Source organism: Paraburkholderia sp., from assembly GCF_035501035.1.
Lineage (GTDB): Bacteria > Pseudomonadota > Gammaproteobacteria > Burkholderiales > Burkholderiaceae > Paraburkholderia.
Genome location: NZ_DATJWR010000219.1, coordinates 1 through 54817, shown reverse-complemented (window position 1 = coordinate 54817; position 54817 = coordinate 1). Strand labels below are relative to the sequence as shown.

At 65.6% G+C, this 54817-nt stretch carries 59 protein-coding genes and 1 pseudogene (1 of these 60 cut by a window edge); 32 read left to right on the top strand and 28 right to left on the bottom strand.

The genetic code is table 11. The annotated features are described in order from the left end of the window. The 4 genes from VMJ11_RS15930 to VMJ11_RS15915 form a co-directional block, all read left to right on the top strand. Positions 1-67, top strand: the 3' portion of a protein-coding gene (locus VMJ11_RS15930; RefSeq protein ID WP_325620358.1) for an AraC family transcriptional regulator. The gene continues 938 nt to the left of window position 1, outside the view; the window shows 67 of its 1005 coding nt (coding positions 939-1005); its start codon lies beyond the left edge, outside the window; its stop codon occupies positions 65-67. 105 nt (positions 68-172) lie between these two features. After that, complete coding sequence (locus VMJ11_RS15925; protein WP_325620354.1) at positions 173-442, top strand: DUF4148 domain-containing protein; 270 nt, start codon at positions 173-175, stop codon at positions 440-442. A gap of 506 nt (positions 443-948) precedes the next feature. Next, on the top strand, positions 949-2250 hold the full coding sequence (locus VMJ11_RS15920) for an NCS2 family permease (RefSeq protein WP_325620353.1): 1302 nt from the start codon (positions 949-951) through the stop codon (positions 2248-2250). Between the two features lie 237 nt (positions 2251-2487). Further along, a complete protein-coding gene (locus tag VMJ11_RS15915; protein WP_325620352.1) occupies positions 2488-3021 on the top strand; it encodes a cytochrome b in 534 nt (177 codons plus the stop codon). 133 nt (positions 3022-3154) lie between these two features. Here the strand turns inward: VMJ11_RS15915 and VMJ11_RS15910 are convergent, their stop codons facing one another. Together VMJ11_RS15910 and VMJ11_RS15905 are read right to left on the bottom strand one after the other, a co-directional pair. Then, positions 3155-3445 (bottom strand): DUF1488 domain-containing protein, encoded by a 291-nt coding sequence (locus VMJ11_RS15910; RefSeq protein WP_325620351.1) that lies wholly within the window; start codon positions 3443-3445, stop codon positions 3155-3157. Positions 3446-3811: 366 nt separating this feature from the next. Next, positions 3812-4033 carry a DUF2964 family protein gene (locus tag VMJ11_RS15905; RefSeq protein ID WP_325620350.1) on the bottom strand — a complete coding sequence of 74 codons (222 nt, stop codon included), beginning with the start codon at positions 4031-4033 and terminating at the stop codon, positions 3812-3814. Positions 4034-4365: 332 nt separating this feature from the next. Here VMJ11_RS15905 and VMJ11_RS15900 point away from each other — a divergent pair, with 332 nt between their 5' ends. From VMJ11_RS15900 to VMJ11_RS15890, 3 genes are all read left to right on the top strand, one after another. Next, positions 4366-6357: a sigma-54-dependent Fis family transcriptional regulator gene (locus VMJ11_RS15900; RefSeq protein WP_325620349.1), complete on the top strand. Its 1992-nt coding sequence runs from the start codon at positions 4366-4368 to the stop codon at positions 6355-6357. Between the two features lie 83 nt (positions 6358-6440). Further along, entirely contained in the window at positions 6441-7571 is a 1131-nt protein-coding gene (locus tag VMJ11_RS15895) for a VIT1/CCC1 transporter family protein (RefSeq protein WP_325620348.1), read from the top strand. Next, on the top strand, positions 7568-7885 hold the full coding sequence (locus VMJ11_RS15890; protein ID WP_325620347.1) for a 2Fe-2S iron-sulfur cluster-binding protein: 318 nt from the start codon (positions 7568-7570) through the stop codon (positions 7883-7885). The genes VMJ11_RS15895 and VMJ11_RS15890 overlap by 4 nt, the downstream gene beginning before the upstream one ends. A 104-nt stretch (positions 7886-7989) precedes the next feature. Here the strand turns inward: VMJ11_RS15890 and VMJ11_RS15885 are convergent, their stop codons facing one another. Beyond that, on the bottom strand, positions 7990-8280 hold the full coding sequence (locus VMJ11_RS15885) for a hypothetical protein (RefSeq protein ID WP_325620346.1): 291 nt from the start codon (positions 8278-8280) through the stop codon (positions 7990-7992). A gap of 393 nt (positions 8281-8673) precedes the next feature. Here VMJ11_RS15885 and VMJ11_RS15880 point away from each other — a divergent pair, with 393 nt between their 5' ends. Beyond that, a complete protein-coding gene (locus VMJ11_RS15880; protein WP_325620345.1) occupies positions 8674-8940 on the top strand; it encodes a DUF4148 domain-containing protein in 267 nt (88 codons plus the stop codon). 151 nt (positions 8941-9091) lie between these two features. On the opposite strand, the gene VMJ11_RS15875 is transcribed toward VMJ11_RS15880, so the two are convergent. The 4 genes from VMJ11_RS15875 to VMJ11_RS15860 all read right to left on the bottom strand — a co-directional run bounded on the left by VMJ11_RS15875 (position 9092) and on the right by VMJ11_RS15860 (position 10761). Further along, positions 9092-9439: a hypothetical protein gene (locus VMJ11_RS15875; RefSeq protein ID WP_325620344.1), complete on the bottom strand. Its 348-nt coding sequence runs from the start codon at positions 9437-9439 to the stop codon at positions 9092-9094. A 117-nt stretch (positions 9440-9556) separates the two neighbouring features. Next, positions 9557-9751, bottom strand: a complete 195-nt coding sequence (locus VMJ11_RS15870) for a YqaE/Pmp3 family membrane protein (protein WP_325620343.1) — start codon at positions 9749-9751, stop codon at positions 9557-9559. Positions 9752-9794: 43 nt separating this feature from the next. After that, positions 9795-9989, bottom strand: a complete 195-nt coding sequence (locus VMJ11_RS15865) for a DUF1653 domain-containing protein (RefSeq protein ID WP_325620342.1) — start codon at positions 9987-9989, stop codon at positions 9795-9797. A gap of 103 nt (positions 9990-10092) precedes the next feature. Further along, positions 10093-10761, bottom strand: a complete 669-nt coding sequence (locus tag VMJ11_RS15860; protein ID WP_325620341.1) for a TetR/AcrR family transcriptional regulator — start codon at positions 10759-10761, stop codon at positions 10093-10095. A 62-nt stretch (positions 10762-10823) separates the two neighbouring features. Between VMJ11_RS15860 and VMJ11_RS15855 the strand changes: the two genes are divergently transcribed. Together VMJ11_RS15855 and VMJ11_RS15850 are read left to right on the top strand one after the other, a co-directional pair. Then, positions 10824-11447: a glutathione binding-like protein gene (locus VMJ11_RS15855; RefSeq protein ID WP_325620340.1), complete on the top strand. Its 624-nt coding sequence runs from the start codon at positions 10824-10826 to the stop codon at positions 11445-11447. Between the two features lie 136 nt (positions 11448-11583). After that, the gene (locus VMJ11_RS15850; protein WP_325620339.1) at positions 11584-11796 is read left to right on the top strand and encodes a hypothetical protein; all 213 of its coding nucleotides are present in this window, start codon (positions 11584-11586) and stop codon (positions 11794-11796) included. 18 nt (positions 11797-11814) lie between these two features. Here the strand turns inward: VMJ11_RS15850 and VMJ11_RS15845 are convergent, their stop codons facing one another. Next, positions 11815-12540, bottom strand: a complete 726-nt coding sequence (locus VMJ11_RS15845) for a GntR family transcriptional regulator (RefSeq protein WP_325620338.1) — start codon at positions 12538-12540, stop codon at positions 11815-11817. Between the two features lie 228 nt (positions 12541-12768). Between VMJ11_RS15845 and VMJ11_RS15840 the strand changes: the two genes are divergently transcribed. The 10 genes from VMJ11_RS15840 to VMJ11_RS15795 all read left to right on the top strand — a co-directional run bounded on the left by VMJ11_RS15840 (position 12769) and on the right by VMJ11_RS15795 (position 22322). After that, entirely contained in the window at positions 12769-14049 is a 1281-nt protein-coding gene (locus VMJ11_RS15840) for a cyanate transporter (RefSeq protein ID WP_325620337.1), read from the top strand. 241 nt (positions 14050-14290) lie between these two features. Next, the gene (locus VMJ11_RS15835) at positions 14291-14695 is read left to right on the top strand and encodes a hypothetical protein (protein WP_325620336.1); all 405 of its coding nucleotides are present in this window, start codon (positions 14291-14293) and stop codon (positions 14693-14695) included. Positions 14696-15052: 357 nt separating this feature from the next. Then, positions 15053-15760, top strand: coding sequence for an NAD(P)H-dependent oxidoreductase (locus VMJ11_RS15830; protein WP_325620335.1), 708 nt, complete (start codon positions 15053-15055; stop codon positions 15758-15760). A 349-nt stretch (positions 15761-16109) separates the two neighbouring features. Next, positions 16110-16325 (top strand): transcriptional regulator, encoded by a 216-nt coding sequence (locus tag VMJ11_RS15825; RefSeq protein ID WP_325620334.1) that lies wholly within the window; start codon positions 16110-16112, stop codon positions 16323-16325. A 64-nt stretch (positions 16326-16389) separates the two neighbouring features. Further along, complete coding sequence (locus tag VMJ11_RS15820) at positions 16390-17310, top strand: ferritin-like domain-containing protein (protein ID WP_325620333.1); 921 nt, start codon at positions 16390-16392, stop codon at positions 17308-17310. Positions 17311-17351: 41 nt separating this feature from the next. Next, entirely contained in the window at positions 17352-18815 is a 1464-nt protein-coding gene (iaaH, locus tag VMJ11_RS15815; protein ID WP_325620332.1) for an indoleacetamide hydrolase, read from the top strand. Positions 18816-19012: 197 nt separating this feature from the next. Further along, the gene (locus tag VMJ11_RS15810; RefSeq protein WP_414694404.1) at positions 19013-19237 is read left to right on the top strand and encodes a FeoA family protein; all 225 of its coding nucleotides are present in this window, start codon (positions 19013-19015) and stop codon (positions 19235-19237) included. Continuing rightward, on the top strand, positions 19234-21090 hold the full coding sequence (gene feoB, locus VMJ11_RS15805) for a ferrous iron transporter B (RefSeq protein WP_325620330.1): 1857 nt from the start codon (positions 19234-19236) through the stop codon (positions 21088-21090). Before VMJ11_RS15810 ends, feoB begins: the two co-directional genes overlap by 4 nt. After that, entirely contained in the window at positions 21087-21401 is a 315-nt protein-coding gene (locus tag VMJ11_RS15800) for a DUF6587 family protein (protein WP_325620329.1), read from the top strand. The genes feoB and VMJ11_RS15800 overlap by 4 nt, the downstream gene beginning before the upstream one ends. 126 nt (positions 21402-21527) lie before the next feature. Continuing rightward, positions 21528-22322 carry a CDP-diacylglycerol diphosphatase gene (locus VMJ11_RS15795; protein ID WP_325620328.1) on the top strand — a complete coding sequence of 265 codons (795 nt, stop codon included), beginning with the start codon at positions 21528-21530 and terminating at the stop codon, positions 22320-22322. Between the two features lie 325 nt (positions 22323-22647). Here VMJ11_RS15795 and VMJ11_RS15790 read toward each other — a convergent pair whose 3' ends face one another. Both VMJ11_RS15790 and VMJ11_RS15785 read right to left on the bottom strand, forming a co-directional pair. Then, positions 22648-22875 (bottom strand): hypothetical protein, encoded by a 228-nt coding sequence (locus VMJ11_RS15790; protein ID WP_325620327.1) that lies wholly within the window; start codon positions 22873-22875, stop codon positions 22648-22650. Positions 22876-22926: 51 nt separating this feature from the next. After that, positions 22927-23139: a hypothetical protein gene (locus VMJ11_RS15785; RefSeq protein WP_325620326.1), complete on the bottom strand. Its 213-nt coding sequence runs from the start codon at positions 23137-23139 to the stop codon at positions 22927-22929. Here VMJ11_RS15785 and VMJ11_RS15780 point away from each other — a divergent pair. Then, on the top strand, positions 23138-23470 hold the full coding sequence (locus tag VMJ11_RS15780; RefSeq protein ID WP_325620325.1) for a hypothetical protein: 333 nt from the start codon (positions 23138-23140) through the stop codon (positions 23468-23470). The two genes, VMJ11_RS15785 and VMJ11_RS15780, sit on opposite strands and share 2 nt — an antisense overlap. 95 nt (positions 23471-23565) lie before the next feature. Here the strand turns inward: VMJ11_RS15780 and VMJ11_RS15775 are convergent, their stop codons facing one another. The 7 genes from VMJ11_RS15775 to VMJ11_RS15745 form a co-directional block, all read right to left on the bottom strand. Further along, positions 23566-24894: an ATP-binding protein gene (locus VMJ11_RS15775; RefSeq protein ID WP_325620324.1), complete on the bottom strand. Its 1329-nt coding sequence runs from the start codon at positions 24892-24894 to the stop codon at positions 23566-23568. Then, positions 24891-25640: a response regulator gene (locus VMJ11_RS15770; RefSeq protein ID WP_325620323.1), complete on the bottom strand. Its 750-nt coding sequence runs from the start codon at positions 25638-25640 to the stop codon at positions 24891-24893. The genes VMJ11_RS15775 and VMJ11_RS15770 overlap by 4 nt, the downstream gene beginning before the upstream one ends. A 140-nt stretch (positions 25641-25780) precedes the next feature. After that, the gene (katG, locus tag VMJ11_RS15765) at positions 25781-28036 is read right to left on the bottom strand and encodes a catalase/peroxidase HPI (protein ID WP_325620322.1); all 2256 of its coding nucleotides are present in this window, start codon (positions 28034-28036) and stop codon (positions 25781-25783) included. A gap of 509 nt (positions 28037-28545) precedes the next feature. Beyond that, positions 28546-30567, bottom strand: coding sequence for an acetyl/propionyl/methylcrotonyl-CoA carboxylase subunit alpha (locus VMJ11_RS15760; RefSeq protein WP_325620321.1), 2022 nt, complete (start codon positions 30565-30567; stop codon positions 28546-28548). A 48-nt stretch (positions 30568-30615) separates the two neighbouring features. Continuing rightward, positions 30616-31404 (bottom strand): enoyl-CoA hydratase/isomerase family protein, encoded by a 789-nt coding sequence (locus tag VMJ11_RS15755; protein ID WP_325620320.1) that lies wholly within the window; start codon positions 31402-31404, stop codon positions 30616-30618. 36 nt (positions 31405-31440) lie between these two features. Continuing rightward, complete coding sequence (locus VMJ11_RS15750) at positions 31441-33048, bottom strand: carboxyl transferase domain-containing protein (RefSeq protein WP_325620319.1); 1608 nt, start codon at positions 33046-33048, stop codon at positions 31441-31443. Between the two features lie 25 nt (positions 33049-33073). Next, entirely contained in the window at positions 33074-34255 is a 1182-nt protein-coding gene (locus tag VMJ11_RS15745; protein ID WP_325620318.1) for an isovaleryl-CoA dehydrogenase, read from the bottom strand. Positions 34256-34606: 351 nt separating this feature from the next. Between VMJ11_RS15745 and VMJ11_RS15740 the strand changes: the two genes are divergently transcribed. After that, the gene (locus VMJ11_RS15740) at positions 34607-35347 is read left to right on the top strand and encodes a TetR/AcrR family transcriptional regulator (protein ID WP_325620317.1); all 741 of its coding nucleotides are present in this window, start codon (positions 34607-34609) and stop codon (positions 35345-35347) included. An 18-nt stretch (positions 35348-35365) separates the two neighbouring features. Here the strand turns inward: VMJ11_RS15740 and VMJ11_RS15735 are convergent, their stop codons facing one another. From VMJ11_RS15735 to VMJ11_RS15720, 4 genes are all read right to left on the bottom strand, one after another. Continuing rightward, complete coding sequence (locus tag VMJ11_RS15735; RefSeq protein WP_325620316.1) at positions 35366-36958, bottom strand: chemotaxis protein CheW; 1593 nt, start codon at positions 36956-36958, stop codon at positions 35366-35368. 15 nt (positions 36959-36973) lie between these two features. Next, on the bottom strand, positions 36974-37486 hold the full coding sequence (locus VMJ11_RS15730; RefSeq protein WP_325620357.1) for a methyl-accepting chemotaxis protein: 513 nt from the start codon (positions 37484-37486) through the stop codon (positions 36974-36976). Between the two features lie 76 nt (positions 37487-37562). Further along, complete coding sequence (locus VMJ11_RS15725) at positions 37563-38672, bottom strand: PAS domain-containing protein (RefSeq protein WP_325620315.1); 1110 nt, start codon at positions 38670-38672, stop codon at positions 37563-37565. An 84-nt stretch (positions 38673-38756) separates the two neighbouring features. Next, a complete protein-coding gene (locus tag VMJ11_RS15720; RefSeq protein WP_325620314.1) occupies positions 38757-39035 on the bottom strand; it encodes a hypothetical protein in 279 nt (92 codons plus the stop codon). Between the two features lie 597 nt (positions 39036-39632). On the opposite strand from VMJ11_RS15720, the gene VMJ11_RS15715 reads away from it, so the two are divergent. Continuing rightward, a complete protein-coding gene (locus tag VMJ11_RS15715; protein WP_325620313.1) occupies positions 39633-40034 on the top strand; it encodes a hypothetical protein in 402 nt (133 codons plus the stop codon). Between the two features lie 25 nt (positions 40035-40059). After that, positions 40060-40590, top strand: coding sequence for a YMGG-like glycine zipper-containing protein (locus VMJ11_RS15710; protein WP_325620312.1), 531 nt, complete (start codon positions 40060-40062; stop codon positions 40588-40590). A gap of 170 nt (positions 40591-40760) precedes the next feature. Here the strand turns inward: VMJ11_RS15710 and VMJ11_RS15705 are convergent, their stop codons facing one another. Continuing rightward, on the bottom strand, positions 40761-43931 hold the full coding sequence (locus VMJ11_RS15705; RefSeq protein ID WP_325620311.1) for a transglycosylase domain-containing protein: 3171 nt from the start codon (positions 43929-43931) through the stop codon (positions 40761-40763). 361 nt (positions 43932-44292) lie between these two features. Between VMJ11_RS15705 and VMJ11_RS15700 the strand changes: the two genes are divergently transcribed. Further along, complete coding sequence (locus VMJ11_RS15700; RefSeq protein ID WP_325620310.1) at positions 44293-44625, top strand: hypothetical protein; 333 nt, start codon at positions 44293-44295, stop codon at positions 44623-44625. A 254-nt stretch (positions 44626-44879) separates the two neighbouring features. Next, a complete protein-coding gene (locus VMJ11_RS15695) occupies positions 44880-45149 on the top strand; it encodes a hypothetical protein (RefSeq protein WP_414694405.1) in 270 nt (89 codons plus the stop codon). A gap of 144 nt (positions 45150-45293) precedes the next feature. Here the strand turns inward: VMJ11_RS15695 and VMJ11_RS15690 are convergent, their stop codons facing one another. Continuing rightward, positions 45294-46043: a response regulator transcription factor gene (locus tag VMJ11_RS15690; RefSeq protein WP_325620308.1), complete on the bottom strand. Its 750-nt coding sequence runs from the start codon at positions 46041-46043 to the stop codon at positions 45294-45296. Positions 46044-46414: 371 nt separating this feature from the next. Here VMJ11_RS15690 and VMJ11_RS15685 point away from each other — a divergent pair, with 371 nt between their 5' ends. Both VMJ11_RS15685 and VMJ11_RS15680 read left to right on the top strand, forming a co-directional pair. After that, positions 46415-47719 carry an MFS transporter gene (locus tag VMJ11_RS15685; RefSeq protein WP_325620307.1) on the top strand — a complete coding sequence of 435 codons (1305 nt, stop codon included), beginning with the start codon at positions 46415-46417 and terminating at the stop codon, positions 47717-47719. A 114-nt stretch (positions 47720-47833) separates the two neighbouring features. Next, positions 47834-49297 carry an MFS transporter gene (locus VMJ11_RS15680; protein WP_325620306.1) on the top strand — a complete coding sequence of 488 codons (1464 nt, stop codon included), beginning with the start codon at positions 47834-47836 and terminating at the stop codon, positions 49295-49297. Between the two features lie 29 nt (positions 49298-49326). Here VMJ11_RS15680 and VMJ11_RS15675 read toward each other — a convergent pair whose 3' ends face one another. From VMJ11_RS15675 to VMJ11_RS15665, 3 genes are all read right to left on the bottom strand, one after another. Next, the gene (locus tag VMJ11_RS15675) at positions 49327-49596 is read right to left on the bottom strand and encodes a hypothetical protein (protein ID WP_325620305.1); all 270 of its coding nucleotides are present in this window, start codon (positions 49594-49596) and stop codon (positions 49327-49329) included. A gap of 104 nt (positions 49597-49700) precedes the next feature. Further along, positions 49701-50135, bottom strand: a complete 435-nt coding sequence (locus tag VMJ11_RS15670; RefSeq protein WP_325620304.1) for a DoxX family protein — start codon at positions 50133-50135, stop codon at positions 49701-49703. A gap of 284 nt (positions 50136-50419) precedes the next feature. Beyond that, positions 50420-50581 carry a hypothetical protein gene (locus VMJ11_RS15665; RefSeq protein ID WP_325620303.1) on the bottom strand — a complete coding sequence of 54 codons (162 nt, stop codon included), beginning with the start codon at positions 50579-50581 and terminating at the stop codon, positions 50420-50422. 204 nt (positions 50582-50785) lie between these two features. Between VMJ11_RS15665 and VMJ11_RS15660 the strand changes: the two genes are divergently transcribed. Continuing rightward, entirely contained in the window at positions 50786-51616 is an 831-nt protein-coding gene (locus tag VMJ11_RS15660) for a helix-turn-helix transcriptional regulator (protein ID WP_325620302.1), read from the top strand. Positions 51617-51638: 22 nt separating this feature from the next. Here the strand turns inward: VMJ11_RS15660 and otnI are convergent, their stop codons facing one another. Beyond that, the gene (otnI, locus tag VMJ11_RS15655; protein ID WP_325620301.1) at positions 51639-52427 is read right to left on the bottom strand and encodes a 2-oxo-tetronate isomerase; all 789 of its coding nucleotides are present in this window, start codon (positions 52425-52427) and stop codon (positions 51639-51641) included. Positions 52428-52748: 321 nt separating this feature from the next. After that, complete coding sequence (locus VMJ11_RS15650) at positions 52749-53204, bottom strand: universal stress protein (RefSeq protein WP_325620300.1); 456 nt, start codon at positions 53202-53204, stop codon at positions 52749-52751. 133 nt (positions 53205-53337) lie between these two features. Between VMJ11_RS15650 and VMJ11_RS15645 the strand changes: the two are divergent. The 3 genes and pseudogenes from VMJ11_RS15645 to VMJ11_RS15635 form a co-directional block, all read left to right on the top strand. Beyond that, positions 53338-53524, top strand: a pseudogene (locus VMJ11_RS15645) (hypothetical protein). 693 nt (positions 53525-54217) lie between these two features. Then, the gene (gene flhD / locus VMJ11_RS15640; RefSeq protein ID WP_028209695.1) at positions 54218-54538 is read left to right on the top strand and encodes a flagellar transcriptional regulator FlhD; all 321 of its coding nucleotides are present in this window, start codon (positions 54218-54220) and stop codon (positions 54536-54538) included. An 11-nt stretch (positions 54539-54549) separates the two neighbouring features. Further along, a partial coding sequence (locus tag VMJ11_RS15635) for a FlhC family transcriptional regulator (RefSeq protein WP_325620299.1) occupies positions 54550-54817 on the top strand: 268 nt, incomplete at its 3' end.

The following is a 54817-nucleotide window of genomic DNA, read 5'->3' as shown; positions in this document are numbered from 1 at the left end:
CCGCAAGTGGACCGGCCAGCGCCCGACCGACTACCGCGCGGCGCGCCAGCGCGGCCGTACGCGATGACAGCGCTCGCGCGCAGGGACGACGAAAGAACGTTTCGATCTACCTTTCGATTATTGAGATAACACCTATAATTTCGGGGATATCCCTGATAAGAAAGGCCTTGCCATGAACTCCCTTCCGCGTGTAGCGCTCGGCGTTCTTGCCGCAGCGTGCTGCTTCGCGTCGGTTGCGGCGCTGGCCCAACCGTACAATCCCTCAGTGCCCTTGACGCGAGCCCAGGTACGCGCCGATCTCGTCGAGTGGCGCAACGCGGGTTACGATCCGCTCGACTGGATCAACTACCCGGAAAACGCGCAACGCGCGGGCGCCATCGTGGCGCAACGTCGCGCGGAGCACGGCACGGCGGGCGCTCCCGCCGGGCAGATGCCCCAGTAGTCGCAGTCGTCCCAGTCGTCCCGGTTGTTCCGGTTGTTCCGGTTGTTCCGGTTGTTCCGGTTGTTCCGGTTGTTCCGGTTGTTCCGGTTGTTCCGGTTGTTCCGGTTGTTCCGGTTGTTCCGGTTGTTCCGGTAGCAAGCTAACGGCAACACGGTAGTCATCGGGCATCGGGCGCGCCAGCGCCTGCTGCCGGTGCCCACTCGTGTCCGTTTCTTCCAGAGCCGGGCGCGCCGGTTCGCCCCCCCCCGACGCGGGCCTGTGCGCCCGTCTGCCTCTCGTCGCACCGCGACACGCACGGCTCAGAGCGAGCACAGCGGCAACGCGCGCTGTTGTACCTCTTCCACGCTTGCGACGGCATTTCTGCGCTTGTCGGACAATTGTTTACAATCGCGCCCGTAGCCAGACGCCGCGGCATCCGCGCACCCGCATTGCGCTCCTGCCGGCGCTGCTTACAAACAACAAACAAGCAACGAACAACCCGCTCGACTCTCAAGGGCCCGATCTTCATGGACGCCATCAATCGCTATTTCGGTTTCGAAGAAGCAGGCACCAACCTGCGCACCGAACTGCTCGCCGGTTTCACCACTTTCCTCACGATGGCCTACATCATCTTCGTGAACCCGGCCATTCTCGGCGACGCCGGCATGCCGAAGGAAAGCGTGTTCGTCGCCACCTGCCTCGTCGCAGCGCTCGCCTCGATCGTCATGGGCCTCTATGCGAACTATCCGATCGCGCTCGCACCCGGCATGGGCCTGAACGCGTATTTCGCCTATACGGTCGTCAAGGGCATGGGCTTCACCTGGCAGGCCGCGCTCGGCGCCGTGTTCATTTCCGGGTGCCTGTTCTTTATCGTCACGCTGCTGCGCGTGCGCGAGGCGATCGTCAACGGCATTCCGCATTCCATCCGCGTGTCGATCACAGCGGGTATCGGCCTCTTTCTCGCGATCATCTCGCTCAAGACCTCGGGCGTGATCGTCGGTAGCCCCGCCACGCTCGTCGAACTCGGTAACCTGCACGATCCCCACGCGATCCTCGCCATCATCGGCTTCTTCGCGATCGTCACGCTCGACGTGCTGAAGGTGCGCGGCGCGATCCTGATCGGCATCGTGGGCGTCACGGTCCTCTCGTTCTTCTTCGGCGGCAACCAGTTCCATGGTGTGTTCTCCGCGCCGCCTTCGATCGCGCCGACTTTCGCGCAGCTCGACATCAAGGGCGCGCTCTCCTCGGGCGTGCTCAACGTGATCCTCGTGTTCTTCCTCGTCGAGCTGTTCGACGCGACGGGCACGCTGATGGGCGTCGCGAACCGCGCGGGCCTGCTCGTGCACGGCAAGATGCACCGCCTGAACCGCGCGCTGCTCGCGGACAGCACCGCGATTCTCGCGGGCTCGGTGCTCGGCACTTCGTCGACGACGGCGTACATCGAAAGCGCCTCGGGCGTGCAGGCGGGCGGCCGCACCGGCATGACCGCGCTCACCGTGGCCGTGCTTTTCCTCGCGTGCCTGTTCGTCGCGCCGCTCGCGGGCGTCGTGCCGGGCTACGCGACGGCGCCTGCGCTGCTCTACGTCTCGTGCCTGATGCTGCGCGAACTCGCGGATCTGCCGTGGGACGACGCCACCGAAGTCGTGCCGGCCGCCCTCACCGCGCTCGCGATGCCGTTCACCTACTCGATCGCGAACGGCGTGGCGTTCGGCTTCATCTCCTATGCAGGCCTGAAGCTGTTCACGGGACGCGTGCGCGACGTGAAGCTGATCGTGTGGATCATCGCCGCCGTGTTCCTGTTCCGGTTCTTCTATCTCGGAAACGCGTAGGCTCCGGATCGCCAAAACGCAAAAAGGGTGGCCATGTGCCACCCTTTTTTGTTTCGCACCCCTCACCCCTGTTTGCCACCGGGGTGCCGCCGGCCTCGCCGGCGACTTCCAGCCCGGTCGCTAGCCGATCCAACCCCCGCCTGCGTCAAACTTCGCGGCCGCACAACTGCATGACGCCGGGCGCCCTCCTTATCATAGGAAGTTATCTCCAGCCTCCCCACACAAAGGAACCGCCTCGTGGCCACTTACCCCGCCTCGTCCGAACGCTACACGAAGCCCGCGATCTTCTTCCACTGGGGCATTTTCCTGCTCGTCGCACTGGCTTATCTCGCAATTGAGGTGCGTGGCCCGAAGGGCACGGACAGCCGCGTGTTCTGGAGCAACGTGCACTTCTGGGCGGGCTCGCTCGTGCTTGCGCTCTCCGTGCTGCGGCTCCTGTGGCGTCTCTGGCAAGGCGCGCCTGCGGATATCGATTCGAACGCGCTGCTCTCGTTTCTCTCGCGCATCGTGCACCTTGCGCTTTATCTGTTCATCTTCGTTCAGCCCCTGCTTGGCATTCTGATGATCAACACGGGCGGTCATCCGGTTACGCTCGCGGGGGCCAATCTGCAGATCACGCTCGTCGGCCCTGATCCGGTCGCGCGCAAGTTCTTCCACGACGCGCACGAGTTGATCGGCAATCTGTTTTATTGGGTGATCGGCCTGCATGCCCTCGCGGCAATCGGCCACCATCTCGTGCTGCGCGACAACACGCTGCGCCGCATGATCTGAGCGCCACGTCATGCGCGCATAAACGAAAGCCGCGCCCCAAGGGCGCGGCAGGAAACGAATGCGGTGAAGGAGGAGCGCCCGCCTGGCGCGGGCGCCCGGTTCTGGCGCTGGCCAAGTACTAGCCGCGCGCCGATCAAGCGCTGCCGTGCGCCTGCACGAAACGCACGTAGCCGCTACGCAGTACGAGGCACTGGGCCCGCGTTTCGGAGAGCAAGCGGCGCGCGCACGCCTCGATGCGGTCGCGGTGATGGTCGAAGGCGTTCAGCATGTCTTCGGCGCGCGGCGAGGCCGCACCGAAGTGGTCTTCCAGCGCGGCCGCCGTGATCGTACATTCCACCCTCTCCCCATCGATCATCGCCGGAAATGCCAAGGTCAGTTCGCGGCCCGAGTACTCGGGCGCCTCATTCGGAAACATGATCTGCATGGGAGTCGCCTTAGGTTGAGGGTGAATGGGCCGCGCGTCGCCAGGGTTCAACTCCATGGACAGGGTGCGGGAAACAGTCCGATGCGGTACGCGCGGTAAAACTTCAGCCACCGCAAACGGCACGTTCGCGGCGGTTGATCTGATTCACTTTAGACGACTTCCCGCGGCCCGCAAGCTCCGCGTTGACACACGCATGAAATAGTCGGCGTGCTGGCCGCTCGAATTTATCCGCTTCGCAGCCCCAGGCCTCTTTTGCGAGTGCAGCACGAACGGCCGTCATTGCGCGCGCAAATATCGCCCTTTCCGCCGCTGCGCCAACGCGCAGCGCCGGATGCCGCATCGCATCATTCGCGCCGCACAGGCGCTTCAGGATTCGCGATGCAGGTGCTGATCGAGCTTTTCGAGGTCTTTCGGGTGCAGGGTCAGCATCACCACGAATGCGACGATCCCGAGGGCCACGACCGCCAAGCCGGACACCACGACGTTGTTCCTGTCGAACAGCAATCCGTCTATCGCGTACGCGAGGCCGACGAGCGCGACGAATATGGCGAGCACCCCCACCAGGATCCTCAATTCGCCTTGCACCATGACGAACTCCGCAACGGAGCGTGCGGCACACCTGCCGGTCCGTCTGCCGGGCCTGCTTGCGGCCGCCGGGGCGCGACGCGAATGCGCCCACTACCATCATCCTGGCACCCGCGTGAAGAAACTCAAGCCGCATTTGACGCCATGAACTACGGCCGGGCAGGCGCGGCCCCCGTGCTTGAATCCGGCTTGAATCGGGTCTCAAACTGATTTCAACCCGATTTCAACCCGGATAGGCAGCCGCCGCGTTTCCTGTACCATGAAATGCCCTTGCGGCGACGCCCGCGCACTCGCTGCGCTGCGCCGTGGCGTGCCTGTAACGACTGGAGACACGAGTGACCCAACGCCCCGTCACGCCGCACGACACGGCCCGCGCGGACGCGATTGCGCAAGCTCACGCGCGCTCGCGCGCACTCGGACTGCGCGCAACCGAGGTGCCCGAATTCGACGCCCTGGCCGGTGTGGACCTGCGCGAGCTCATCGAAGCGAACCGCGCGCTCTACCACCAGGCGCGCCCGGTGATGGATGCGCTGCACGCGCAGATCGTCGATACGCAGAGCATGGTGCTGCTCACCGACCGCAACGGCGTGATCCTGCATAGCCTCGGCGACAGCGACTTCGTGGAGAAGGCGCGGCGCGTGGCGCTGCGCCCGGGCGTTTCGTGGTCGGAGCAGCATCGCGGCACGAATGCGATCGGCACGGCGCTCGTGGACGGCCAGCCAACCACCGTGCATGCCGGCGAGCACTTTCTGCGCGCCAACCACATCCTCACCTGCTCATGCGCGCCGATTGCCGATCCCTACGGCCGCACGCTCGGTGCGCTCGATGTGAGCGGCGAATCGCGTGGCTTTCACAAGCACACGCTCGCGCTCGTGCGCATGTCGGCGCAGATGATCGAGAACCACCTCTTCAGCACCGAATTCGCCGAGGCCATCCGGCTCCAGTTTCATGCGCGCGCGGAGTTCATCGGTACGCTGTACGAAGGATTGGCCGCCTTCCGCGCCGACGGCACGCTGCTCTGCGCGAACCGCAGCGCGCTGTTCCAGTTCGGCGCGCCGCTCGCGGACCTGCAGCAGCGCGAGTTCGCCGCGCTCTTCGGCCGGCCGTTCGCGGCGTTCATGCAGCAGCTCATGCGCGCGCCCGGCGAGTCGCTCACGCTCACGCTGCCAAGCGGCGTGCGCGTCATTGCGCGCGCCACGCCCGGTACGGCGGGGCTCGCACGCGCCACACCTGCTGCAACATCGCGCGCTCCGTATTCGCCGCCGTATTCGGCCTCCGCGCCCTATCAGAGCGCACCGAAACCACCCACTGCTGCGGATACCCCGCCGCAACCCACGCTGGCCGAGCTCAATACCGGCGACGCTCGGCTCGCCGCCGTCCTGCAGCGTGTGGCGCGCGTGCGCGGACGCGACATTCCCGTGCTCGTGCTCGGCCGCACCGGCACCGGCAAGGAATGGCTCGCGCGGGCTCTGCATCACGATTCGCCTCGCCGCGACGGCCCGTTCGTCGCGCTCAACTGCGCCGCGCTGCCCGACACGCTGATCGAAGCCGAACTCTTCGGCTACGAGGACGGCGCGTTCACGGGCGCGAAGCGTCGCGGCAGCGCGGGCAAGATCGTGCAGGCGCACGGCGGCACGCTCTTTCTCGACGAGATCGGCGACATGCCGCTCGCGCAGCAGGTGCGGCTCATGCGCGTGCTGCAGGAACGCGCGGTCGTGCCGCTCGGCGGTGCTCGCGCGGTGCCGGTGGATCTGCGCATCGTCTGCGCGACGCACCGCGACCTGCGCGCGATGATCGCCGAGGGCACGTTCCGCGAAGATCTCTACTACCGCATCAACGGCCTCGTCGTGACCCTGCCGACGCTGGCCGAACGCACCGATCTCGATGCGCTCGTCGCGCGCATGCTCGACATCGCGCGGCGCGAGGTGCCGGGTGCACCCACGCGCCTCACGCCTGCCGTACAGGGCTGCTTCGCGCGTTGCCGCTGGCCCGGGAATCTGCGTCAGCTCGCGAGCGTGCTGCGTACCGCGGCGATCATGGCCGAAGGCGAGGACGCCATCGACATCGAGCATCTGCCCGAAGACCTCATGCACGATTGCAAGCCCGCGAACGGCTGCGAAACGCAGCGCGACGCAAGCGAGGCGCCGCGCACCATGGAAACGCACGCGCCCTCCGACCCGCCGCGCGAACCCGCGCGCCTCGCGCAATGGCAGTCGCAGCTCATCGAAGAGACGCTCGCGCGCCATCGCGGCAACGTCTCGGCGGCGGCGCGCGAGCTCGGCCTCGCGCGTAACACGGTCTACCGGCATCTGCGCCAGCGACGCTGAGGACACATGGAGATGGCGGTGCGGCTTATGGCCGAAGCAGCGCCAGGGTAAGCTTGGCGGATCGCTTCAAGCCCTTGTGCGCCATGGCCTCCGCCCAGGAAATCAAACGCTTTCGGCGCAATCTCGCCGACGAACTCGACAGTGCCGCTGTCTACGACACGCTCTGCGCCGTCGAAAAAGACGCAGAACGCTGCCGGATCTTCGCGGAGCTTGCCGCCTCCGAGCGCGAGCACGCGAGCGTGTGGCGCGAGAAGCTCGCCGCCAACGGCGTAGCGGCACGTCCGCACCGGCGCAGCGCGAAGACGCGCCTGCTGCAAACGCTCACTCGCGCCTTCGGCCCCTCGCTCGTACTGCCGACCGTCGCCGCCGCCGAATACGCCGACCGCGACCGCTACGCGCGCGAACCCGGCGCCGAAAAGCTATCCGCCCAGGAACAGCAGCATGCGGCCATCGTGCAGTCGATCGTCGCGAAAAAACGCGAGCCCGAAAAGAGCCGCGGCCAGCAGATCGCCGCCGCCGAGTCGTGGCACAAGGGCGCGACCTCGGGCAACGATCTGCGCGCGGCCGTGCTGGGCGCGAACGACGGGCTCGTCTCGAACTTCTGCCTCATCATGGGCGTGGCGGGCGCGGGCAGCACCAATCGCGCGATTCTGCTCACGGGGCTTGCCGGCCTCATTGCGGGTGCGTGCTCGATGGCACTCGGCGAGTGGCTCTCGGTGACCAACGCGCGCGAACTCGCGCGCACGCAACTCGCGAAGGAAGCCGACGAACTTGAGCACACGCCCGACGCCGAGCGCCACGAGCTCGCGCTCATCTATCAGGCTAAGGGTATCGACGCCGAGGAATCGCGCCGCGTCGCCGCCCAGATCATGCGCGACAAGGACGAAGCACTGAATACGCTCGCACGCGAGGAACTCGGCATCGACCCGAAGGAGCTGGGCGGCAATCCGTGGTCGGCGGCCGCGGTGTCGTTCTGCCTGTTCTCGCTCGGCGCGGCGCTTCCCACGGCCGCGTTCCTGTGGGCGCACGGCGTTGCCGCGATCGTGCAGTCGGTCGCGCTGAGCGCGTTCGGGCTCGCGACGGTCGGCGTGTTCACGTCGCTCTTCAATGGACGCAGCGCCGCGTTCTCGGCCTTCCGGCAGATCGTGATCGGCCTCGCCGCGGCCGCCTTCACGGCGGGAGCGGGCCGGCTGCTCGGAGTCTCGATTTCATGAACGACGCAGTCCCGCAGGATGGCGCGCCACGGGTGCCCGTCGTCCGGGTCGAGCCGCTCGGGCGCAGCTTCGAATCTCCGCCCGAATTGACCCTGCTCGAAGCGGCGGCGTTCGCGGGCATCCGTCTGCCGCGCATGTGCCGCAACGGCACGTGCCGGACATGCCTGTGCCGCGTCGTGAGCGGCGAGGTGAGCTTCACGATCGAGTGGCCCGGTTTGAGCCGTGAGGAAAAAGCCGAGGGCTACGTGCTGGCCTGCGTGGCCGTGGCGCGCACGGACCTCGTGCTAGACGTGCCGGACGCGGAAGCGATGTGAAAGCGATTGCGGACGGGATTGAGCACTGGCAACGCCCGAATGACAAACGGCCCGCAACACCAGGTCGCGGGCCGTTTTTGCGTCTCTTGTAACTTCAGACGAGCTTACTCGCCGCCGAAGTACACCGATTGCGGACCGGTGCGAGCCGCTTCGGACACGTAACGGCCACCCGAAGCCGACGACATGTTGCTCACGCCACCAAACGAGCTGTCGCCCTGATTGACGGGCGCGCTGGCCTGCGTGCCACCGGCAGCCTGGGCGCGGGTAGTTTGCTGGAATTCGACGAGTTGCTGGTTCACCTGCTCGCGGGTCAAGCCTTGATCGGCCTGGGCGAAAGCGGCTAGCGGAGCGGCAAGTACCACGGTAAGCGCAACGGCTTTGACAAGCGACTTCATGATGACAACCTCCGGAATTATGCAGATTTCACGCGCAATGATGGCGCGCATCTTGTTGTGCCCGGCCCGCTCGCTGCGACTCGCCGCAACGGCTGGCTGTGAGTGGATTCTAGGCAAGCAGCCTGGCCGGATATAGACCGATTCAGGTGATTTGGAATTACGGATTCCGCAACAATCCCATCCGCATTTGGGGCCATGGCGCTCGCGGCCTTCTGGCTGTATTCCGAGCACCCAGTGCAGGAGTTCAGACGATTCCCAACTCGATTGTTGTCGCCAGGAGAACACTGAATTCGCTTTCTAAGTATTTACCCTGACCCTCCGTCAGCATAAATTGTGGAACTGGGCCACGCCGAATGCGAAGGCTCTTCACAAAAAGATATCGGAGGTAATGTCATGAAGTTGCTTCTCAAGGCAGCCGTGGTCGCCGCCATCATCGCGGTGCCAGCCGTTTCGTTCGCGCAGGAACAAGCGCAGCAACAACCCGTAACCCGCGCCGAAGTTCGCGCCGAGCTCGCGCAGCTGCGTGCCGCCGGCTACGATCCGAGCGACTGGATGCACTACCCGGACAACATTCAGGCTGCTCAAGCCCGCATCGATGCCCAGAAGGCCGCAACGGCTTACGGCCCGTCGACCAGCGGCACCTCGCAGTCGAGCCAGTAAGTTTCGCGGCAACCCCGGCATCGAAGCCGGGCTCTCGCGCATGGCATCAGGCCCGCCCTCGCAAGAGAGGCGGGCCTGATTCGTTTGGGGGGATTTTTAGACTTGTGACGGATCGGCCGCCGGCACAGGACTGACGGCCGGCGCCGCCGTATCAGCGGCCGCCGCCGCGACCGCCGCCACCGTGACCACCGCCATGCCCGCCGCCACGGTTGCCGCCCGGCGAGCCCCACTGTCCGCCGTGGCCGCCGCCCGGAACGCCGCCATGCCAGTCGCCGCCATGATGATCGCGACCTCCGCCAACACCCCAGATACCCATGTTGACGCTGCCGAAAGCCGGCGCGTAGTTGGGTGCGTAGCCGGTTGCATAGCCGCCGTAGTAACCGGTGGAGTACGGCTGGCCGTAAGCACCATAGCCACCGTACCCATAATCGTAGCCGGGTGCCACCACACACCCGGCCAGCAGCACGATGGCGCTCGCCGCGAAAACGAACTTGAACATTGCAGATCCTCCTTTCCATTTGTAAGAAAGAAGAATCGGCATTAAATTCTTATTGAATTGCGGGCCCGCGTTACGGCCGTAACAGTGGGATGCGCATTCGGGCTTCGCCCGTGCGCTTTAGCCGCGCCGGCCCATTGCCTCTTCGATTTTCCGGTCGGTCTTGTACTGGCTCAGTGAATAGACGGCCCAGATCGCGGCCGGAATCCAGCCAATCAACGTGATCTGCAGGATCAGGCAGACGATGCCCGAAATAGGCCGCCCAATGGTGAAGAACAGCAGCCAGGGCAGGATGATCGCAATCAGGAGACGCATCTTCGGCGAGACCTCGCAAGCGTGGAGAAGGAACGAGAGGGAATCAGTTGACGGGCGCGAAGCGCGGCACGAGCGCGCCTTCGTGCTCGACGAGTTCGAAGAACACCGACGAGGGCCGCGTCCAGATCGTGCCGTTCGCCGCGCGATACACGATCATCGTGACCGAGGGATCCGACTCGAGCGTCGCCTCGCACACCAGTTCGTAAATGCCACCTTTGTAGTGCCGATAGCGCACCATCGCGTTCCCCTCTTCGAGTGCGCAAGCCTTCCTCGCGCGACTGCGCCAGTGTAGCAAGGGATCGGTGCAACGGGATCTACGAGGACGAGCCATTCGACCCGGCTCACTTCGCGCGCCGCCGCATGGCCCGCGGCCCGGCCACGGACCGCGCTTCGCCGCAGATCAGCGCGACGCCCGCCGCCGCCATGGCGCGCAGCGAGGCACGCGAATCGCCAGCGCGCGCGCGCAGCGCCATGCTATGCAATAGCGCGGAGGCAAGACGCGCCAACATCGTCGCGTTGGCGTGCGGCGGCAGTTCGCCCTGCGCGACAGCAACACGCAGACGCCGCTCGAACGCCTTGTCGAATACGCGCAGGCCCGCGGCAAGGCGCTCGCGCACGGCTTCGTCGTTGACGGCCTCCACGGCCGCCGTGCCGATCAGCAGACAACCGCGCGCCGCTTCGTGTGCCGGCAGGTACCAGCCGAGTGCGCCGTCGAATACGCGCAACAACGCATCGCGCAACGACAACTCGCCATCCAGCGCGGCCTCCATCGCGGCGCGCCCCGCTTCCACATAGCGATCGATGATTTGCAGATAGAGCGCGTGCTTGTCGCCGAATGCACCGTACAGGCTCGGGCGGTTCATGCCGGTCGCCTCGCTCAGGTCGTCGAGCGACGTGCCTGCATAGCCGTTGCGCCAGAACGTGTCGCGCGCGCGGGCGAGCGCCTCTTGCGGATCGTAGGCGCGCGGGCGGCCGCGCGGGCGACTATCCTTTTTTGTACTGGATTGCATAGAAATATTGGAACGACGATTTTTGTTCACTATAGTACAAAAATCGAGCACGGAGGATGACGATGGATCTCTACTTCGCCCCGCTGGCATGTTCGCTCGCCACGCGAATCGCGCTCTACGAAGCGGGCGCACAGGCACGCTACATCCAGGTGAATATGCTCACGAAGCAGCTCGCCGAAGGCGGTGACTTCTTCGCCATCAACGCGCTCGGCCAGGTGCCGGTACTGCACGAGGACGATGGCTGGACGCTCACCGAAAACTCGGCCATCTTGCCGTGGGTGGCCGACCGCTTTCCGCAGGCGCGGCTCGCGCCGCCGGCCGGCACGCGCGAGCGCGCACGCTTGCAGCAATGGCTCGGCTTCATCGGCACCGAACTACACAAGGCCGTGTTCGTGCCGCTGCTCAGCAAGGACACCGAGGAAGCCGTCAAAGCGTACGCGCGCGGCAAGATCCCGCGGCGATTCGATCTGCTCGCGCGTCACCTCGAGTCGCGCACCTTCCTGCTCGACGAGTTCAGCGTGGCCGATGCCTATCTCGTGACGGTGCTGAACTGGGCGCCGTACGTGGGCGTCGACGTCTCGCAATGGCCGGCCATCGCAAGCTGGGCGCAACGTGTGCGCGAGCGGCCCGCCGTCGCGAAGGCCTTCGCCGACGAGTACGAAATCTTCAGGCGTACGCAGCACTGAGGGTATGCGAGCGATCGTGGGTTCTTGCCATCGTGCACGAACCGAGCGGCGCGCGCGTCAGCGATTTTTCTCGCGTGGCGTGTGCTTTTTTGTCGTGCGATAACTCCCCGATCGCCACACTCGCCGGAGCCACGCAATGGCCACGCTCGAAGCCTTGCGCGTCGTCCTCGACGACCCGCATACGCCCGAAATCATCCGCAATCACGTCATCGATTCACTGCAGTACGCGCTGCGCAATCACGGCCAGGTCTTCGCGTCGAAAGAGATCGAATGGCTCGCTACATGGGACGACGCGCGCATTCCGCTCGCGGCTTCGAAGGAGTTGCGCCGGCGCGTCGAGCAGCGTTGACGCACGCGGTCTGCCCGCTCAACCGTTCGCGAGATCCGCGAACACCGACTTCAGATCGCGGCCCGCGCGCAGACGCGCCTGCTGCGCCACCCGCTCCTCCAGCTCGGCGAGATGCGCGCGCATCGTGGCGAGCGCCGCCGCCAGGTCGCCGGATTCGAGCGCGCCGATGATCTGCGCGTGCTCGTCAGGCGCGCACATCGACGCCTTCGACGGATCGAACAACGCCTTGTAGAGCTCCGTTTTCGCGACCAGTTGCGCGAGCGCCTCCACTAGCGCGGCCCCGCCCGCCTGCTCAGTCAGCAGCAGATGGAACTGGCCCGCGAGACGCACCGCCTCGTCCACGCGCCCTTCGCGCAGCGCTTTCTTCTCGCTGCGCACGTGAGCGGCGAGCTTGCGCCGGGCCGCGGCGTCGAGCGCGCCGCACAAGCTCACCATCACTCCCGCCTCGGCCACCTGGCGCGCGCGATACACCGCGCGTATGTCGTCCTCCGAGGGCGACGGTACGAACGCGCCGCGATTGGGTTCGAGCACGAGCTTGCCCTCGTAGCCGAGCCGCGCCAGCACCTTGCGCAACGCGCCGCGCGTGCAGCCGAAGGCGGCCGCGAGCTCGCGCTCGACGAGTTGCTGGCCCGGTGCGAGCTTGCCCTCCAGCAGCGCGGAGGAAATCGATGCATAGACGTGGGCTTCGACGTCGGAAGGTTCGTCGGCTTCGCGGGCTGTGGCGAGACGGGGAGATTGAGCCATGGGAAGGCGCGCTAGCTGGGTCAGGCTCGCATTGTAGCGAGCCGCATGGCGAGGCGAAATACGTCCTCGCCCATATTCGATCGTCCATACCGGGCATAGCGGCTCAAGACAGATTGTTGACAATTAGTTTGTATAATGGTCGACCATTATTGTGCGAAAAGGTTGACCGAATTGCACCCTGATACCGACTCCCCGCGGCCACCGATAGCCACCGCCGAGACGGCCAACGTGCTCGCGTGGTACGCGGCCATCGTTGTGATCGGCTTGAACTTGCGCCCGCTGCTCACCTCGATCAGCCCGCTCATGACGACGATTCGCGAAGCCACCGGCCTCAGCTTCTATGGCGCTTCGCTGCTCACGAGCCTGCCGGTCGTCGCGATGGGGCTCGGAGCGTTCGGCACCGGCCTGCTCGCGCGCGGCCTCGGCGAGACGCGCGGCGTCGCGCTCGGCCTCACCGCGATTGCCGCGGCATGCGCCGCCCGCGCGTTCGCCGCCAGCGGCGGCGCGCTCATGCTTACCGCGGCTGCGGCCGGTGCAGGCGTCGCGGCAATTCAGGCATTGCTGCCCGCGGTCATCAAGCAGCGCTTCGCCGCGCGCGTGCCGCTCGCGATGGGGCTGTTCTCGGCGTCGATCATGGGCGGCGGCGGGCTCGGCGCGAGCCTGAGCCCGTGGGCGGCGCGCATCGGCGGTACGTGGCACGCGGGGCTCGCCATCTGGGCGATGCCCGCGCTGGCCGCGCTCGTGGTCTGGGGCGCATTGAATGGCGTGCTCGGGGGCGCCAGGCGCCGTCGCGCGCAGCGTGCGGCGCACGCGCAGGCTGCCGCCGGACCCGCATCCGCGCAGACACAAACGCAGACGCGGGCGGCCAGCATGCCGGTCTGGCGCAAGCGCCGGGCATGGACGCTCGGCCTGCACTTCGGGCTCGTCAACGGCGGCTATACGAGCCTCGTTGCGTGGCTGCCCGCTTATTACCAGCAGCATGGCGCGAGCGTCGAAGCGAGCGGTTCGCTGCTCGCCGCGATGACAGCGTTCCAGGCAGCCAGCGCGCTGCTGCTGCCGCTCGCGGCAGCAGCGTTCACCGACCGGCGTCCGTGGCTCGTGCTGGGCTTGTGCGCCCAACTGGTGGGCGTGCTCGGCCTCGCCGCGTGGCCCGAGGCGGCGCCGCTGCTGTGGGTTGCCGCGGCGGGCGCGGGGCTTGGCGGCACGTTCTCGGTCACGCTCGTCACCGTTCTCGACCATTGCGCGGACCATCGCCTGGCCGCGCGCCTCATCGCTTTCGTGCAGGGCCTCGGCTTCGTGATCGCCGCGCTCGCCCCCATCGTCGCCGGACGCGTGCGCGATCTGACCGGCGGCTTTACCGGCGCGTGGGTCATGCTTGCCGTTTCGATCAGCGCGATGATCGCGCTCACGTTCGCGTTTTCGCCACGCAGCTACGGGCGCTGGCTCGGCGCGCATCGCGGGGTCGAAGACGGCCGGATTGCGCAAAGCCGCGTCGCGCTCGACGCCTGACCCGCCGCGCAGCGCGCCCGCGTGCCCCAACGGTACGGCGGCATGCCCGCGCAACGGATCGCCCGCGGCAGGTTGTGAAACGTTTGCATAAGCGCCTGTATGAATGTACAGTGCGTGCACCCGGCGATCCGTGCCGCCCGGTTGCCTTCACGGGCTGCGCCGCCGTTAAGGCATGCCCGTGGGCCTCGCGCCCCGCAGCATGGCGCGGCCCGGGCCTGTACATCGAATCGGAGAACACGACGTGCGATTCTTTATCACGGGGACCTTGCTGGGCGTCCTCGCGTCCACCGCGCTCGCCGGGGAACACTACATCGAGATCTGGAACCCGCCCGAGGCACGGACTCCGGGCGTGCACGCGAGCAGCGCCGGAAAGAAGACGCAGGCCCATCACGGCGCGAAGCGCAAGCTCGCCTCCGCCGACCGGCTCACCCCGCGCAGGGTTGCCGAGCCGGCCGTGCGTGCGCCCGCGCCCACGCTGCCCGCCATGCCCGGCGGCACGGCCACGCCGGGCTCGACCGTGCGCACCGCGCCCGGCAACGAGCGCACACCGGCCATCCCGCCGCAAATCGGCCCCGACGGCAACGTGCTCCAGGTGAGCTACCGCGTGCCGGCACTGCACACGCAAACGCCCCGGCAATCGCAGTAAGCCGCGCGCCACACCAGGCAGCCCGAAGCCGCCACTAGCCGAATCTGGGCGCCTCCCCGCCTCTCCCGTCTCCGGAAAAAAAACAGCCCCGTCACCGGAGAGGTGCGGGGCCGAATCCCATGTCAAGGAGATGTCATGGAGGAGACGGGTTCATCTTAGCCATGCCCCTCCCCGCGTCCAACCAACGGTTTCGCATATGCATTTGCGCGCGCGCGACGCCGCGTAACGTAGCGCCGCCGGCATATGGATAGAACAAAAAGTCGTTTCGCGCCGCGCGGCACGCTCACTAAGATGACGTTCTCAGCCCTCATTTCTTGAGGACGCGACGCGCGTCCCACCCTATTTCAGGGAGCCCCCTTGAGCATCTCCGATTCGCAACGCCGCCCGCTCGTGGTGGGCATTGGCGGCACCACGCGCGCCGCCTCGTCGACCGAGCGCGCGCTCGGTTTCGCGCTGCGTGGCGCCGAGCAAGCCGGCGCACGCACGCAACTGTTCGGCGGCACGTTCCTGCACACGCTGCCGCACTATGCACCCGAAGACCCGGCTCGCACCGACGCGCAACTCGAACTGATCGAAGCCGTGCGCGCCGCCGACGCCATCATCATCGCGACGCCGGGTTATCACGGCGGCGTTTCCGGGCTCGTGAAAAACGCGCTCGACACGCTCGAAGAACTGCGCGCCGACAGCCGCCCGTATCTGGACGGCCGCGCCGTGGGCTGCATCGTCACCGCCTACGGCTGGCAGGCCGCGGGCTCGGTGCTGACCTCGCTGCGCTCGATCGTGCATGCGCTGCGCGGCTGGCCGACACCGTTCGGCGCGGGCATCAACACGCTGGAGACGCGCTTCGAGAGCGCGCACCAGTGCTCCGACGCGAAGGTCGCCGAGCAGCTCGCGACGGTCGGCCGCCAGGCCGCGCAGTTCGCGCTCGCGTTCGGCGGCCAGCACCCCGCGCCATCGGCGAGCGCCGCGAATGGCACAAACGGCACAAACGGCACGAATGGCGTGAGCGGCACGCAGGCCGCCAACGCGCCACGCGCCGAAAAGCGCCTGAGCCTGGCGGTCTGAGGCGCGCCTCTCGCCCACTCCTGCCTACATGCGCCCGCGCGCCGCTGCAAGTGCGCGTGGCGCGAGCGTTCCCTGGCCCACATTGCCGGCGTCGCGCACCGCACATCGCGTGCGCCATCCCACAGACGCCACGCCCGAGCCGGTCCAAATTGAAGCCGGATTTCCCGCTCGCCTCTTCCAGACCATCCTGCTAACCGTTCCAGGGCTCACGTGATCTGCTTGCGACGAACGATGGGTTCCATCGATACACGGCGACCCGTACGGTGAGCCGTGTCGGCGCACGCAGCACACGCCAGGGCGCGCGCCCCAGCAAGAGAACGTCAGCAGGCAATCAGCAGGAAGCGCGGTCATGAACACTCCATTACGCTACAAAGGGTATGTCGTCGCCCCCAGCGCGCAACGACTCCCGAACGGCCTCTTCGCCGCCAATCTCACCATCGGCACGCAGCCCGGCGCGCAGCATTCGTTCGACGCGCTCGACTACTTTTTCGAAGAAAGACACGCGCTCGCCTATGCGTGCCGCTGGGCGCGCATGTGGATCGGCGAGCAGCGCCGCTGCGCGTGATGGCGCCTGCCCCCCGGAAGGTTGTGACAGAATAGGAGTCATACCCTCTTCATCTTCGTGCTCCATGTCCGAAACGCTCACGCCTTCGGACGAAGGCGCAGCCTTCGTCTCTGACCAGGACGCCGCGCTGCGCCGCTGGACTCACGACACGCCAGGGCCCATCAGGATCGGATCGGACGAACATCGCAAGATGTTCTGCCGGATGCTGCTCGACACGCACGACCCGTACCGCCCCGCCGTGCTCGACTGGCCGAAGCTCGAGCCCGACGCGCTCAAGCGCCTCACGTCGCTGCCGATCTGGGACATGGCCGTGCAGACCGAGGGCCGCGCGTCGATCCGCGTGAAGACTTACGCGCAAACCGTGGCCGATCCCCTGCTGCGCGAGGCGATCGAAATGGACGCCGCCGAAGAGGCCCGCCACAAGGTCGTGCTCTCGCATCTGGTGCGCGCCTACGGCATCGAACTTGCGCAGGAGCCCGCGTATGCGCCGCCCAAATGGGTGGAATGGGCGTGGATGCTGACGGGCTACAGCGAATGCATCGACAGCTTCTTCGCCTTCGGCCTCTTTCGTTCGGCGCAGCGCTCGGGCTTTTTTCCGCAGGACCTCGTCGATACGTTCGAGCCGGTGATCCAGGAGGAGGCGCGCCACATTCTCTTTTTCGTCAACTGGGTGGCCTGGTATCGCAAGACCATGCCATGGTGGCGCAGGCCGTGGCACTCGCTGCGCGTGGCCGGGATCTGGTTCATGCTGGTGCGCGAGCGCATGGCGATCGCGCGCGGCATCGACGCCGACGGCGGCGCCCACGATTCGAACTTCCTGCCCGCGAACCGCGAGGTGCTGGGCGACTCGCTCAAGCCGCGTGAGATGATCGAACTGTGCCTCAAAGAGAATGACGCGCGCATGAGCGGCTACGATCCGCGCCTCTTGCGCCCTACGCTCGTGCCCGCGCTCGCGCGCTTCGCGCTACGCTTCATCAGGAAGTAGCCGCTCGCCACTTCTGGCGGCGGTACGAGGAGAACGATTGCATGAGCTTGACCGCATGGACTGTCGACCGCCAGCTCGAACTGACCGCAAGCGAGGCCGTCGAGGCGATCCGCTCGGGTCAGCTCAAGGCCGCCGACTACGTCGCCACGCTGATCGCCCGCGCCGAGGCGCTCGAAAACCTCAACGCGCTCACCGTGCTCGACGTGGAAGGCGCGCTCGCGGCGGCCCGGCGCATCGACGCGCTCGGGCTCAATGAACGCGCGCATCTGCCGCTCGCCGGCCTGCCCGTGCTCGTGAAGGACAACATCAATACGCGCGGGCTGCAGACTTCGGCCGCCACGCCCGCACTCGAAGGCTTCCAGCCGGCGCGCCACGCGCCCTCGGTGCAGCGGCTCGTCGACGCCGGTGCGGTCGTGCTCGGCAAAGCCAACATGCACGAACTCGCGTTCGGCATCACGAGCACGAATCTCGCGCCGCATGCGGGCCCCGTGCGCAACCCCTACGACCCCGAGCGCATTCCCGGCGGGTCCTCGGGTGGCACGGCGGCGGCCATCGCCGCACGCATCGTGCCCGCGGGACTCGGCACCGACACGGGCGGCTCGACGCGCATTCCGGCCGCGCTGTGCGGCATCGTGGGCCTGCGCCCCTCGGTGGGCGACGGCGGCACGCAACGCCGCTATCACGATCCCCAGGCGGTCGTGCCGATCAGCCACACGCGCGATACGGTCGGACCGATGGCGCGCACCGTCGCGGACGTGGCGCTGCTCGACGCCGTGATCACCGGGCACGGGCCGCTCGCGCAGGCGGCCGTGGCCAATTTGCGCATCGGCTTGCCCGCGCCGCTCTGGGAAGGGCTCGAAGCGGCGCTCGAAGACGTGGCGCGCGGGGCGCTCGCGAAGCTCGAAGCCGCGGGCGTGACCATGGTGCCGGTCGAGATGGGCGACTTGCTTGCGCTGAATGACCGCGTGAGCTTTGCACTCGCGCTGCATGAGCCGATCGAGGACCTGCAGGCGTGGCTCGTCGCGAACAAGGCTCCTGTGCAGAGCGTGGCCGAGGTCGCGGTGCGCATCGCGAGCCCCGACGTGCGCGCGGCCTACGACGCCGTGCTCGCCGACGCGCGCGGCGGCGACTACCAGGCGGCGATGACGGTCTGGCGTCCGCGCCTGCAGCAGCTCTATGCGCAGACCTTCGCCGCAAACGGCCTCGACGCGCTGCTCTTTCCGACCACGCGCCTCGCCGCCGTGCCGCTCGACGAGCTGAACGGGTCGTCGCGCGTGTCGATCGACGGGGCGGCCCCGATCGATGAGATGGAAGCTTATCTACGCAATACCGATCCCGCCAGCAACGCCGGCATTCCGGGGCTCGCGCTGCCGGCGGGCCTCATCGATGCCCGGCTGCCGGTCGGGCTCGAACTCGATGGCCCGCTCGGCAGCGACCGCCGCCTGCTCGCCATCGGCCTGGCGTTCGAGCAGATCCTCGGCTGCCTGCCTGCGCCGATGATCTGAAGCCTCCCGCAAATCCGCCCGCACGCCGCCCTGCGGCAAATGCGCGCACCCGCGCCACACGGCCGGCTCGGCGCGACATGCCGACGCGCCTTTGCGCCGCAATTCCGCATAGGGATCGCCGCCACCGTTACAATGAGAACGGTTCTCATTCGTTGCAAGCCACCGACCCTATGCGTCTGACCGATCTGTCCAAAGGAATGACCGCCCTCGTCGAGCGCGTCGAGGATATTCATGCGAGTGACCCGATCGCGCAGCGTCTGCGCGATCTCGGCTTCGTGCCCGGCGAGCCCGTGCGCGTGGTGGCCCGCGCGCCCTGGAGCGCCGACCCGCTGCTCGTGCAGATCGGCTCGACCCGTTTCGCGCTGCGCCGCGCGGAAGCGCAGCGCGTGAGCGTATCGGCGAACGGGGAGGCCGCGCGATGAGCCAGGCACCGCTGCGCGTCGCCCTCGTCGGTAATCCCAACTGCGGCAAGACCGCCCTCTTCAATCTGCTGACCGGCGCGCGCCAGAAGGTCGCCAACTACGCGGGCGTGACCGTCGAGCGCAAGGAAGGGCGCTTCGCCACGCCCTCGGGCCGCAAGGTGCAGGTGCTCGACCTGCCGGGCGCCTACAGCCTCGACTCGACGAGCCCCGACGAACGCGTCACGCACGACGTGCTGCTCGGCCGCTATCCGGGCGAAGCCGCACCGGACTTGATCGTCTGCGTGGCCGACGCCACAAATCTGCGCCTGCACCTGCGCTTCGTGCTCGAAGTGCAGCGCATGGGCCGCCCGATGGTGCTCGCGCTGAACATGATGGATGCCGCGAAGCGCCGCGGCATCGAGGTGAACGTGCCGGAACTCGCGCGCCGGATCGGCATGCCGGTGGTCGAAACCGTGGCCGTGCGGCGCGGCGGCGCGCAGGCGCTCATCGAGCTGATCGATCGGACCACCGCGCCGGCGCCCGGGATCGCAAATGCGGCCCCGGCGAGCCCCGCGGCGGCCGGCGACGACCTGCACGGCACGGTGCGCGAAATCCTCGCGAGCGCGGTGACGATGCCGCGCGCCACCGACGCTCGCGACGACACCATCGACCGCTTCGCGCTGCATCCGGTGCTCGGCCCGCTGATCCTCGCGTTCGTGATGTTCCTCGTGTTCCAGGCCGTGTACTCGCTCGGCAAGCCGCTCACCGACGCCATCGGCGACGGCTTCGGCTGGCTCGGCTCGCTCGCCGGCGCGGCGCTGCCCGACGGGCCGCTGCGCAGCCTCGTCACCGACGCCCTCTTCGGCGGCGTGGGCACCGTGCTCGGCTTCCTCCCCGAAATCCTCGTGCTGTTTTTCTTCATCCTCGTGCTGGAGGAATCGGGCTATCTGCCGCGCGCAGCGTTCCTGCTCGACCGCATGATGGTGGCCGTGGGCCTCACGGGGCGCTCGTTCATTCCGCTGCTTTCGAGCTTCGCGTGCGCGATTCCCGGCGTGATGGGCACGCGCAGCATCTCCGATCCGCGCGACCGGCTCGCCACGATCCTCGTCGCGCCGCTCATGACGTGCTCGGCGCGGCTGCCCGTCTACGCGCTCCTGATCGGCGCGTTCATTCCGCACCGCATGATCTTCGGCGTATTCAACCTGCAGGGGCTCGTGCTGTTCGCGCTGTACGCCGCCGGCATCGTGGGCGCGATGGCCGTGGGCTGGGTCATGAAGAAGCTGAACCGCGACCGCCGCGAGCACGCGCTGCTGATGGAGCTGCCCTCGTACCGCCTGCCGCGCGCACGCGACATCGCCATCGGCCTGTGGGAACGCGGCGCGATCTTCCTCAAGCGCCTCACGGGCATCATCCTCGCGCTCACGGTGCTGATGTGGTTCATCTCCACGTTCCCCTCGCCGCCCGAAGGCGCGACGCTGCCCGCAATCGACTACAGTATCGCCGGCTATCTCGGCCGCGCACTGCAGTTGCCGTTCGCGCCGCTCGGCTTCAACTGGCAGATGAGCCTTTCACTGATCCCCGCGTTCGCCGCGCGCGAAACGGCAGTGGCCGCGCTCGCGACGGTGTATTCGGTGGCGGGCGGCGACGCCGACATCGTCGCGCTCGGCCACTCGCTCACACAGAACTTCTCGCTCGCGAGCGCGCTCTCGCTGATGGTGTGGTTCGCGTTCGCGCCGCAATGCATGTCCACGCTCGCCGTGATTCGCCGCGAAACACGCTCGTGGCGCGCGGTCGTGATTTCGTTCGGCTACATGTTCGTCGTCGCCTACGCGGCGTCGTTCGTCACGTATCAGATCGCGAGGCACTTCGTATGAACGCCGGACTCGTTGCGCAATATGCGGTGATCGCGCTGCTCGTGGCCGCGAGTCTCGTCTACACGCTGCGCAAGCTCGCACCGAAAACGGCGACGCGCGCGCAGGCCGCCATGGCCGCCGCGCTGCTGCGCCCGCAGCGCGGCGCGTTCGCGCAGCGGCTCGGCCGCTTCGTGCAGCCCGGCGGCGCGACCGGCGATTGTGGCGATGGTTGCGGCACCTGCGGAACGTGCGGGCCGTCGCCCACGTCGGCCACTTCGGCCAACGCTTCCGGCAGCACGCAGCCGGTCACATTTCATCCGCCACGCCGATAACCCGGCGACAAGCCCGTAGCGCTCTGTCATGGGCTGTGCGCTACACTGCGCGCAGCGTCGCGCCGCAGCGTGTGCAGGCAGGCACCGTGGCGTGTTTGATCGACCCCACCCGAATTCTCCGCGCCGATGCGATCCTTGCGTTCCTCCCCGTTCCTGCGCATGTCCCGGCTCGTCGTAGCGACGGCAGCGCTCGTTGCGCTCGCAACCACCGGCGCCTGTGTGCGCCTCTCTGCGATCGACTCCGACGGCCTATGGAAAGTCGTGGGCGGCCAGTGTGTGCCCAACATGCGCGACAAGGGGCAGCCCGGGCCCTGCACGAGCGTCGACTTCCAGAAACGCTACGCAGTGCTCAAGGACATCGCGGGCCGCGCGCAGTATCTGCTGATTCCAACCGACCGTGTGTCCGGCATCGAGAGCCCGGATATTCTCTACGCGGGCTCGCCCGAATACTGGGTGGGTGCGTGGGCGGCCGGACGCCATGTGCAAGCGAAGCTCGGCATGCCGCTCGCCGGCAACCAGCTCGGCCTCGAGATCAATTCCTCGCAGCGCCGCACGCAGAATCAGTTGCACATCCACGTTGATTGCATGCGCACCGACATCACCGAGGCGCTCGCGCCGTTCGGCGACATCACGCCGGGCACATGGCGCTGGACCACGCTCGACGGCGCGCGCTACCGCGTGACGCGCGTGACGAGCCTCTCGAACCGCAACAACCCGTTTCGCGTGGTCGAGCGCGATCTCGGCCCCAATCAGAGCATGGCCATGCAGACGATACTCGTGACCGGCGCGGGCCCCGACGCGCCTCGCGACGGCTGGCTCATCGTCAACAGCGGGCTCGACGTGGACGGCGGCACGGGCACCGCGGAAGGTCTGCTCGATCACACCTGCAGCCTCACGCGCACGAAGAGCGTCTCGCAGTGACGCCCAGTGTCATTCAAGCCGCGCCGTCCTCGCGCGCGGCGCTCCGCGCGCAGGCGGTGCGGTCCGGTGCTGGGCTGTGCTATGCGCCTGCGGGGGCACATTAGACCTGCCGAAGTAAGGGTTCCGCCATTCCTTACCTGAACCCTTTCCTCCAATTACAAAGCCGCCATCCGCCCCCCAAGACCGAATACGATTGCGCCGACCATGGGGCACGACTCTCTGCCGCCTACGTCGAAAATCGGCCAAATCGCTCATTCATCGGGGGGCTTCACATGTCATTGAGCGCGTTATCCAGCTCGAATTCACTCTATTCAATCTGGTCGTCTTACCAGGCAAACGGGCAAACATCGGGCAGCAGCTCGACGTCCGGCTGCATGCCGCTGGCCTCGGACGCCTCGTCGAACTCGGACAGCGTCAACCCGCTCGCCGCTGCCATCGCCTCGGCGCTCTCTTCGCTCGGGCTGAGCACGGACAGCACCAGTGCGTCCACGAGCACGGCCAGCACCGGTTCAACCTCGAGTACCACGGATTCGACGTCGAGCACGTCGTCCACATCGAGCGATTCGCTTGCCGCCGCGCTGCAGCAATTCCTCGGCGCGCTCTTTCAGGCAGCCGCGCAGCAAAACGGTGTCGCGTCGACAGGCACGACCGACAGCAGCACGGTCTCGTCGACAAGCTCGACAAGCTCGGCGGCTACGGTAATCGCGGCCGCCGCGGCTTCGAGTTCGAGTTCGAGCGTCAGCGCAGCTTCGTCCAGCGACACGGGCGACACGGGCGACACGAGTGACGCAAGTGACGCGAGCGCCACGGCGGCCATGATGCAGCCGCCACCCCCGCCTCCGCAGCCGCCTTCGTCCGGCGGTTACGGCAACGACCTCGCATCGGCGATCTCGAACCTCGCGCAGTCGCTCTCGTCGACTTCGAGCAGCACGTCTTCCGATTCCAGCTCGTCGAGCAGCGACAGCAGCGCGGACAGCGCACTGACCTCGGACTTTCAGAACCTGTTGACGGCGATGGGCGCTTCGTCGAGCACATCGTCGAGCGACACGACGAGCGAACTCCAGCAGTTCCTCACGACGCTCGCGAGTAACCTGCAGCAGCAAGGGTCCGGCGCCGCGAGCGGCTTGTTCGTGAGCACGACGGCCTGAAGGCCAGGTGTCAGGGGTGCCCGCTTATCGTAGCGACGGCCCATTCGCGCGCCGGGGCCACAACGGCCTGGCGCGTTCTCTTGTGCAGTGGTGTATCAGCGGCGGGTTGCCGGAAAGGCAAGCTGCACGAGCAGGCCGCCATCGGGATGGTTGTCGACGAGACACTGGCCGCCGTTGTCGCGCGCGAGCCGCGCAACGATGGCAAGCCCGAGGCCGCAGTGCCCTTCGCCGCCGCGCGCAGCATTCAGGCGTACGAACGGTCGCATGGCGGCCGCGATGCGCTCCGGCTCGATGCCGCCGCCGTGATCGCGCACGCGTATCACGCACGAGCCGTTGCCGATCGAGGTCGCGATCTCGACCGGCGGTGCGCCGTACTCGAGTGCGTTATCGACGAGGTTGGTCACGAGCCGGTCCAGCGCCACCTGCGGCAGTTTGAACGACGAGCCGGCGTGCAGATCCAGCACGAACAACGGCCCGTTGCCGCCTTCGATTTCGTCCGGATTGCCGAACTGGCTTCGCAGAAAGGCATCGACTTCGATCAGCCTGTCCGCTTCGGGCGCATGTTGCGCGAATTCCAGAAACTGCTGGACGATGTGCGCGAGCGAATCGACGTCGCGCAGCATGCCCTTGCGCTCGCTCTCCTCGGCCATCAGGCTCGCTCGCAGCTTGAGCCGCGTGAGCGGTGTCTTCAGATCGTGCGCGATGCCGCTCAGCATCACCACGCGGTCGTCTTCGGCCTCGTTCACACAGCGCATCATGTCGTTGAAGGACGCGCTCACCTCGCGCAGCTCGCGCGGCCCCTTCCCATCGAGCGGCGCAATGCGTTCGCCGGTGCCGAAGCGGCGTGCCGCCTGCGCGAGGCTCGCGAGCGGCTTCTGGATCTGCCAGGCCGCGAGGAAAGAAAGCATGAGCGCCGCCAGCAGCATCGAAATCGACTCGATCACGAAGGGCGGCGGCGGCGGAATGTCGACCGGCACGACGACCCATGTCGGGCTGTCCGGGAAGCGCACCCAGAGTTGCGGCGGCTCGGCGTCGTCGACGGCGAACTGCGTGCCGGGCGGCAGATTCGTGCGCAGATGGCGAACCAGCTGGACGAGCGGCCGGCGCTTCGGTTCATGCAGATGAACGTTCTGGGGCACGTTCCACGCCGGCACGCGGTGCACGCGCATCATGGCGCTCAAGTCGCCGTCCTTGCGCGGTTCGAGCGATTTTCCGAGGCGCACGGCGGGGAGCGCATCCGCTTCGTCCCCGTGCTCCTCGTTCGCGACTCGCAGCACTAGCAGGACGCCGCGTGCGAAGCCGTCCACGTCATGGTGCGGCCGCTGCACGGCCAGCAGCACGAACCAGCCTAGTTGCATCGCCAGCAATACGGCCGCCGAGAGCAGCGCCATGCGCCCGAACAGCGTGTTCAGCGGGCTCCTCACGAGAAGGTCGCGGCGTGCTGCTCGCCATGCGGATCCGCGTAGAGCGCCGGATCCGGCACGAAAACATAGCCCTTGCCGCGCACCGTCTGGATGTGGCGCGGGTTCGACGGGTCGGCTTCGATCACGCGACGCAGCCGCCAGATCGGCACGTCGAGGCCGCGTTCGCTGAAGGCCCGCTCGTCACGATGCACGAGATCGTGGATCAGCGTGCGTGAAAGCACTTTGTAGGGATGCGTGGCAAATACCTTCAGCAGCGCGAATTCGCTTTCCCGCAACGCGATTTGCGTATCGCGGCACGACAGCGTGCGCAGCGTGAAGTCGAGTTCGAATTCCCCGAAGCGGTAGCGCCTGCGCGCCTCCGGCGCGCTCGCCGTCGAAGGCCCGCGCCGGCGCAGGATGTTCTGGATCCGCACGAGCAGTTCGTGCGGATCGAACGGCTTGGGCAGATAGTCGTCCGCGCCGAGCGAAAGCCCGCGTATGCGGTCGGTCACGCCGCCGCGTGCGGTGACGAAAATGACGGGAATGTCGTCGCCGGCCGCGCGCAATGCGGCGATGGCCTCGAGACCGTCGGTGTCGGGCATCATGATGTCCAGCACGACAAGGGACGGCCGTTCGCGCTCGAGCCGGCGCTGGAGATGGACGCCGTCGTGAAGGACGGCCGTGTCGAAGTTGTGCGAGCGCAGGAAGCGGCTCAGCAGGTCGCGCACGACGGGATCGTCGTCGACAATGAGGACGCTAGGATTCATGCCGGGATTTTAAAGCAGCGCGTGGGCCCGGCAGCCCAACGATTCTTACCATTCCTTTCCCGCGACCCGCGTAAAAAAGGGGCGGAATCTTTGCCGTCCCGCCCCGTCGAGACGAAACCATGACGGGGCGGGACGGTGTATCAGGCAAGATCGAAGCGATCGAGATTCATCACCTTGACCCACGCCGCCACGAAGTCGCGCAGGAACTTCTCCTCTCCGTCATGGCTTGCGTACACCTCGCTCAGCGCACGCAATTGGGAGTGCGAACCGAAAATAAGGTCCACGCGGGTTCCGGTCCATTTCGGCTTGCCCGACTTGCGCTCAGTGCCCTCGAACACGTCGTTTGCGTCGGATAGCGGCTTCCACTGCGTGTTCATGTCGAGCAGGTTGCGGAAGAAGTCGTTCGTGAGCGCGCCCGGACGATCCGTGAACACACCGTGAGCGTCCTTGCCCGCCTGCACGCCCAGCACGCGCAGGCCGCCCACCAGCACCGTCATCTCGGGCGCGGTGAGCGTGAGCAACTGTGCCTTGTCGATGAGCAGCGCTTCGGCCGGCGCGGGGAACTTGCGCTGGAGGTAATTGCGAAAGCCGTCGGCGAGCGGTTCGAGCACCGCCACCGAAACCACGTCGGTCTGCTCCTGCGAAGCGTCCATGCGACCCGGGGCGAACGGCACGCTCAACGTGTGACCAGCCTTGTGCGCCGCCTGCTCGATGCCCACGCCGCCCGCCAGCACGATGAGGTCGGCCAGCGACACCTTCTTGCCGCCCGACTGCGCGCCGTTGAAATCGGCCTGAATGCCTTCGAGCGCCTTGAGCACTTTGGCAAGCTGCTCGGGATGATTGACGGCCCAGTCCTTTTGAGGCGCGAGGCGAATGCGCGCGCCGTTGGCGCCGCCGCGCTTGTCGGACCCGCGGAACGTCGAGGCAGAAGCCCACGCCGTCGAAACCAGCTCCGCAACGGACAGCCCCGAGGCCGCAATTTTCTGCTTGAGCGCGGCGACGTCCTGCTCGTTCACTAGCGGGTGATCGACGGCCGGAATCGGGTCCTGCCAGATCAGCGCTTCCTGCGGCACTTCCGGGCCGAGATAGCGCGCACGCGGCCCCATGTCACGATGTGTCAGCTTGAACCACGCACGTGCGAAAGCATCGGCGAACTGGTCGGGATGCTCCATGAACCGGCGCGAAATCTTTTCGTACTCCGGATCGAAACGCAGCGAGAGATCCGTGGTCAACATCGTTGGGCGCAGCTTTTTCGACGGATCATAAGCGTGCGGGATGGTCTCGCCGCCATCCTTCGCGACCCACTGGTTCGCGCCCGCCGGGCTCTTCGTGAGTTCCCATTCGTGGCCGAACAGGTTCTGGAAGAAGCCCATGCCCCACTGTGTGGGCGTGCTGGTCCACGTCACTTCCAGGCCGCTCGTGATCGTGTCCGCACCCTTGCCGGCGCCAAAGCGGCTCTGCCAGCCGAGGCCCATGTTTTCGAGGCCGGCGGCTTCGGGCTCGGGACCCACGTTGTCCGCTGGGCCCGCGCCGTGCGTCTTGCCGAAGGTATGGCCGCCCGCGATCAGCGCGACGGTTTCCTCGTCGTTCATCGCCATGCGCCCGAAGGTATCGCGGATATCGTGCGCCGCCGCAAGCGGATCGGGATTGCCGTCCGGACCTTCGGGGTTCACGTAGATCAGACCCATTTGCACCGCACCAAGCGGGTTCTCGAGATTGCGCCCGCTGTCCGTGCGGCTGTGTTCGGTGCCGTGCAGCGCTTCGTCGGCCACGAGCACCCCTTCGTCCTGGCCGGCGGCGCCCTTGCCGTAGCGCACGTCACCGCCCAGCCAGGTTTTCTCGTTGCCCCAGTACACATCCTGGTCCGGCTCCCAGGTATCCTCACGTCCGCCCGCGAAACCGAAGGTCTTGAAACCCATGGTTTCGAGCGCGACGTTGCCCGCCAGGATCATCAGGTCTGCCCACGAAATATTCTGGCCATACTTCTGCTTGATGGGCCACAACAGGCGGCGCGCCTTGTCGAGGCTCACGTTGTCGGGCCAACTGTTGAGCGGCGCGAAGCGCTGCTGACCACGGCCACCGCCGCCGCGCCCGTCGCCGATGCGATAGGTGCCGGCGCTATGCCACGCCATGCGGATAAAGAGCGGACCGTAGTGGCCGAAGTCGGCGGGCCACCAGTCCTGCGAGTCGGTCATGAGCGCCGCGAGATCCTTCTTCACGGCAGCGAGATCGAGGCGCTTGAAGGCCTCGGCGTAGTTGAAGTCTTCATCGAGCGGATTGGACTTGCTGGAGTGCTGGCTCAGCAGATCGACCCGTAACTGCTTCGGCCACCAGTCGCGGTTCGTCGTGCCGCCGCCGGCGGCATGGTTGAATGGACACTTCGCTTCATTCGACATGGACAACTCCGTGAGAGGAGATAGACGTCATGCGCGTAAGGCTTGCAAAGGCGACGGTCGTTGAGGTTGCCGCCCGCGCGGCCCAGCAATCCCGTGTTGCGTGCTCCATGTATACCTGTAATGGCGCCAGCACGAGTTGCCTGCGTGCGGCAGGCTGCCGGGCGTTTGCCAAAGGGAGTTGGCCTGGCGCGCGCGTGCCGCCTTGCCAATATATGGCAGGCTGCCAAGACGTTGTTGTGATTCTGGCAATGCCATCGATAGACCACCACTATGCCGCGATGCGGCAAACGCCTCCCGAATTCACACAAGTCAGCTAACGTCGAACGACGCGGCTTCGGCAACGCTAGTTCGCCAGTCCCCGTGAGGCCGCCGCCAGCTGGCCAAGCTGCGCAGCCGTCGCCCAGACACCCTGTTGAAGGCACTACACGAAAGCGGCGTGCCTCAAGGGCACAACTCTCACATCGCTCTCCAGCCGAAGGAAGGCTGGAGAGAACGCGATGAACCTCGCGTCACGCGGCTTCGAGCACCAGCAATTGCGCGCCGTCCGCCACCTGGTCGCCCACGCCGTACAACACCTCGGTGACTTTGCCGGCAGAAGGCGCGCCGATCGTGTGCTCCATCTTCATCGCCTCCATGACGATGAGCGGCGTGCCTTTCTCGACGACTGCGCCCGGCTCCACCAGCACGGCGATCACCTTGCCCGGCATGGGCGCGGTCAGCCGGCCTTCGCCGTGCTCCGCATCCGCAGCATGCGCGAGCAGGTCCTGCCACTCGAACGCCATCGCGGTCCCGAGGCAGAACACATGGAACACATCGCCATCGATGAAGACGCGACCCGTCACGCGCCTGTCGCCGATGGTCGCGCCGTATTCGTCGGCGTTTTCGCCGCGCCACCATGCATAGGGTTCCGCACGTCCAGCCCAGGCCAGCGTCTGCTCGCCGCCGTCTTGCGTATGCGTCACCGCGATCGCCGTATCGCTTTCAACGTCGCGCCACGCAAGCGGCTGCGTGAAGCCGCTGTTCAACCGCCAATGCGAAAGCGATTGCCACGGCGACGCGCCCGCTGACGTCTCAACTGCCGCCCTGACCTCGCGGCCCAGCAGCGCCGCGCACGCCAGTGCGAGGGCTTCGCGAACCGGCTGCTGCCCCGGCGCGAACAGCGCCTCGTGGTTGCGTTCGATGAGGCCCGTATCGAGATCCGCATTCGCGAAGGGCTCGCAGGTCACGAGCCTGTGCAGGAATTCGACGTTCGTGTGCGGCCCCGCTACCTCGCACGCTTCGAGCGCGCGCTCCATGCGCGCGAGCGCCTCCGCGCGCGTGGCGCCGTGCACGATGAGCTTGGCGATCATCGGGTCGTAGAACGGCGTGATCGTGTCGCCTTCGCGCACGCCGCTGTCGATGCGCACGTGCGCGCGCTGGCCCGCATCGCCGAGCCGGAACTCGACACCCTCGGGCATGCGCAGGTGCTTGAGCGTGCCTGTGGAGGGGAGGAAACCGCGCGCGGGATTTTCCGCGTAGATGCGCGCTTCGAGTGCATGCCCCGTGATCGAGAGCTGCGACTGTTCGAGCGGCAAGGGCTCGCCCGCTGCCACGCGCAACTGCCATTCGACCAGATCGAGGCCCGTGACCATTTCCGTCACCGGATGCTCGACCTGCAGGCGCGTGTTCATCTCCATGAAGTAAAAGTCGGCACCCGTCATGATGAATTCGACCGTGCCGGCGCCCACGTAGTGCACCGCGCGCGCCGCGGCCACGGCCGCCTCGCCCATCGCGCTGCGGACCCGCTCGTCGAGGCCGGGTGCGGGTGCTTCCTCGAGCACCTTTTGATGACGGCGCTGCACCGAGCAGTCGCGGTCGAACAGGTAGACCGCGCCACCGTGTTTGTCCGCGAAAACCTGCACTTCCACGTGACGCGGCCGCGTGAGGTACTTCTCGATCAGCACGCGGTCGTTGCCGAAGCTGCTCGCCGCCTCGCGCTTGCACGAGGCGAGCGCCGCGGCGAAGTCCTCGCTGCGCTCGACCACGCGCATGCCCTTGCCGCCGCCGCCCGCGCTGGCCTTGAGCAGCACGGGGTAGCCCATCGCATCGGCTTCGCGCTGCAGGAGCACCGGGTCCTGGTCATCGCCGTGATAACCGGGCACGAGCGGCACCGCCGCCGCTTGCATCAGCGCCTTGGCCGCCGCCTTCGAGCCCATTGCCGCGATCGCATCGACTGGCGGCCCGATGAAGACGATACCGGCCGCTTCGCAGGCGCGCGCAAAATCTTCGTTCTCCGAAAGAAAGCCATAACCGGGGTGGATGGCCTGCGCGCCCGTTGCGCGTGCGGCTTCGATGATGCGCTCGATGCGCAGATAGCTTTGCGCGGCAGCCGCTTCGCCAATGTGCACGGCTTCGTCGCAGGCCGCGACGTGCTTGGCGTTCGCGTCGGCGTCCGAATACACGGCCACGCTCTTCACGCCAAGCCGCCGGCAGGTGGCCGCAACCCGGCACGCAATTTCGCCCCGGTTGGCAATCAGGATCTTGTTGAACATATTCTGTCCTCGTTTCGTGTCGTCGCTTCGTAACGCTGCTTCATGTCCCTATTGGGCGCGCCAGCGCGGCGCGCGCTTTTCGAGGAACGACGACACGCCGTCACGTCCCTCATCGCTCGCGCGAATGCGCGCGATGCGAACGGCGGTGTCTTCGATCAGAGCTTCGTTGAGCGTTTGTCCTGCGATGTCCTGCACGAGCTGCTTGCACTCGCGAACGGCATTTGGGCTGTTCGCGCAAAGTGTTTCGGCGATGCGCTGCACGGTCGCGTCGAGCGCGTCGGCGCTCACGGCTTCGCTCACGAGGCCGAGCCGCTGCGCCGTGGCGCAATCGAACGCTTCGGCCGTGACGAAGTAGCGGCGCGAGGCCTGCTCGCCCAGCGCGCGGATCACGTAGGGCGCGATCGTGGCCGGCATGAGGCCGAGTCGCGCTTCGGAAAGGCAGAAGTGCACGGATTCGACGGCCACCACGATATCGGCGGCGCACACGAGGCCCATGCCGCCCGCGTAGGCGTCGCCGTGCACGCGCGCGACGACGGGCTTCGGGCAGCGATAGACGGCCTGGAGCATCTGCGCGAGTCGCAGCGCGTCCGCACGGTTCTCCTCGTCGGAGTAGCCGGCCATCTTGCGCATCCAGTTCAGGTCGGCGCCCGCGCAAAAGGCCTTGCCGCTGCCCGCCAGCACGATCGCGCGAACGTCGTCGTGCTTGCCGAGCGCCGTGAAGGCCGCCGTCACGTCGGCGATCATCGTCTCGTTGAACGCGTTGCGCACTTCGGGGCGATTGAGCGTGACGGTCGCCACGTGCCCCACAATTTCAACGACAAGCGTTTCATATTGCATCGTTGTCTCCTCCTGTCCCGCATGAACTCGCATGCTTCACATGCGGAACACGCCGAAGCGCGTATCCTCGATCGGTGCGTTCATCGCTGCGGAAAGGCCGAGGCCGAGCACGTCGCGGGTTTGCGCCGGATCGATCACGCCATCGTCCCACAAGCGCGCGCTCGCGTAATACGGGTGGCCCTGACGCTCGTACTGGTCGCGAATCGGCTGCTTGAACGCGTCCTCTTCCTCGGCGCTCCACGTGCCGCCCTTCGCTTCGATGCCGTCGCGACGCACCGTGGCGAGCACGGACGCGGCCTGCTCGCCGCCCATCACGGAGATACGCGCATTGGGCCACATCCACAGGAAGCGCGGCGAATACGCGCGCCCGCACATGCCGTAATTCCCCGCGCCGAACGACCCGCCGATGATGACCGTGAACTTCGGCACTTTCGCCGTGGCCACTGCCGTCACCATCTTCGCGCCATTGCGCGCAATGCCCTCGTTCTCGTACTTGCGGCCGACCATGAAGCCCGTGATGTTCTGCAGAAACACGAGCGGAATCTTGCGCTGGCAGCACAGCTCGATGAAGTGAGTGCCCTTGAGTGCCGATTCGGAAAACAGAATGCCGTTGTTCGCGACGATACCCACCGGGTGGCCCCAGATGTGCGCAAAGCCGGTGACGAGCGTGGTGCCGTAGCGCGCCTTGAATTCGTCGAAAGCCGAGTCGTCGACGATGCGTGCGATCACCTCGCGCACGTCGAAGGGCTTGCGCGTATCCACGGGAATCACGCCGTAGAGGCTCTTCGCGTCGTAGCGCGGCGGCAGCGGCTCACGCAGCACGACAGGCGGCGTTTTCGTGCGATTGAGATTGCCGACGATGCTGCGCGCAATGGAGAGCGCGTGCGCGTCGTTCTGCGCGAGGTGGTCGGCCACGCCGGAAAGGCGCGTGTGGACATCGCCGCCGCCAAGGTCTTCGGCGCTCACTTCCTCGCCCGTGGCGGCCTTCACGAGCGGCGGCCCACCCAGAAAAATCGTGCCCTGGTTCTTCACGATGATCGATTCATCGCTCATTGCCGGCACATAGGCGCCGCCGGCCGTGCACGAGCCCATCACCACGGCAATCTGTGGAATGTCCTGCGACGAGAGATTCGCCTGGTTATAGAAGATGCGGCCAAAGTGATCGCGGTCCGGAAACACCTCGTCCTGGTTGGGCAGGTTCGCACCGCCCGAATCGACGAGATACACGCAAGGCAGGTTGTTTTCCTGTGCGATCTCCTGCGCGCGCACGTGCTTCTTCACGGTGACAGGATAATACGTGCCGCCCTTCACCGTCGCGTCGTTGCAGACGATCACGCATTCCTGGCCCGCAATGCGGCCAATGCCCGTGATGATGCCCGCGCCCGGCGCGTCGTCGTTGTACATGCCGTAGGCGGCGAGCTGCGAAAGCTCCAGAAACGGCGTGCCCGGATCGAGCAGTTGCGCGATGCGATCGCGCGGCAGCAGCTTGCCGCGCGAGAGGTGCTTGTCGCGCGCCGCCTCTCCGCCACCCAGCGACAGTTTCTGGATCTTCTCGCGCAGGTCCGCGACGACCGCCTCGAGTGCAGCGGCATTCGTCTTGAAGTCTTCCGATCGCGGGTTGAGCTTCGATTCAATGACCGGCATCCCGTCCTCCCTGTATCACTTAGGATTACATCGTTTCCGCGAACAGCTCGCGGCCGATCAGCATGCGGCGAATCTCGCTCGTACCCGCGCCGATTTCGTAGAGCTTCGCGTCGCGCCAGAGACGCCCAACCGGATACTCGTTGATATAGCCGTTGCCGCCCAGGATCTGGATGGCCTCGCCGGCCATCCACGTGGCCTTTTCGGCCGTGTAGAGGATCACGCCCGCGCAGTCCTTGCGCACCTGGCGCACGTGGTCCCGGCCAAGCGTGTCGAGCTGGCGGCCCACGGCGTAGAGATACGCGCGGCAGGCCTGGTACGTCGTGTAGAGGTCGGCGACCTTGCCCTGAATGAGCTGGAATTCGCCGATGGCCTGGCCAAACTGCTTGCGGTCGTGGATGTACGGCACGACCGCGTCCATGACCGCGGCCATGATGCCGGTGGGGCCGCCCGCGAGCACGGCGCGCTCGTAGTCGAGGCCGCTCATCAGCACCTTCACGCCGCCGTTGAGCTGGCCGAGGATGTTCTCTTCGGGCACCTCGACGTCCTGGAACACGAGCTCGCCCGTATGCGAGCCGCGCATGCCGAGCTTGTCGAGCTTCTGCGCAACCGAAAAGCCCTTCATGCCCTTCTCGACGATGAACGCCGTGATGCCGCGCGGACCCGCTTCGGGATCGGTCTTCGCGTATACGACGAGCGTGTCGCAGTCCGGGCCATTGGTGATCCACATCTTCGTGCCGTTGAGCACGTAGCGATCGCCCTTCTTCTCGGCGCGCAGCTTCATGCTGACCACGTCCGAGCCCGCGTTGGGCTCGCTCATGGCGAGCGCGCCGATGTGCTCGCCGGAAACGAGCTTCGGCAGGTACTTGCGCTTTTGCGCTTCGTTGCCGTTGCGATGGATCTGGTTCACGCACAGGTTCGAATGCGCGCCATACGAAAGCCCGACCGAAGCCGACGCGCGCGAGATTTCCTCCATCGCGACCATATGAGCCGTGTAGCCCATGTTCGCGCCGCCGTATTCCTCCGAGACCGTCATGCCAAGCACCCCCAGGTCGCCGAACTTGCGCCAGAGGTCCATGGGGAACTGGTCGGTGCGGTCGATTTCGGCCGCGCGCGGCGCGATTTCCTTCGCCGCAAAGCCAGCGATACTGTCGCGCAGCATTTCGACTTCTTCGCCAAGCGGGAACTGCAGACCGGGTACGTTGCTCATTCGTTGTCTCCTGTCGACCAGAGTTGGCGCTTTAGCCGTCGGCCGGAGTTAGCGCTTTAGCGCTTACTCCGGGCCCATGCAGAGCACTTACTCTGGTCCCATGCCAAGTGTCGATCGCACTTGGCGCTTTAGCACCTGGTGCGATCCCATGAAGGCTCGATGTCCTCAAAACTGACCATGGGCGCCATGCGTCGCCCCATGGACGCACATTTCACGCCACATTTACGTTAACGTCAATAGGTATTTTTGAGTGACGCTCAAGTTCTGCCAACGGCTTAAATTCCTTGTCCTGTTGGCATTCTCTCGTAGATAATCCATTCCACCCACGACGTAAACTGAATTCAACTCAACATGCAAGCCACCGCCCAGAAAGCCGCCCTGCCCGCGTCGCGCCGCCAGCCGGCGGGGCGCAAGTCGCAGCAGCGCGTGCGCGAGATCTTGCAGGCGGGGCGTGAAGTGTTCTCCGAAAAGGGCTACGCGCGCGCCACCACGGCCGAGATCGCCCAGCGCATGGGCGTGTCCGAGGCGACCGTGTTCAGTTACTTTCGGGGCAAGCGGGAGTTGTGCGCGCGCGTGATCGGCGACTGGTATGACGAATCGATCGCGGCCATCGAAGGCGGCCTGCCGCGCGACGGCACCGTGCGCCAGCAGTTTGCTTTCATCGTGCGCATGCATCTGCAGTTGATGCTGGAAAGCGGCACCGGCATATGCGAACTGGTGCTCTCGGAGGGCCGCACGCGGCACCATGACCTGAGCGAAGCACTCACTGAAATGCAGCGCCGCTACACGGCGCCGCTCATGCGCGTGCTCGCACGCGGCCAGGAAGCCGGCCAGATCCGCAACGACCTGCCGCTGCGCCTGCTGCGCTCGCTGGTGTTCGGACCGATGGAACACGTGCTGTGGGACGCGACGCTCGCCAACCGCCGCACCGACATCGACGCCACGGCCGAGCGGCTGGTGGACGCCCTCTGGTCGGCCCTGCAGCCGCCCAATCTCGAACTCGCCGCGCTCGCGCAGTTCAGCCAGGACGTGGGCGAAGCCATGCGCAAGCTCGAGCGTGAGCGCTCGGCGCGCAAGACGGGCAACGCGTAACGCCGCGCAATCAGTCGATCAGACTGCCGCCACCTCCGCCACGCGTGCGCACAGCGAAGCTGGGTCGAGCAGCAGCAACGTGCCCTGCCCCGGCAATTCCACGGCTTCGCGCATGTCGTTGTGCCCGCGCATGCCCTCGCCACGTGTCAACGCGGAAGGCATCGCGAGATGCGGCGCGCCATTGAGCGTGACGATATCTTCGACCGAATCGACAAGCAGTCCGTATTTTTCTTTCTCGTGCTCGACAATGAGCATCTTCGCGTGCGCGAGATCCTCGTATGGCGGCATGCCGTACATCGCGCGCACGTCGATCACGGTCACGAGCACGCCGCGCAGGTTGAGCATGCCGCGCACGAAGGGGGGCAGCCCCGGCGTGCGCACGATATCGTCGCGATAGTCGATCACCTCGCGCAACTCCGCGATGCGCACACCGATCAACTGCCCGATGCGGAACGTGACGAGTGTCTGCCGGGCGCCCGCGCCGCGTCTGTGCGTCGCCTGCGCCTGCGCGAGCACGTTGCGATACAGCTCGCGATGTCCCGACGCCAGCGCGACGATGCGCTCGTTGCCGAATAGCGCATCCGCGTTCACGAGCAGCACGCCCGCGCGCCCCTCGGCCGCCAGATAGCCGGCGAACAGCGAACGCCGTGCATTGCCGCCATAGGTCGGCATGGACAGCAGTTCTTCGTCGCGGTACGCGACGATGCTCTCCACTTCGTCCACCAGCAAGCCGAAGTGCAGATCGTTGCGATGAAGCACGACGATGCGCCGCTCGTCCCCACGCGCTTCCTCCGCGCTCGCGCGCGCAAAACCGAGGAATGCGCCGAAGTCCAACACCGGAACGGTCGCGCCGCGCAGGTTCAGCATGCCGATACACACCTCATCGGCGAGCGGCGAGTGCTGCAAGGACGGCACGCGGATGATTTCCTGAATGGCGTCCATGGACAGCGCGAGCGCCGTGCCGCTCACCTTGAACGACACGTTCTGGCGCGGCGGCACGTCGTAGAGGTTGTGCCGCCGGAATGTCACGTGCGCGCGCAAGGCTTCGCTCACACCGATACCCGTAGCGTCGCTGCAGAAGTACTTCTGCACCAACTGGGGCTTCTGCTGACACAGTCCTTCCATGCTGCGGCCGCCATAGTGGCCGCCACGCGCATTCGCGAGGATGCCATCCGAGATATCGGTGCCGACAATCGCGTAACGCAGCGCGGGATACGACAGTCGGTACTCCTCGCAGAGCATCGCTGTCGTCCACGCTTCTTCGCCGCTCGAAGCAGCCGCCGACCATACGCGCAAAATCTGGCCTGTTGGCTTCGCGGCCCATTGAGGCAGGAATTCTCGCGCCAGATACTCCCAGATGCGAGGTGTGCGAAAGAACGACGTTTCGTTCGTCGTGACGAGATCGATGAAGTCGCGCACCTCCTCCGCGCTGGCGTCAAGCACGCGCAGGTAGTCGCGGTAGTCGGGCAGGCCGAGCGCCATGATGCGGCGGCGCAAACGGCCCTTGAGCATGGTCCACTTGCGCTCGTTCATCGCGATGCCGGTGTGCCGCCGGACCTGCTCGAACAGCGCATTACGGACCGACGGTTCGGCATCCTGATCGATATCCACTACGGCCTCCGTCCTTCACACCACGAAACGCGCCACCGTCGTGTCGAGCCCTTGTGCGCCGCCCTTGAGCGATGCCGCCGCGCGCGCGATCGTGTCGCATGCGCCCGCGGACTTCTCGGTTTCCTCGGCTACCTGCTGAATCGCCGCGCTCACCTCGCGGGCAGCCACGAGTTGCTCGTCCGCCCCGCACGAGATCTCCGAAATCGCCTGTGTCGTGCGGCTCACGCCGGCTACGATCTTCTCGAATGCCTCGCCCGCCTGCTTCGAGATCTCGCTGCCCTGCGCCACGCGCTTGACCGACTCGTTGATGAGCTTCGAGATTTCCTTGGTGGCCTGCGAAGAGCGCTCCGCCAGCTTGCGCACCTCGTCGGCGACCACGGAGAAGCCAAGGCCGTGCTCACCCGCGCGCGCCGCCTCGATCGCCGCGTTGAACGCGAGCAGGTTGGTCTGGCTCGCGATCTCGCCAATCACCTTGATGATCTCGGCAATATTCTCCGACGAGCGATTGATCAGCTCCATCGCCTCGATCGAACGGGTGACGGCCTTGGCGCCGCGCTCCGCTTCCTGCTGCGTGTCCTTGGCGAGCTGGTCGGCGCCGCGCGAGTTATCGGCGATCGAATTGATCGAGGCCGTGAGTCTCCTCGATCGACGCGTTCATTTCCTCGACCGTTGCGCCAAGCAGTTGCGCGCCGCTCGCCACGGTGTCCGCGCGCGCCGCGATGTCCTGCGAAGACTCCTTGAAGGTGCCGGCCGATTCGACCACCTTGCCGATCACGCCCGCAAGATCGCTCATCATGCCTTTGATGCCGGCGGCCAACTGGTCGATCGGCTCCTCGCCGCCCACCTCGACCTCGCCGGTCAGGTCGCCGGCCGCCGCGCGGCTCACCACCGCGAGCAGCTTCTCGACCTTGCGCTGGTCGTCCTGCGCGCGGCGCTTCACGCTCTCTTCCAGCTCGACTTGCGCGGTCACGTCATTGGCGAACTTGACGACCTTGTGCAGACGCCCGTTCACATCGAGGATGGGGTTGTAGGTTGCCTGGATCCACACGACGCGCCCTCCCTTGCCGACGCGCTTGTAACGTCCCGAGTCGAATTCGCCGCGATTGAGCTTGGCCCAGAACTCTCGATAGTCGGAGCTTGCCACGTACGCTTCCTCGCAGAACATGCGGTGATGCTTGCCGACGATCTCCTCGAGGCGATAGCCGAGCGTATCGAGGAAGTTCTGGTTTGCCTGCAGCACGACGCCGCCCGTGTCGAACTCGATCACGGCCTGGGCCTTGTCGATTGCGCGCAGACGGCCCTCGTACTCGGCATGCTGCTGCTTGACGGCGGTGATGTCGGTGGCGAACTTGATGACCTTGTAGGGCCGCCCGTCGTCGCCCATCACCGGGTTGTACGACGCGTTGATCCAGATCTCGCGCCCGCCGCGGCCGAGGCGCCGGTACTCGCCGCGATCGAACTCGCCGCGGCCGAGGCGTTCCCAGAACTGGCGGTACGCTTCGGTGCCGACATAGTCAGGATCGCAGAACATCCGGTGATGCTTGCCGCGCACTTCCTCGAGCGCATAGCCGAGCGTGGCGAGAAAATTCTCATTGGCGTGAAGGATGGCGCCTTGAAGATCGAATTCGATAACGGCCTGGACACGATTCAATGCTGTACTTACCGCGCTTAATTCGCGCAATTCGGGCTGACGGTCCGGTGTCGACTGCTCCATGATCTTTCCCTCGCATTGGTTTCGATTTCGAATCGCTTCAGATTCCGGCGTGTCACCGGGAAATGCGCGCGAATTCTCTCTCAGCTATTTTGCGGGGCGTTCGCTGTCGCCCTCTTCACTTGAAGCAAACCCGGCCGGCGGTGGAAAACAGGCTGCCAACAATGGGTTTCGGAGCATGGATCCGGCATGTGCTACACGGCTATAACGGCTTCCGACCATACGGCTTGACCAGGGGGTTACCTGATGCAAACGGTTGCTTTTAGCGAATTTCCTAAAATCAGGAAGTGTATTTTTTTCACGAGCATTCGATTCATTCAGATTTTCCATTTCATGAAAAATCGACAAGAAGAAATGCCATTTCATGCAAAGAATTCTGGAAACGATTTTGTCGCCGGATTCTTACATGATCAAGATAAAAAGCGGGTGGATTTCATCAATTTTTCAATGAATGAAAACCCATGAAATTCGATACATTCTCATTATTATTTCGCCATCCTTATCGATTATAAAGGTATGCGAAATTTAACTACGACAAGGTGGTATGCGGGTCCCCGCGACGCCGCAGCTTGATTGCACGACCGGGTCACCCGCTGGCTGCAAGCTGCAAGCGGGCGAACGTCAACAAGTCGAACCATCGAAAGCCCGGGAAGCCGTCTGGTGCCCGCCCGGACCGGTATCCAACCGGGATATGGATCTCCAATTATTACAATTCCTTGTCTGACAGAGGCCAGAAGAGTTGACGTTTCCCGCAGCTTTGCAGCCAGATCGGCTTCGATGCAAGCTGTTGTGCGCCGTACGCGCCCCGACACGCCCTTATCCGCTGTGCTCCCCATCGTCTCTGTAACAACTCGAAAAAACGGTGCAACTCGCGTAATTGCATTGATCCCGCCAATGCCTTAGCGTTGGATAATTGGCTGGAGTGCGCTGTTGCACCAGCCCTCCCGTTCCTGGAGATTGTTTGTGAGAAGGTCAAAACTGTTGTTCGGGGTCGCAGCCGCCGCGCTCGTCGGCGTGAGTGGCGTCGCGCATGCGGCGCATGTCGGCGTGTTTATCGGCGGCGGCGTGCCGTACTACTATCCGGTCGCGCCCGTGCCCTACTACTACGGGCCGCCAGCCGTCATCGTCGCACCACCGCCGCAGGCGCCCAACTATGTCGAGCAAGGACAGCCGCAAGCCAGTGCTGCGCCTGAGCAAGCTCCGCCTGGACCCGCCAACGCGCCGCCCGGCGGCGAGGCGGGCAACCAGATAGCAGACAGCGACACCTGGTATTACTGCGACAACTCGAAAACCTACTACCCCTACGTGAATGAATGTTCGTCGGGCTGGCGCGCGGTCCCCGCCCAGCCAGCGCTTGCGCACTGAACACTTTGAAGATATCGAACTGCATATGAAATATACCTATCTCGCGCTACTTGCCACGGCGGGGCTGCTGAGCGCATGCGCGGTGGTCCCCACGGGGCCAACCGTGATGGCACTGCCGGGCACGGGCAAGACCTTCGACCAGTTCCGGGTCGACGACTTCAACTGCCGCCAGTTCGCCTCCCAGCAGGTGGGCGGCGTCTCCACCAACCAGGCGGCAACCGCTTCCGGCGTGGGCAGCGCCGTGGTCGGCACGGCACTCGGCGCGGCTGCTGGCGCCGCGTTCGGCGGCGGCCAGGGCGCAGCCATCGGGGCGGGCGCGGGCCTGCTCGCGGGCAGCGCGGTGGGCATGGGTAACGCACAGGGTTCCGCGTACGACGTGCAGCGCCGGTACGACTACGCCTATATGCAGTGCATGTACGCAACGGGCAATCGCATACCGGCGCCCGGCAACATGGTGACCACGCAGCCGCAGCAGTACCAGCCCGCGCCGCCACAGCCGCACTATATGCCGCCGCCCCCGCCGGGATCGCCTCCGCCCCCGCCGAACGGCTATTGATGCAGTGAAGCGGGACGCGAGGCGCTCGCCCATGTAGCGGTCTCGCGTCTCGCGCAGCAGAACAACAAAAAAGCACGCGCGCTTCGCTTTTGGCGAGCGCGCATTTTAGTTTGAACTCCGAATAATTGACGATGGTGCCGCGCCGCTCGATAGCTCACCGAGCCGCGTACTCAGTGTGCCGCCGCGCGAAGCGTGTTGCCATCCCACGTTACGCGCTGCATTTCACCCGTTTGCGGATCGATGAGCGTCATGTCCTGGGGCTTGGGTGCGGCATCGGGTGGCGCATCGCCGCTCGCCTTGGCCCTGGCTTCGAGCAGCGGCTGCAATACCGGTGCGAGCGACTTCAGTAGTTGCACCGACAACGCACTCGTGAACGTATAGCGCGCTGCATAAGGCTCATGCACCCACGCCGTGAGCGTGCCATAGAATCGGTCGCCGATCACGAACACGAAGGTCGCGCTGCGGTTCACCTTGCGCGATTCGATGAGCCGCGCGCCCGGCGCGTACACGTTGAAGCGCTGGTCGCCGGTGCCGGTCTTGCCGTAGACGGGCAGCGTCTTGCCGTCGGGGAGCGTCATGCCTTCGGCGAGGCGCTTGGCCGTGCCGCCCTGCACCACCGAATTCAGCAACTCGCGCACTACCTGTGAAATCTCCGGCGAAATCAGCGGCTGCGGCGGCGTATCCGCATGGACGAAGCGTGTCTCGTATGGCGTGCCGCGCGCGAAGTCGAGCGACTCGAAACTGTGTGTCGGCAGCTTTTCCCCGTTGCTGGAAATGAGGCCGATGAGTTGCGCAAGCGCCGCCGGCCGGTCGCCGGACGCGCCGATCGCCGCGCCGTACGAAGGCGTGATGCTGTCGAACGGATAGCCGAGCGCGCGCCAGGACTTGCCGATCGCGTCATACGCGCGCAACTCGATCATGTGGCGAATGCGCCGGTCCTGGGTGGCGTGATACTTCGTCTTGAAGAGCCACTTGTAGGTGTAGAGGCGCGTGTCGCGGCTCTCCTGCTGAACCTGCGCAAGCGTCGCGTCGGGGTGCGAGCGCAGGTAGTTCAGCAACCACAGTTCGAGCGGATGAATACCCGCGATATAGCCGCGATCGTTGAGGTTGAATTTGTCGATCGCGTACTTGTCGTAGTAGTGCGCGAGGTCTTCGTCGTCGAGCCACTGGAATTTCGTGTTCTTCAGTTGCGCGCGCATCTGGGCGTCGAACCACGGCAGCGAGCCGTTGGGGTTCACGCTGCGCAACACCGTCGCGATGCGCGCCGGCCCCTTGCGCGTGTGCTGCAGCAGGATGGCGAGCGCTTCGTCGTTGCTCTTGCCCGCATAGCGCGTATAGAAGCGCTTCATGTAGACCTGGCTTTCGCCGTCGGAGAACTGCGTGAGGAAGCGGTTGCGCACGGCGGGGTCGTCGAGCCATTGCGCGGGCGGCCCCGAGGTCTGGATCATCTCGTAGTGCACGATGTCGCGCATGAGCCGCACGAACACGAGATTCACCGAATGCTGGAACGCGCGGTGCACGGTGAGGATCTGCGCGTTGTCGCTCGACTCGAAATTGTTGAAACTCTGAGCACCGCCGCCCGTATAGAAGGTCTCGCCAGGGCTCGCCGAATACTTGCGCTCCACGGCCGCTTCGAGCATCGAGGGCAGCGAACGGTCGGACGTCTTCGAAAGGTAGTCGATCGCCCAACGCGTGAGCGCATCGCTCGGATCGACCTGCGGCAGCATCGCGCGCAGCGTCTTTGCGTCTTCGTCGGCATATTTCGCGTGCAGCGCGCTCACGATCTGCAGATAGGTCACGAGCGTACGCATCTTGGCCGTCGAGCCGAGGTTCAGGCGTGCGCCCGAATTGATGTCGAACGGCTGGTTCACGCTGTCGGTCTGCACGCGCACGAGATTCTCGCCGTTGGTCCGCTCGAACAACGTGAAGCTGTACGCAATCTTCGAAGGGTCGTCGGACGGGCGCAGCATTTCGAAGCCGACGAGCCCCGCCTCGCGCGCGCCGTCCTTCGTCGAGGCGTAGGCAAGGCGATCGCTCACGGCCTGCTGCACGCTGTCGTCGAGCGTGGCCGTGGCGGAGAGATCGAGGCGGTCGAGATCGTAGAGCGTCTTCAGGCCAAGCGTCTGCATCAACTGGGTGCGCAGCGTCAGCACCGCCTTGCGCTCCACGTACGAGGCCGGCGCGCTCGGCGGCGCCTTCGAGCGATCGAGCGTGAGTTGCGTCGCGAGCGCGGCGTCGCGCAGGGCGGGCGTGATCACGCCGCCGGCGCCGAGCAGGCGCACATAGCTGTCAGTCAGCCTGGCCAGCGCTTCGTTGTTCTTTTGCAGGAAGTACGTAGGCGCGCGCTGCGCGATCAGCAGTGAAAGCACCTGGCGGAACGCGAGCGCCTGCTCGTCGAGCGTCGCGGACGAAAGCGGCGCACGCAAAATACGATTGACGTCGCGGAAGTCGCGCCCGTACCAGGCGGCGAGGCCGTCGCCCAAGCCGTTCACCTCGCCCACACCCGGCTTCGCCGCGAGCGGCACCGAGTTCAGGTAATGCACGAGTATCTGCTGGCGCGCGGGCATGGTCTGCGGGCCGTCCAGATACGCGCGCAGCGAAGCCGATGCGATCTGGCGCAGCTTCTCGGGCGGCGTTGCGGTCCGGCCGCCCGCCGAGTGCCGGAACTTCTCGATTTGCGTGGCAAGCGTGCTGCCGCCGGGCGTCTGCTGATGGCGATTCACGAGGCGCGCGCCCTGATCGACGAGCGCACGGCTGAAACGGCCCCAGTCGATGGCGGGATTCCGGTTCGGCTGGTCCTGGGCGAGGAGGTACTTGTCTTCGATGAAGAGCAGCGAATCGCGCACGACCGGTGGCACCGCGTCGAAATTCTCGTAGACGCGCTGCGGGTAGCGCGTATGGAAGAGCATCGTGCCGGCCGAGTCGCGCAGCACGATCCCGGCCTGATCTTTTTCCTCATAGGGCAGGAAAAGGCCCTGATCGGCCACCGCGACCATGCGATCCGAATCGCGCGCCTGCGCGGCGATCGTGAAGCCTCGCTGCGCGAGCCGGTTCTCGAACGTGGGTAGCTCCGCGTAGCCGAGCCGCACGTCGTACGGTCCGTTCGTGGTGGGAAAGCGGATGCTGTGGCTCGGCCCGCTCTCGACGGTGAAACCGATGTCACGCGTGAGTTCGGAAAGGTAGCGGGCCTGCAGGCGCGAGGTGTCGATTTCGATCTGGACGATGCGCGCGACGATGACGAGAGCGGCCAGCAACGCGACGACGAATCCCCACTTGAGCCACCGGAAAAGTGAGCCGGCGCCCGCGGCGCGGAGGGGAAAGCGTACCGATGGGCGGTTCATGCGTATTCTCCTGACGTCACGTCAGATTTCCAGACGGCACCCTTCGGATAGTCTATCTCGCTCTGTAAGTTCTTGCGTGCCCGTATGACGGGGCTCGCACGCACGTCGCACTGTTGCAACACCTATCCCTTCGGCGTGACAGTTTTGCGGCAGCGGCGTGGCACGCGAGATGCTCCCGATATAATGAGCGGCTACCTGCCGCCTTCGTCCAGGCTTACACCAGCGACCACCTTGCAGGGGGCCGGAGTAGGTGCTCTGCATGGGCCCGGAGTAAGCGCTAGAGCGTCAACTCTGGTCGACCGCCTTGCATGGGACCAGAGTAAGGCGCTAAAGCGCCAACTCTGGTCGACACAGGAGAAATATGAAAAAACTTGCCGTACCCCTTGCCCTCTCGCTCACGCTCGGTGCCTGCGCGTGGTTTCAGAGCGACCCGGATGCGGGCCAGCCAGTCATCGATTCCACGACCAGCCGGTCGGTCCAGGACGTCATCTCGTGCCTGACCGTGGAAGCCTCGCGCCATGGTGCAAGCTTCACGACCTCGCCGCTGCCGCAAGGCCAGATGCTCGAATTCGGCGACTCGAACGTCATCAAGATCCGCGCGGACAACGGCGCGACAACCTACCGCTACTACGCAGGCAAGCGTCATGCCTCGAATCTGTGGATCGAGGGTGCGAGCAAGACCTGCGCGCCTTGAAAATCTGACCGGTCCCTTTCGTTTTGCACGTCTTTTCGAAAGGCCATCGAAGGTCATTGCTGCCCTCGCGATGGCTGCTTTCGCGGCACTTACGCGGTTCGATTACATACGCTTACGCAACGTTACGTGCTGTAGCGCGGTGACACATTTTGGCCGGCGGTTTTAAGAATCGCTTAAGTGTTCGTCCGCATCATCGCTTCACTGAAAAGAAACAGTCGCCTCAAGGAGGTCCCGTGTCCCAGCAAGATCTGCAAATCCAGGCCAACGATCACGCAGCGAGCGCCAGCGCGCCGGCGGCAAAGCCTGCACGCCGTGCGCTACTGCGCCGCCTGCTGAGCCACCATGAGCTCGCGACCCTTTTGTTGCTGCTGCATGCACCGATCGAAGCCCACGCCAAGCCCGAAATTCCCGTGCTCCAGGAAGCGGGCCTCGTGGAGCAGGTGCCCGATAAGGCCGGCGCAACGCGCATCCGCCTCACGACGCAAGGCAACGCCGTCCTGCAAGGGCTCGGTCTCGTGCGCTGACGCGCCCCCTCCCTCCCGCGAAGCAGCGCGGCACGCATTCAGTCCGCATAACGCAAAAAGGCGGTGGCACGCATGACGTGCCGCCGCCTTCTTTTTTCCTTCTGACGCGCCGCGAGTGCGCCGAGCTTCAACTCAAGCTTCGCCTCAAGCCGGCTCGAGCGCCTCGACCCGCTCCATGAACGCCGCTTCTTCAGGCGCGTCGATGTCATCCTGCAGGCGCAGCAGCCGGTAGCCGCTCTTGTAGACCGGCTGCAGCCGAAAGCCGTTCGACGCCTCGATCTCCAGCAGCACGCGCACGCGCGAGACGTGGCTGTCGATCGTGCGCGTAAATGTTTGCAGCTCACGTCCCCATACCATCGCGTAGATATGATCGCGGGAAAGCACACGCCCGATATTCGAGAAGAAAAGCGAAGCGAGCCGGTATTGCGTACTCGAAAGCGGCACCGGCTTGCCGCGCACGCTGACGGCCTGGCATCGCACGTCGAAATGGTAAGGACCGAAGTCGATCCTCATGTTGTCGTCGCGGTCGGGAAACGCGCGGCGCAGCAGCGCGTTCACGCGCGCACCCAACACTGAAGCGCACACCGGCAGGCTCACGTAGTCGTCCGCGCCTGCGGAGAAGGCCTCCACCACACTCTCGTCCGATACATCCTCCGAGACGAACAGCACAGGGAGCTGGTTGCCGTTCATCGCCCGCAGCGTCCTGAGCAGGCCCGTGCCCGCGAGCCGCAAGCCGTGCCAGTCGATCACGAGCATGTCGATGGTCGAAGCGGCGAGCGCTCTGGCGAGCGCGTGCGCGTCGCTGAACGCACTGCACACGTAGCCGCTTTGTCTCAGCACCTGCCCGACCGGCTGACGTTGTCCAGCGTCGCGCTGAAAAATCCCGATGCGCATGATGAGTCCTCTTGTGAATCCAAATCCAAGCGGTGCAATTCTGTGGATATGTGCAAAAACTGCCTATCGGATTAGTCTTAATCCATTTCACATTCGTCGTTTTCCGGTAGCCGCGCGCGACAAGCCCTGACGGCAGCGCATCGGGAGTGCGCCTGGCCGGTTGCAAGCTTCCTGTAGAATTGCCGGCTGGCCTGAAGTCGTCGGCGCGTTCGCTCACCCATGCGGACGCGCTGTTCCGTGCCCCACCCTCGCGCCCACCTTCCGACGACCGCCGCCCCCGCGCCACGCGCGCACCAGGCAAATTCGGCCATACGGACGTCCTCGCACGTTCCGCACGACTTCGCACATAACAAAACCCTGGTTCTTCGGAAATGCAAGCAACAGAAATTGGCGTGCGCGCGCCTGCCGCGGCACGCGCGCTCAACCGCGGCGACTACAAGACGCTCGGGCTCGCCGCACTTGGCGGCGCCCTCGAGTTCTACGACTTCATCATCTTCGTGTTCTTTGCGCCGGTCATCGGCCAGTTGTTCTTCCCCGCAACGATTCCCGACTGGCTGCGTCAGCTCCAGACGTTCGGCATCTTCGCGGCGGGCTACCTCGCGCGGCCGCTCGGCGGCATCGTCATGGCGCACTTCGGCGATCTGCTCGGACGCAAGCGCATGTTCACGCTCTCCGTGCTGCTCATGGCGCTGCCTACGCTCGCCATGGGGTGCCTGCCCACGTACGCGACGATCGGCGTGCTCGCACCGGTGCTGCTGCTCACGCTGCGCGTGCTGCAAGGCGCCGCCGTGGGCGGCGAGGTGCCGGGCGCGTGGGTGTTCGTCTCCGAGCACGTGCCGCGCCGCCACATCGGCTATGCATGCGGAACGCTCACCGCGGGGCTCACATTCGGCATCCTGCTCGGCTCGCTGATTGCCGCAGCCGTCAATCACCACTTTGCGGCAAGCGACATCGCCGCCTATGCCTGGCGCTTTCCGTTCCTGATCGGCGGCCTGTTCGGCATGTTCTCCGTCTATCTGCGCCAGTGGCTGCACGAGACGCCCGTGTTCGCGGAGATGCAGGCGCGCAAGTCGCTCGCCGACGAAATTCCGCTCAAGGCCGTGCTGCGCGACCATGGCGGCGCCGTGATCGTCTCGATGCTGGTCACGTGGATGCTTTCTGCCGCCATCGTCGTCGTGATCCTGATGACGCCGCCGCTCCTGCAGAAGCAGTTCCATCTCGACGCCACCACCTCGCTGCTCGCGAACTGCCTCGCGACGCTCTTCCTCACGGTGGGCTGCGTGAGCGCCGGCGCGCTCGCCGACCGCTTCGGCGCGCGCCGGGTGCTGTCGATCGGCGGCATTGCGCTGGCGATCTCGTACTACACGCTGTTCCGCCAGGTCGCCGAGGACAGCTCGCTGCTCATGCCGCTCTACGCGCTGGCCGGCCTGCTGGTCGGCGCGATCGGCGCGGTGCCTTACGTGATGGTGAACGCGTTCCCGCCCGCGGTGCGCTTCTCGGGCATCTCGATCTCGTACAACGTTGCGTACGCCGTGTTCGGCGGCCTCACGCCGATCGTCGTCGCGCTTCTGATGAAGTCCGAGCCGCTCGCGCCCACGTACTATGTGGCCGCGATCTGCGTGCTCGGCGCGATCACGACGCTGTTCTTCAAGGACCCGCATCGCGTCGCAGACTGAGCGGAAGCCGCCGATCCGGAACCGATTCTCGACGGCTTAGACCGGCTTCGGCCGGCTTCGACATTTCACACCACGCTGAAACGTCGAAGCCGGCTCGCGTCCTAGCATGGACGCATGACTACCTCACACCCCACCCCCGTTCATTTCACGCCCGCACTCACGCGCGTCGTCGCGACCGTCAGCGTGGGTTTCGTCGTCACGCAACTCGACGTCACGATCGTCAACATCGCGCTCGCGCGCATCGCGACGGATCTGCACGCGAGTGTCGCGAGACTGCAATGGATCGTCGATGCCTACACGCTCGCCTTCGCGGTCCTCATGCTCTCGGGCGGCGTGCTCGGCGAGCGCTATGGCGCGCGCCGCCTCTACGCTGCCGGGCTCGTGGTGTTCGCACTCGCTTCGCTCGCCTGTGGGCTCGCCGCCACCCCGGCCATGCTGATCGCGGCCCGTGCGCTGCAAGGAGCGGGCGCGGCGGCCATGCTGCCGAACTCACTCGCGCTGCTCAACGAGGCCTGCCGGCACGACCGTGCGCTGAGGGCGCGCGCCGTCGGCTTCTGGACTGCCGCCGGCGCCATCTCCATCGCTGCCGGACCCGTGGCGGGCGGCCTGCTGATCGCGGCGTTCGGCTGGCGCAGCATCTTCCTCGTGAACCTGCCGCTGTGCGCGGCCGGCCTCGCGGCCACGCTCGCCTGGATTCCGGCGCCGCGCCAGCGGCCAGACGCGTGGGGCGCGACGAAAGCGCCCGCGGCACGCAGTCTCGACGTGCGCGGTCAGTTGCTCGCCGTGGTGGCGCTCACGGCGTTCACGGGCGCCGTGATCGAATGGCGTCCGCTCGGCTTCGCGCATTGGGCCGTGGCGGGAGGTTTCGCGCTCGCGCTCGCCGCCGGTTTGGCGTTCGTCTCGCTCGAGGCCCGCGCGCGCGATCCGATGCTGCCGCTCGCCATGCTGCGCAACCGTACGTTCAGCGCGGCGGTGCTGTTCGGCATCTGCGTGAATTTGACCTATTACGGCACCGTATTCGTGCTCGCGCTTTACCTGCAGCACGCGCGCGGCGAAACGCCGTTGCAGGCAGGGCTCGCTTTCGTGCCGCTTACCGCGGGCTTCCTGCTGTCGAACATCGTGAGCGGCCATATCGTGGCGCATTACGGCACGCGCCGGCCGATGGTCATCGGCGCGCTGATCGCAGGCGCGGGCTACGCATTGCTGATTTCCGTGGACGCCGCCACGCCGCTCGCCTTCGTGCTCACGGCCTTCCTGCTGATTCCTTCGGGCATGGGCCTCGCCGTGCCCGCCATGACGACGGCCGTGCTCTCCTCGGTCGAGCCGGCGCGCGCAGGTACGGCCTCGGCGCTGCTCAATACGGCGCGCCAGGCGGGTGGCGCAGTGGGTGTGGCGGCGTTCGGCGCGCTCGCGGGCGGTGCCGGTGCGGAACAGGTGGTGGCCGGCCTGCGCGCGGAAACCGCGGTTTCGGCAGCGCTGCTCGTCGCGGCGTCGGGGCTGGCGTGGTTCGTGAGGACCGATGCGGCGCATCCGGGCACTCGCCCGGCCACGGCGACGCGAATGAACGAATCGCGCTGATACGGCGGCGAGCGCCCGCTAGCGCGAACCTAGAGCGACCCTTCCTGAATCGCGCCGGAGCGAATCGCGCGTTCGATCAAGCCTTCGCTCTGCGCCTTGCGGATGGCGTGCGCGATGAGTTGATCCGGCTCCTCCAGTTCGGCCTTGAGTGCGCCGAGCAGCCCGGAGGCGTCGAGGATCACGAGCGTCGTCGCCGAGTCCGCGTAGCTGATCAACACGCGTCGCGTGCCATCTTCGGCAAGACTCGCGCAGAACTGCTCGGTCTTGCCCGCCACGTTGTAATCGAAGTTCTGTATCAAGGCCTGCTCCCTGGTGGCCCGGTTGCCCGGTGCTGGTGGTCGGATGACCGCTTCGGTATGCCGGCTTCGGTATGCCCGCGCCGGTATGCCGCGCTGGTGCGCGCTCAGCCGCGCAGGCCACTGCCGCGCGGTGCGCGCATGCCATCGACAGAAGCACGTCCCGCGCCCGTCACGGTCAGCAGCAGGAAACCACCCGCGATCGCAACGTTCTTCCAGAAGTGAATGACCTCGTCCTGTTGCAGCGAAGCTTGGGTCATGTTCCAGAAGTCATGACCCAGGATGGCCGTGACGATGGCGTACAGGGCCAGCACGAAGGCAACTGCGCGCATGCGCACGCCCAGCACGAGCGCAATGCCGCCAAGCAGCTCGATCGCGGTCGCAGCGATTGCGCCATACGGTGCGTAAGGTACGCCCTTCGAGTGAAGGTAACCGACAAACCCCGCGTATCCCAGCAGCTTCATGGCGCCGCCCCAGAGAAACAGAATGGCGAGGGCGAGACGGGCGATGAAGATGACGAAGGAATCGGCGGGACGGGTCATGGGGGGGCTCCGGTATGCGATATCGGAATGACCGCGCGGCTCACGCTCAGTTCCCTCGACATGACGCGGAAATGACCGGCGAGCCTGTATACAACCGAGAGCGCCGCGCGCCAAGGCGCAAGCGGCAACGCGAGGCCCGGTAACGCAACCCGGGAATTGATTCGGAATGCTATGAAAGTGGCGAAGCCTCGTGGGCGGCGATCCGATTGCGCGCATGGCCCACGCAATGGCCGTATCGCGCCCTAACACGCCCTATCGCGAAACTCGCCGCTGATCTGGCACGCTCAATGCTTATGGTGCATGCCGTGCGGACGATGCGCGTCGAGCCAGCGGGTCAGGCGCGTCTCGAGCGTACCTCTGCTGCGGCGCGATACAGCCCACATGGCCGCGCACACCAGCAACATCACTGCGGGTCCGAGCAGATAAGCAGCAACCGTTTCCCTCATGGCAGTCTCCTCTGCACGCCGCCATAGCCACAGCACTTGAGATCATTCATTTTAGGCGATCGTCCCGTACGGGGTAAACGTCGTCCGTGATCCCGGTAGGGGCATGTTTCCCTGGTTTTCATACATCCGGTATCGGCAGCGAGCGGCCGGAACTTTACCTCAGACGTAATCGATTCGCGCACGCCTTTCGCTAGAATCAGCGGCATGAACACGCTCGCTCTCTCAGTCCCGGCCACGCCGGCCGGCATCGGGCGCCGCAGCGTCGGGGAGATGCTGCGCGACTGGCGCATGCGCCGGCGCATGAGCCAGTTGCTGCTCGCGACCGAAGCGGAAATTTCCACCCGCCATCTGAGCTTCGTCGAATCGGGCCGCGCGCTGCCGAGCCGCGAAATGGTCATGCATCTCGCGGAGCAGCTCGATGTGCCGCTGCGCGAGCGCAATGCGCTGCTCGTGGCGGCGGGCTACGCGCCGCTCTACCGCGAGCGCGCGCTCGACGACCCCCAGCTCGCCGCCGCGCGCGAGGCCGTCGACCTCGTGCTGCGCGGCCACGAACCCTATCCCGCCGTGGCGGTGGACCGTCACTGGAATATCGTCGCCGCGAACGCCGCGCTCGCCCCGCTCATCGGCGACGCTTCTCCCGCCCTGCTCGCCGCGCCCATCAACGCGCTGCGGCTCTCGCTGCACCCCGAGGGCATCGCGCCGCGCATCGTCAACTGGCACGCGTGGCGCGCGCATCTGCTCACGCGCCTGCAGCGACAGATCGAGGCAAGCGCCGACCCCACACTCGCCGCACTCCACGAGGAACTGGCCGCCTATCCTGCGCAGCCCGGCGTGGCGAGCGCGAGCGCCGAGACGCCCACGCATCACATTGCCGTGCCGCTGCGCATCCGCACGACGCTCGGCGAGCTGTCGTTCTACAGCACGACGACCGTGTTCGGCACGCCGGTCGATATCACGCTTTCCGAGCTTGCGATCGAAGCGTTCTTTCCAGCCGATCCGCAAACCGCGCAAGCTTTGCGCGATCACACGCGCTAACGCGCATGGTAGCCGCGCACGTTCAACCGCGCGGCGCGACCCACTGGCGAATCCAGCCGAGCCCAGCAGAAGTGCCCGCACGCGGACGGTATTCGCAGCCAATCCAGCCGTCGTAGCCCAGTTCGTCGATCAGCGCGAACAGCCACGGATAGTTGAGTTCGCCGCTGTCGGGCTCGTGGCGCTCTGGCACGCCCGCAACCTGGATATGCCCGATACGCGCGACGTCGCGCTTGAGCTTCACCGCGAGATCCCCTTCGACGATCTGGCAGTGGTAGCAATCGAACTGCACACGCAGATTCAGCGCGCCCACTTCCGCGCAAATCGCTTGCGCGTCGTCCTGTCGGTTCAGCAGGTAGCCCGGCATGTCGCGCGTGTTGATCGGCTCGATCAGCACGTCGATGCCGTCGGCGCCGGCCGTGCGAGCCGCGTACTCCAGATGCTTCACATACAGCTCGCGCTGCGCCGGGCGCGCGGCGTCGCTGACCACGAGGCCTGCCATCACGTGAATCCGGCGATTGCCGAGCACACGCGCGTAGTCCAGGGCCGTGTCGAAGCTGCGGCGAAACTCGTCCTCGCGGCCAGGCAATGAGGCGATGCCACGCTCGCCCCCCGCCCAGTCTCCTGGCGGCGCGTTGAAGAGCACCTGGGTAAGCGACGCACCATCGAGGCGCGCCTTGATTTCCGCTGCCGAATGTTCGTACGGAAACAGATACTCGACGGCATCGAAGCCGTCCTGTGCGGCAGCGGCGAACCGGTCGAGAAACGCGTGCTCGTTGTACATCATCGAGAGATTGGCGGCGAAGCGGGGCATCGAGGCAACTCCTGCGTTGGGTGATGCCGGTATTGTCGGCCAAAGTGGGCGCGGGCGCAGCGCTTACCGGAAAATACGTCTGGCTCGTGAAGCACATCACGAACTGCGATTTCTGATTCATGCGCGCGCAACGATCATCCAGAGGCAAATTAGCGATGCTATTGTGATACGGCAGCCCGAATTCCCTCTCACAGCGCCCATCTACTTCGAACTCCGAATTTAAACACGAGAAGATCACGATCGCGGCGGCCGCTCGATTCATGCCATGAGGTCAAGCGCCCGCAATCCCCGGCAAACCCAGCACCTTAGCGGCACGCAAGCTCAGGCAGGTGCCGGCTCCGGCTCGGGCGCCGTCACGACGAGCACGCTGCACGACACGCGGTCGAGCAGCAGACGGTCGTCGCGCCCTTCCCACCAGCGCTTGAACGGCCCGCGCCGATGGTGGCCGAGGACGATGAGGTCCGGTTCGAGTTCCGCACAGTAGCTCGCAATCGCGTCGATGGGCCTGCCCACCACGAAGTGGCCCGTCGCGGCCAGCCCCTTTTCCTGCAGGCACGCCACCCCGTCGCGCAGGATCTCTCGCGCAGCGTCCTCGGCGGCCTCGAACGGCACGGCGGACGCGATGTCCGTGCCCCACTGCAGCGGCGCCTGGTCGAGCACGGCGAGCAGGTGCGTCTGCGCGCGGCACTCGCGCGCAAGATCGGCGCCCTCACGCAACGCACGGCGCCCTTCACGCGTCGCGTCGTAACACAGCAGAATCCGCTTGAACGAGGCCATGGTCGGTCTCCCTCGTGGTTTCCGGCCGCGCGCGATACTGCCGCGCCCGGAATGATGCGTTGATTATGCCGTTTATATCATGCCGTGATATAAACGGCATGTAGCTCTCGCCGAATTGCATTCAGGAGCCACCATGGTCATCGACAACGATTTCGAGGTTGTCTACCTGCTGGTCGCCTTCGCCCTGCTCGGGGCCATCCTCGTGGGGGCGCTCATCAGCGCGATCCCCTCTCGACAAATGGCACCCGCGGCTCGTGGGCGCGCTAATCGGCCTGTTGTTGGGCGCCGCACTGATCGAAGCTGTGCCTTTGCTCACCTGAATCGATGCCCGGTTTTCTGGCCGGGTTTCTGGCGCCTTTTGCACCCCAGTTTCGCGCTGGCTCCGGATTGCAACCGAAGCTCATTGAAGCGCTTGCTTAGCAAATGCTTCCGCACGCGCGCTCGCGACGTCATGTACTCAGCATATGTCGTAAAAGCGACACAAAGACACAGACCCGTACGGGTTACACCTTAGTTACATATTCCGCGGTTACACTCCGCCGGGGTCGAAACGGTTGTTACATATTAATCTTCATATGTTTTTAGCGGCATCCCGCGTATTTTTTACCTGTCAACCTTATTCCTTTCAAAACGCTAATTCCTACAGATCGCCTTGTGCATCTTCCGCCGATTCGTTGCGCATGCATCGATAGGTAACGCGGATTCCGATAGATAAAGGCGCTCAGGCCGATCCGGCCGGGTGGACGGGAGTTGCGACGGATTGTCGCGAGCACCTCCTCAAATAGCAGAAAAAATTACCGAAAATAATTTACGACACTCGATTATTTTTTCATCCGAGGGATTGATTTCTGAGATAAGCCCTCATACAATTCCCTCCAAGGTTGTTACGAGATGTAACAACCTGTATCAAAGAGTCGGATCGCGCCAGAGAGCGAACGAACGACCACAAGACAGAAAAGATACAACGGCGAAAAAGCCGGGGGGTTAAATTCGGGGCTTCGGAAACTACAGAAATGGACCGCAGCAGCGAGACGCTGGAATCTATCCGCGAAATTAATTTGTCGTATCTGATGCTCGCACAGCGCATGCTGCGCGAGGACAAGCCGGTCGGCATGTTCCGACTGGGACTGTCGTCGGAATTGGCCGATCTGCTTGGTGGTCTGTCGCTCGCGCAGATCGTCAGGTTGGCCTCTTCCGACCAACTTCTCTGTTTTTTCCGCTTCGACGATCATGCGATGCTGTCCGCGCTCACGCAGACCAGCAAGCATGCCGACGTGGCGGCTACCCATGCGGCCATCCTGCTTGCGGGACAGCCGGCTGGCCAATTCGCCTGAGGGTGACGTCCATGACCACGCGACGCAGCCTCACCGAAGACGCCCAGGAAGTGTTTCGCGCGATCGCGCTGATCGAGCTGGGTGCGCGCATGCAGGTGCTCGAAAGCGAACTCTCGCTCTCGCGCGACCGCATGATCCGCCTGTATCGCGAGATCCGCGGCGTGTCGCCGCCCAAGGGAATGTTGCCGTTTTCGGCGGACTGGTACATGACGTGGCTCGCGAACATCCATGCATCGCTCTTCTACAACACGTACCTGTTCCTGAAGAACGAAGCGCGTT

Excerpts from the sequence above, each read along its gene's own strand:
- VMJ11_RS15925 (WP_325620354.1), top strand. The coding sequence starts at position 173 with ATGAACTCCCTTCCGCGTGTAGCGCTCGGCGTTCTTGCCGCAGCGTGC.
- VMJ11_RS15920 (WP_325620353.1), top strand. The coding sequence starts at position 949 with ATGGACGCCATCAATCGCTATTTCGGTTTCGAAGAAGCAGGCACCAAC.
- VMJ11_RS15910 (WP_325620351.1), bottom strand. The coding sequence starts at position 3,445 with ATGCAGATCATGTTTCCGAATGAGGCGCCCGAGTACTCGGGCCGCGAA.
- VMJ11_RS15905 (WP_325620350.1), bottom strand. The coding sequence starts at position 4,033 with ATGGTGCAAGGCGAATTGAGGATCCTGGTGGGGGTGCTCGCCATATTC.
- VMJ11_RS15895 (WP_325620348.1), top strand. The coding sequence starts at position 6,441 with ATGGCCTCCGCCCAGGAAATCAAACGCTTTCGGCGCAATCTCGCCGAC.
- VMJ11_RS15890 (WP_325620347.1), top strand. The coding sequence starts at position 7,568 with ATGAACGACGCAGTCCCGCAGGATGGCGCGCCACGGGTGCCCGTCGTC.
- VMJ11_RS15885 (WP_325620346.1), bottom strand. The coding sequence starts at position 8,280 with ATGAAGTCGCTTGTCAAAGCCGTTGCGCTTACCGTGGTACTTGCCGCT.
- VMJ11_RS15880 (WP_325620345.1), top strand. The coding sequence starts at position 8,674 with ATGAAGTTGCTTCTCAAGGCAGCCGTGGTCGCCGCCATCATCGCGGTG.
- VMJ11_RS15875 (WP_325620344.1), bottom strand. The coding sequence starts at position 9,439 with ATGTTCAAGTTCGTTTTCGCGGCGAGCGCCATCGTGCTGCTGGCCGGG.
- VMJ11_RS15870 (WP_325620343.1), bottom strand. The coding sequence starts at position 9,751 with ATGCGTCTCCTGATTGCGATCATCCTGCCCTGGCTGCTGTTCTTCACC.
- VMJ11_RS15865 (WP_325620342.1), bottom strand. The coding sequence starts at position 9,989 with ATGGTGCGCTATCGGCACTACAAAGGTGGCATTTACGAACTGGTGTGC.
- VMJ11_RS15860 (WP_325620341.1), bottom strand. The coding sequence starts at position 10,761 with ATGCAATCCAGTACAAAAAAGGATAGTCGCCCGCGCGGCCGCCCGCGC.
- VMJ11_RS15855 (WP_325620340.1), top strand. The coding sequence starts at position 10,824 with ATGGATCTCTACTTCGCCCCGCTGGCATGTTCGCTCGCCACGCGAATC.
- VMJ11_RS15850 (WP_325620339.1), top strand. The coding sequence starts at position 11,584 with ATGGCCACGCTCGAAGCCTTGCGCGTCGTCCTCGACGACCCGCATACG.
- VMJ11_RS15845 (WP_325620338.1), bottom strand. The coding sequence starts at position 12,540 with ATGGCTCAATCTCCCCGTCTCGCCACAGCCCGCGAAGCCGACGAACCT.
- VMJ11_RS15825 (WP_325620334.1), top strand. The coding sequence starts at position 16,110 with ATGAACACTCCATTACGCTACAAAGGGTATGTCGTCGCCCCCAGCGCG.
- VMJ11_RS15820 (WP_325620333.1), top strand. The coding sequence starts at position 16,390 with ATGTCCGAAACGCTCACGCCTTCGGACGAAGGCGCAGCCTTCGTCTCT.
- iaaH (WP_325620332.1), top strand. The coding sequence starts at position 17,352 with ATGAGCTTGACCGCATGGACTGTCGACCGCCAGCTCGAACTGACCGCA.
- VMJ11_RS15810 (WP_414694404.1), top strand. The coding sequence starts at position 19,013 with ATGACCGCCCTCGTCGAGCGCGTCGAGGATATTCATGCGAGTGACCCG.
- feoB (WP_325620330.1), top strand. The coding sequence starts at position 19,234 with ATGAGCCAGGCACCGCTGCGCGTCGCCCTCGTCGGTAATCCCAACTGC.
- VMJ11_RS15800 (WP_325620329.1), top strand. The coding sequence starts at position 21,087 with ATGAACGCCGGACTCGTTGCGCAATATGCGGTGATCGCGCTGCTCGTG.
- VMJ11_RS15795 (WP_325620328.1), top strand. The coding sequence starts at position 21,528 with ATGCGATCCTTGCGTTCCTCCCCGTTCCTGCGCATGTCCCGGCTCGTC.
- VMJ11_RS15780 (WP_325620325.1), top strand. The coding sequence starts at position 23,138 with ATGATGCAGCCGCCACCCCCGCCTCCGCAGCCGCCTTCGTCCGGCGGT.
- VMJ11_RS15785 (WP_325620326.1), bottom strand. The coding sequence starts at position 23,139 with ATGGCCGCCGTGGCGCTCGCGTCACTTGCGTCACTCGTGTCGCCCGTG.
- VMJ11_RS15770 (WP_325620323.1), bottom strand. The coding sequence starts at position 25,640 with ATGAATCCTAGCGTCCTCATTGTCGACGACGATCCCGTCGTGCGCGAC.
- katG (WP_325620322.1), bottom strand. The coding sequence starts at position 28,036 with ATGTCGAATGAAGCGAAGTGTCCATTCAACCATGCCGCCGGCGGCGGC.
- VMJ11_RS15760 (WP_325620321.1), bottom strand. The coding sequence starts at position 30,567 with ATGTTCAACAAGATCCTGATTGCCAACCGGGGCGAAATTGCGTGCCGG.
- VMJ11_RS15755 (WP_325620320.1), bottom strand. The coding sequence starts at position 31,404 with ATGCAATATGAAACGCTTGTCGTTGAAATTGTGGGGCACGTGGCGACC.
- VMJ11_RS15750 (WP_325620319.1), bottom strand. The coding sequence starts at position 33,048 with ATGCCGGTCATTGAATCGAAGCTCAACCCGCGATCGGAAGACTTCAAG.
- VMJ11_RS15745 (WP_325620318.1), bottom strand. The coding sequence starts at position 34,255 with ATGAGCAACGTACCCGGTCTGCAGTTCCCGCTTGGCGAAGAAGTCGAA.
- VMJ11_RS15740 (WP_325620317.1), top strand. The coding sequence starts at position 34,607 with ATGCAAGCCACCGCCCAGAAAGCCGCCCTGCCCGCGTCGCGCCGCCAG.
- VMJ11_RS15725 (WP_325620315.1), bottom strand. The coding sequence starts at position 38,672 with ATGGAGCAGTCGACACCGGACCGTCAGCCCGAATTGCGCGAATTAAGC.
- VMJ11_RS15720 (WP_325620314.1), bottom strand. The coding sequence starts at position 39,035 with ATGAAATGGCATTTCTTCTTGTCGATTTTTCATGAAATGGAAAATCTG.
- VMJ11_RS15710 (WP_325620312.1), top strand. The coding sequence starts at position 40,060 with ATGAAATATACCTATCTCGCGCTACTTGCCACGGCGGGGCTGCTGAGC.
- VMJ11_RS15705 (WP_325620311.1), bottom strand. The coding sequence starts at position 43,931 with ATGAACCGCCCATCGGTACGCTTTCCCCTCCGCGCCGCGGGCGCCGGC.
- VMJ11_RS15700 (WP_325620310.1), top strand. The coding sequence starts at position 44,293 with ATGAAAAAACTTGCCGTACCCCTTGCCCTCTCGCTCACGCTCGGTGCC.
- VMJ11_RS15690 (WP_325620308.1), bottom strand. The coding sequence starts at position 46,043 with ATGCGCATCGGGATTTTTCAGCGCGACGCTGGACAACGTCAGCCGGTC.
- VMJ11_RS15685 (WP_325620307.1), top strand. The coding sequence starts at position 46,415 with ATGCAAGCAACAGAAATTGGCGTGCGCGCGCCTGCCGCGGCACGCGCG.
- VMJ11_RS15680 (WP_325620306.1), top strand. The coding sequence starts at position 47,834 with ATGACTACCTCACACCCCACCCCCGTTCATTTCACGCCCGCACTCACG.
- VMJ11_RS15670 (WP_325620304.1), bottom strand. The coding sequence starts at position 50,135 with ATGACCCGTCCCGCCGATTCCTTCGTCATCTTCATCGCCCGTCTCGCC.
- VMJ11_RS15665 (WP_325620303.1), bottom strand. The coding sequence starts at position 50,581 with ATGAGGGAAACGGTTGCTGCTTATCTGCTCGGACCCGCAGTGATGTTG.
- VMJ11_RS15660 (WP_325620302.1), top strand. The coding sequence starts at position 50,786 with ATGAACACGCTCGCTCTCTCAGTCCCGGCCACGCCGGCCGGCATCGGG.
- otnI (WP_325620301.1), bottom strand. The coding sequence starts at position 52,427 with ATGCCCCGCTTCGCCGCCAATCTCTCGATGATGTACAACGAGCACGCG.
- VMJ11_RS15650 (WP_325620300.1), bottom strand. The coding sequence starts at position 53,204 with ATGGCCTCGTTCAAGCGGATTCTGCTGTGTTACGACGCGACGCGTGAA.
- flhD (WP_028209695.1), top strand. The coding sequence starts at position 54,218 with ATGGACCGCAGCAGCGAGACGCTGGAATCTATCCGCGAAATTAATTTG.